Origin of the sequence: Nonomuraea sp. H19, assembly GCF_052068215.1 — a bacterium.
Taxonomy (GTDB): domain Bacteria; phylum Actinomycetota; class Actinomycetes; order Streptosporangiales; family Streptosporangiaceae; genus Nonomuraea.
The window spans coordinates 1-55813 of the sequence record NZ_JBQHCV010000032.1 but is presented as its reverse complement, the minus strand read 5'-3'; the positions used below and the strand labels follow the sequence as shown (position 1 = coordinate 55813).

At 69.0% G+C, this 55813-nt stretch carries 61 protein-coding genes (1 of these 61 cut by a window edge); 24 read left to right on the top strand and 37 right to left on the bottom strand.

Translation table 11 applies throughout. The annotated features are described in order from the left end of the window. The 8 genes from ACTMTI_RS47025 to ACTMTI_RS46990 form a co-directional block, all read right to left on the bottom strand. Positions 1-240, bottom strand: the 5' portion of a protein-coding gene (locus ACTMTI_RS47025) for a glucose-1-phosphate thymidylyltransferase (RefSeq protein ID WP_441127371.1). It extends 828 nt beyond the left edge of the window; the window shows 240 of its 1068 coding nt (coding positions 1-240); the start codon lies at positions 238-240; its stop codon lies beyond the left edge, outside the window. 2 nt (positions 241-242) lie between these two features. Continuing rightward, complete coding sequence (locus ACTMTI_RS47020) at positions 243-1709, bottom strand: sugar transferase (protein ID WP_441127370.1); 1467 nt, start codon at positions 1707-1709, stop codon at positions 243-245. A gap of 271 nt (positions 1710-1980) precedes the next feature. Continuing rightward, complete coding sequence (locus tag ACTMTI_RS47015; protein ID WP_441127369.1) at positions 1981-2331, bottom strand: hypothetical protein; 351 nt, start codon at positions 2329-2331, stop codon at positions 1981-1983. Positions 2332-2378: 47 nt separating this feature from the next. Further along, positions 2379-3023 carry a GntR family transcriptional regulator gene (locus ACTMTI_RS47010; RefSeq protein WP_441127368.1) on the bottom strand — a complete coding sequence of 215 codons (645 nt, stop codon included), beginning with the start codon at positions 3021-3023 and terminating at the stop codon, positions 2379-2381. Beyond that, positions 3020-3916: a DMT family transporter gene (locus tag ACTMTI_RS47005; protein ID WP_441127367.1), complete on the bottom strand. Its 897-nt coding sequence runs from the start codon at positions 3914-3916 to the stop codon at positions 3020-3022. The genes ACTMTI_RS47010 and ACTMTI_RS47005 overlap by 4 nt, the downstream gene beginning before the upstream one ends. Before the next feature lie 179 nt (positions 3917-4095). After that, complete coding sequence (locus ACTMTI_RS47000) at positions 4096-4473, bottom strand: hypothetical protein (RefSeq protein WP_441127366.1); 378 nt, start codon at positions 4471-4473, stop codon at positions 4096-4098. A 104-nt stretch (positions 4474-4577) separates the two neighbouring features. Beyond that, positions 4578-5084, bottom strand: a complete 507-nt coding sequence (locus tag ACTMTI_RS46995) for a GNAT family N-acetyltransferase (protein ID WP_441127365.1) — start codon at positions 5082-5084, stop codon at positions 4578-4580. Between the two features lie 11 nt (positions 5085-5095). After that, the gene (locus ACTMTI_RS46990) at positions 5096-5437 is read right to left on the bottom strand and encodes an MmcQ/YjbR family DNA-binding protein (protein ID WP_441127422.1); all 342 of its coding nucleotides are present in this window, start codon (positions 5435-5437) and stop codon (positions 5096-5098) included. 130 nt (positions 5438-5567) lie between these two features. Here ACTMTI_RS46990 and ACTMTI_RS46985 point away from each other — a divergent pair, with 130 nt between their 5' ends. From ACTMTI_RS46985 to ACTMTI_RS46975, 3 genes are read left to right on the top strand one after another with little or no spacing between them, the layout of a single operon-like run. Continuing rightward, complete coding sequence (locus ACTMTI_RS46985) at positions 5568-6155, top strand: hypothetical protein (RefSeq protein WP_441127364.1); 588 nt, start codon at positions 5568-5570, stop codon at positions 6153-6155. 16 nt (positions 6156-6171) lie between these two features. Continuing rightward, positions 6172-6840, top strand: coding sequence for a DUF4166 domain-containing protein (locus ACTMTI_RS46980; RefSeq protein WP_441127363.1), 669 nt, complete (start codon positions 6172-6174; stop codon positions 6838-6840). A 16-nt stretch (positions 6841-6856) separates the two neighbouring features. Beyond that, the gene (locus ACTMTI_RS46975; RefSeq protein WP_441127362.1) at positions 6857-7486 is read left to right on the top strand and encodes a TetR/AcrR family transcriptional regulator; all 630 of its coding nucleotides are present in this window, start codon (positions 6857-6859) and stop codon (positions 7484-7486) included. On the opposite strand, the gene ACTMTI_RS46970 is transcribed toward ACTMTI_RS46975, so the two are convergent. Continuing rightward, a complete protein-coding gene (locus ACTMTI_RS46970) occupies positions 7477-7896 on the bottom strand; it encodes a VOC family protein (RefSeq protein WP_441127361.1) in 420 nt (139 codons plus the stop codon). The two genes, ACTMTI_RS46975 and ACTMTI_RS46970, sit on opposite strands and share 10 nt — an antisense overlap. Before the next feature lie 97 nt (positions 7897-7993). Next, positions 7994-8701: a DUF2306 domain-containing protein gene (locus tag ACTMTI_RS46965; protein ID WP_441127360.1), complete on the bottom strand. Its 708-nt coding sequence runs from the start codon at positions 8699-8701 to the stop codon at positions 7994-7996. Positions 8702-9019: 318 nt separating this feature from the next. On the opposite strand from ACTMTI_RS46965, the gene ACTMTI_RS46960 reads away from it, so the two are divergent. Beyond that, entirely contained in the window at positions 9020-9295 is a 276-nt protein-coding gene (locus ACTMTI_RS46960; RefSeq protein WP_441127359.1) for an isoamylase early set domain-containing protein, read from the top strand. Positions 9296-9535: 240 nt separating this feature from the next. Here the strand turns inward: ACTMTI_RS46960 and ACTMTI_RS46955 are convergent, their stop codons facing one another. Both ACTMTI_RS46955 and ACTMTI_RS46950 read right to left on the bottom strand, forming a co-directional pair. Further along, the gene (locus tag ACTMTI_RS46955; RefSeq protein ID WP_441127358.1) at positions 9536-10291 is read right to left on the bottom strand and encodes an RNA-guided endonuclease InsQ/TnpB family protein; all 756 of its coding nucleotides are present in this window, start codon (positions 10289-10291) and stop codon (positions 9536-9538) included. After that, positions 10197-10664: a hypothetical protein gene (locus ACTMTI_RS46950; protein ID WP_441127357.1), complete on the bottom strand. Its 468-nt coding sequence runs from the start codon at positions 10662-10664 to the stop codon at positions 10197-10199. The genes ACTMTI_RS46955 and ACTMTI_RS46950 overlap by 95 nt, the downstream gene beginning before the upstream one ends. Positions 10665-10718: 54 nt before the next feature. Here ACTMTI_RS46950 and ACTMTI_RS46945 point away from each other — a divergent pair, with 54 nt between their 5' ends. From ACTMTI_RS46945 to ACTMTI_RS46910, 8 genes are all read left to right on the top strand, one after another. Further along, on the top strand, positions 10719-10931 hold the full coding sequence (locus ACTMTI_RS46945) for a transposase (RefSeq protein ID WP_441127421.1): 213 nt from the start codon (positions 10719-10721) through the stop codon (positions 10929-10931). A 445-nt stretch (positions 10932-11376) separates the two neighbouring features. Beyond that, positions 11377-12969, top strand: a complete 1593-nt coding sequence (locus tag ACTMTI_RS46940) for a sensor histidine kinase (protein ID WP_441127356.1) — start codon at positions 11377-11379, stop codon at positions 12967-12969. Positions 12970-12993: 24 nt separating this feature from the next. After that, positions 12994-13422 (top strand): roadblock/LC7 domain-containing protein, encoded by a 429-nt coding sequence (locus ACTMTI_RS46935; protein ID WP_441127355.1) that lies wholly within the window; start codon positions 12994-12996, stop codon positions 13420-13422. Further along, positions 13419-13775, top strand: coding sequence for a DUF742 domain-containing protein (locus tag ACTMTI_RS46930; RefSeq protein WP_441127354.1), 357 nt, complete (start codon positions 13419-13421; stop codon positions 13773-13775). Before ACTMTI_RS46935 ends, ACTMTI_RS46930 begins: the two co-directional genes overlap by 4 nt. Further along, positions 13756-14358 carry a GTP-binding protein gene (locus tag ACTMTI_RS46925; protein ID WP_441127353.1) on the top strand — a complete coding sequence of 201 codons (603 nt, stop codon included), beginning with the start codon at positions 13756-13758 and terminating at the stop codon, positions 14356-14358. The genes ACTMTI_RS46930 and ACTMTI_RS46925 overlap by 20 nt, the downstream gene beginning before the upstream one ends. 5 nt (positions 14359-14363) lie before the next feature. Beyond that, positions 14364-15617, top strand: coding sequence for a cytochrome P450 (locus ACTMTI_RS46920; protein WP_441127420.1), 1254 nt, complete (start codon positions 14364-14366; stop codon positions 15615-15617). Positions 15618-15717: 100 nt separating this feature from the next. Beyond that, the gene (locus ACTMTI_RS46915) at positions 15718-16059 is read left to right on the top strand and encodes a hypothetical protein (protein WP_441127352.1); all 342 of its coding nucleotides are present in this window, start codon (positions 15718-15720) and stop codon (positions 16057-16059) included. Positions 16060-16147: 88 nt separating this feature from the next. Beyond that, entirely contained in the window at positions 16148-16693 is a 546-nt protein-coding gene (locus ACTMTI_RS46910; protein WP_441127351.1) for a hypothetical protein, read from the top strand. 19 nt (positions 16694-16712) lie between these two features. On the opposite strand, the gene ACTMTI_RS46905 is transcribed toward ACTMTI_RS46910, so the two are convergent. Together ACTMTI_RS46905 and ACTMTI_RS46900 are read right to left on the bottom strand one after the other, a co-directional pair. After that, the gene (locus tag ACTMTI_RS46905) at positions 16713-17117 is read right to left on the bottom strand and encodes a hypothetical protein (RefSeq protein WP_441127350.1); all 405 of its coding nucleotides are present in this window, start codon (positions 17115-17117) and stop codon (positions 16713-16715) included. A 199-nt stretch (positions 17118-17316) separates the two neighbouring features. Then, positions 17317-18705 (bottom strand): MFS transporter, encoded by a 1389-nt coding sequence (locus tag ACTMTI_RS46900; RefSeq protein WP_441127349.1) that lies wholly within the window; start codon positions 18703-18705, stop codon positions 17317-17319. Between the two features lie 80 nt (positions 18706-18785). Here ACTMTI_RS46900 and ACTMTI_RS46895 point away from each other — a divergent pair, with 80 nt between their 5' ends. Then, entirely contained in the window at positions 18786-19646 is an 861-nt protein-coding gene (locus tag ACTMTI_RS46895) for a helix-turn-helix domain-containing protein (RefSeq protein ID WP_441127348.1), read from the top strand. A gap of 114 nt (positions 19647-19760) precedes the next feature. On the opposite strand, the gene ACTMTI_RS46890 is transcribed toward ACTMTI_RS46895, so the two are convergent. After that, positions 19761-20768, bottom strand: coding sequence for an AraC family transcriptional regulator ligand-binding domain-containing protein (locus ACTMTI_RS46890; RefSeq protein ID WP_441127347.1), 1008 nt, complete (start codon positions 20766-20768; stop codon positions 19761-19763). Positions 20769-20783: 15 nt separating this feature from the next. Here ACTMTI_RS46890 and ACTMTI_RS46885 point away from each other — a divergent pair, with 15 nt between their 5' ends. Further along, positions 20784-21566, top strand: a complete 783-nt coding sequence (locus ACTMTI_RS46885; protein WP_441127346.1) for a polysaccharide deacetylase family protein — start codon at positions 20784-20786, stop codon at positions 21564-21566. 718 nt (positions 21567-22284) lie between these two features. On the opposite strand, the gene ACTMTI_RS46880 is transcribed toward ACTMTI_RS46885, so the two are convergent. After that, entirely contained in the window at positions 22285-22716 is a 432-nt protein-coding gene (locus tag ACTMTI_RS46880) for an urea carboxylase-associated family protein (protein WP_441127345.1), read from the bottom strand. 45 nt (positions 22717-22761) lie between these two features. On the opposite strand from ACTMTI_RS46880, the gene ACTMTI_RS46875 reads away from it, so the two are divergent. Then, positions 22762-23016 (top strand): hypothetical protein, encoded by a 255-nt coding sequence (locus ACTMTI_RS46875; protein ID WP_441127344.1) that lies wholly within the window; start codon positions 22762-22764, stop codon positions 23014-23016. A gap of 237 nt (positions 23017-23253) precedes the next feature. On the opposite strand, the gene ACTMTI_RS46870 is transcribed toward ACTMTI_RS46875, so the two are convergent. From ACTMTI_RS46870 to ACTMTI_RS46855, 4 genes are all read right to left on the bottom strand, one after another. Further along, a complete protein-coding gene (locus ACTMTI_RS46870; protein ID WP_441127343.1) occupies positions 23254-24417 on the bottom strand; it encodes an NAD(P)/FAD-dependent oxidoreductase in 1164 nt (387 codons plus the stop codon). After that, positions 24414-24614, bottom strand: coding sequence for a ferredoxin (locus tag ACTMTI_RS46865; protein WP_441127342.1), 201 nt, complete (start codon positions 24612-24614; stop codon positions 24414-24416). Before ACTMTI_RS46865 ends, ACTMTI_RS46870 begins: the two co-directional genes overlap by 4 nt. 64 nt (positions 24615-24678) lie before the next feature. Continuing rightward, positions 24679-24849 (bottom strand): hypothetical protein, encoded by a 171-nt coding sequence (locus ACTMTI_RS46860; protein WP_441127341.1) that lies wholly within the window; start codon positions 24847-24849, stop codon positions 24679-24681. A gap of 98 nt (positions 24850-24947) precedes the next feature. Continuing rightward, positions 24948-25604, bottom strand: a complete 657-nt coding sequence (locus ACTMTI_RS46855; RefSeq protein ID WP_441127340.1) for a DUF2306 domain-containing protein — start codon at positions 25602-25604, stop codon at positions 24948-24950. A 233-nt stretch (positions 25605-25837) separates the two neighbouring features. On the opposite strand from ACTMTI_RS46855, the gene ACTMTI_RS46850 reads away from it, so the two are divergent. Continuing rightward, a complete protein-coding gene (locus ACTMTI_RS46850) occupies positions 25838-28537 on the top strand; it encodes an AAA family ATPase (RefSeq protein WP_441127339.1) in 2700 nt (899 codons plus the stop codon). 566 nt (positions 28538-29103) lie between these two features. Here ACTMTI_RS46850 and ACTMTI_RS46845 read toward each other — a convergent pair. Next, positions 29104-29757, bottom strand: coding sequence for a hypothetical protein (locus tag ACTMTI_RS46845; RefSeq protein ID WP_441127338.1), 654 nt, complete (start codon positions 29755-29757; stop codon positions 29104-29106). A gap of 54 nt (positions 29758-29811) precedes the next feature. Here ACTMTI_RS46845 and ACTMTI_RS46840 point away from each other — a divergent pair, with 54 nt between their 5' ends. Then, positions 29812-30528 carry a MerR family transcriptional regulator gene (locus ACTMTI_RS46840; RefSeq protein ID WP_441127337.1) on the top strand — a complete coding sequence of 239 codons (717 nt, stop codon included), beginning with the start codon at positions 29812-29814 and terminating at the stop codon, positions 30526-30528. 223 nt (positions 30529-30751) lie between these two features. Here ACTMTI_RS46840 and ACTMTI_RS46835 read toward each other — a convergent pair whose 3' ends face one another. Further along, complete coding sequence (locus ACTMTI_RS46835; protein WP_441127336.1) at positions 30752-31300, bottom strand: GbsR/MarR family transcriptional regulator; 549 nt, start codon at positions 31298-31300, stop codon at positions 30752-30754. A gap of 89 nt (positions 31301-31389) precedes the next feature. Here ACTMTI_RS46835 and ACTMTI_RS46830 point away from each other — a divergent pair, with 89 nt between their 5' ends. Continuing rightward, positions 31390-32319, top strand: coding sequence for an ABC transporter ATP-binding protein (locus ACTMTI_RS46830; RefSeq protein ID WP_441127335.1), 930 nt, complete (start codon positions 31390-31392; stop codon positions 32317-32319). Next, the gene (locus ACTMTI_RS46825) at positions 32316-33908 is read left to right on the top strand and encodes an ABC transporter permease (protein WP_441127334.1); all 1593 of its coding nucleotides are present in this window, start codon (positions 32316-32318) and stop codon (positions 33906-33908) included. Before ACTMTI_RS46830 ends, ACTMTI_RS46825 begins: the two co-directional genes overlap by 4 nt. A gap of 161 nt (positions 33909-34069) precedes the next feature. Here the strand turns inward: ACTMTI_RS46825 and ACTMTI_RS46820 are convergent, their stop codons facing one another. From ACTMTI_RS46820 to ACTMTI_RS46805, 4 genes are all read right to left on the bottom strand, one after another. Continuing rightward, positions 34070-35002, bottom strand: a complete 933-nt coding sequence (locus ACTMTI_RS46820; RefSeq protein ID WP_441127333.1) for a GNAT family N-acetyltransferase — start codon at positions 35000-35002, stop codon at positions 34070-34072. Positions 35003-35574: 572 nt separating this feature from the next. Next, positions 35575-36885 (bottom strand): FAD-binding oxidoreductase, encoded by a 1311-nt coding sequence (locus ACTMTI_RS46815; RefSeq protein ID WP_441127332.1) that lies wholly within the window; start codon positions 36883-36885, stop codon positions 35575-35577. 77 nt (positions 36886-36962) lie between these two features. Next, the gene (locus ACTMTI_RS46810) at positions 36963-37400 is read right to left on the bottom strand and encodes a DUF4267 domain-containing protein (protein ID WP_441127331.1); all 438 of its coding nucleotides are present in this window, start codon (positions 37398-37400) and stop codon (positions 36963-36965) included. A gap of 36 nt (positions 37401-37436) precedes the next feature. Continuing rightward, on the bottom strand, positions 37437-38084 hold the full coding sequence (locus ACTMTI_RS46805; protein WP_441127330.1) for a hemerythrin domain-containing protein: 648 nt from the start codon (positions 38082-38084) through the stop codon (positions 37437-37439). Between the two features lie 103 nt (positions 38085-38187). Between ACTMTI_RS46805 and ACTMTI_RS46800 the strand changes: the two genes are divergently transcribed. Continuing rightward, a complete protein-coding gene (locus ACTMTI_RS46800; RefSeq protein WP_441127329.1) occupies positions 38188-41397 on the top strand; it encodes a BTAD domain-containing putative transcriptional regulator in 3210 nt (1069 codons plus the stop codon). A 39-nt stretch (positions 41398-41436) separates the two neighbouring features. Continuing rightward, complete coding sequence (locus ACTMTI_RS46795; RefSeq protein WP_441127328.1) at positions 41437-41799, top strand: hypothetical protein; 363 nt, start codon at positions 41437-41439, stop codon at positions 41797-41799. On the opposite strand, the gene ACTMTI_RS46790 is transcribed toward ACTMTI_RS46795, so the two are convergent. Continuing rightward, on the bottom strand, positions 41774-42325 hold the full coding sequence (locus tag ACTMTI_RS46790; RefSeq protein ID WP_441127327.1) for a carboxymuconolactone decarboxylase family protein: 552 nt from the start codon (positions 42323-42325) through the stop codon (positions 41774-41776). The genes ACTMTI_RS46795 and ACTMTI_RS46790 overlap by 26 nt on opposite strands. 121 nt (positions 42326-42446) lie before the next feature. Here ACTMTI_RS46790 and ACTMTI_RS46785 point away from each other — a divergent pair, with 121 nt between their 5' ends. Next, a complete protein-coding gene (locus ACTMTI_RS46785) occupies positions 42447-43040 on the top strand; it encodes a TetR/AcrR family transcriptional regulator (RefSeq protein ID WP_441127326.1) in 594 nt (197 codons plus the stop codon). A gap of 281 nt (positions 43041-43321) precedes the next feature. After that, on the top strand, positions 43322-43936 hold the full coding sequence (locus ACTMTI_RS46780; protein WP_441127325.1) for a hypothetical protein: 615 nt from the start codon (positions 43322-43324) through the stop codon (positions 43934-43936). Between the two features lie 280 nt (positions 43937-44216). Here the strand turns inward: ACTMTI_RS46780 and ACTMTI_RS46775 are convergent, their stop codons facing one another. Both ACTMTI_RS46775 and msrA read right to left on the bottom strand, forming a co-directional pair. After that, a complete protein-coding gene (locus ACTMTI_RS46775; RefSeq protein WP_441127324.1) occupies positions 44217-45836 on the bottom strand; it encodes a hypothetical protein in 1620 nt (539 codons plus the stop codon). A gap of 322 nt (positions 45837-46158) precedes the next feature. Further along, the gene (msrA, locus tag ACTMTI_RS46770; protein WP_441127323.1) at positions 46159-46821 is read right to left on the bottom strand and encodes a peptide-methionine (S)-S-oxide reductase MsrA; all 663 of its coding nucleotides are present in this window, start codon (positions 46819-46821) and stop codon (positions 46159-46161) included. Between the two features lie 122 nt (positions 46822-46943). Here msrA and rarD point away from each other — a divergent pair, with 122 nt between their 5' ends. Continuing rightward, entirely contained in the window at positions 46944-47867 is a 924-nt protein-coding gene (gene rarD / locus ACTMTI_RS46765; protein WP_441127322.1) for an EamA family transporter RarD, read from the top strand. Here the strand turns inward: rarD and ACTMTI_RS46760 are convergent. The 8 genes from ACTMTI_RS46760 to ACTMTI_RS46725 all read right to left on the bottom strand — a co-directional run. Then, positions 47835-48824, bottom strand: coding sequence for a polyprenyl synthetase family protein (locus ACTMTI_RS46760; RefSeq protein ID WP_441127321.1), 990 nt, complete (start codon positions 48822-48824; stop codon positions 47835-47837). The two genes, rarD and ACTMTI_RS46760, sit on opposite strands and share 33 nt — an antisense overlap. 11 nt (positions 48825-48835) lie before the next feature. Further along, entirely contained in the window at positions 48836-50428 is a 1593-nt protein-coding gene (gene nuoN / locus ACTMTI_RS46755; protein ID WP_441127320.1) for an NADH-quinone oxidoreductase subunit NuoN, read from the bottom strand. Next, a complete protein-coding gene (locus tag ACTMTI_RS46750; RefSeq protein ID WP_441127319.1) occupies positions 50425-51984 on the bottom strand; it encodes an NADH-quinone oxidoreductase subunit M in 1560 nt (519 codons plus the stop codon). The genes nuoN and ACTMTI_RS46750 overlap by 4 nt, the downstream gene beginning before the upstream one ends. Continuing rightward, the gene (gene nuoL / locus ACTMTI_RS46745) at positions 51984-53825 is read right to left on the bottom strand and encodes an NADH-quinone oxidoreductase subunit L (protein ID WP_441127419.1); all 1842 of its coding nucleotides are present in this window, start codon (positions 53823-53825) and stop codon (positions 51984-51986) included. The genes ACTMTI_RS46750 and nuoL overlap by 1 nt, the downstream gene beginning before the upstream one ends. A gap of 73 nt (positions 53826-53898) precedes the next feature. Beyond that, positions 53899-54195: an NADH-quinone oxidoreductase subunit NuoK gene (nuoK, locus tag ACTMTI_RS46740; RefSeq protein ID WP_441127318.1), complete on the bottom strand. Its 297-nt coding sequence runs from the start codon at positions 54193-54195 to the stop codon at positions 53899-53901. After that, entirely contained in the window at positions 54192-54971 is a 780-nt protein-coding gene (locus tag ACTMTI_RS46735) for an NADH-quinone oxidoreductase subunit J (RefSeq protein ID WP_441127317.1), read from the bottom strand. The genes nuoK and ACTMTI_RS46735 overlap by 4 nt, the downstream gene beginning before the upstream one ends. Beyond that, complete coding sequence (nuoI, locus tag ACTMTI_RS46730; RefSeq protein ID WP_441127316.1) at positions 54964-55479, bottom strand: NADH-quinone oxidoreductase subunit NuoI; 516 nt, start codon at positions 55477-55479, stop codon at positions 54964-54966. The genes ACTMTI_RS46735 and nuoI overlap by 8 nt, the downstream gene beginning before the upstream one ends. Beyond that, the coding region (locus ACTMTI_RS46725; protein WP_441127315.1) for an NADH-quinone oxidoreductase subunit H at positions 55466-55813 on the bottom strand (348 nt) is incomplete at its 5' end. The genes nuoI and ACTMTI_RS46725, both read right to left, overlap by 14 nt.

Genomic DNA, 55813 nt, shown 5'->3' with positions numbered 1-55813 from the left:
TTCCTGCCGCAGGTAGGTCACCTGCAGCCCGAACGCCGAGCCGTCGCCCACGGCCGCCTCGATCTCCGCTTGGGTGTCGCCGACCACCAGACCGAGCTCTCTGATCCCGGTGGCCGCGATCGCCTCCAAGCCGTAGAACAGCACCGGCTTGTTGGCCACCGGCACCAGTTGCTTGGCCGAGGTGTGCGTGATCGGCCGAAGCCGTGTGCCCGATCCCCCTGCGAGCACGAGTGCTTTCACCGCTAGTAAGCCCCTTCTCCACGGGTGACGACGGACCAGGTCTTCCAGAGAATCTGCAGGTCGAGGATGAGCGACCAGTTCTCGACGTAACGCAGGTCGAGCCGTACGGACTCCTCCCACGTCAGGTCCGAGCGGCCGCTGACCTGCCAGAGCCCGGTCATCCCCGGCTTGACCACCAGGCGGCGGCGGACGTCGATGCCGTACGCGGCGACCTCCTCCGGCAGCGGCGGGCGCGGGCCGACGAGGGACATCTCGCCACGCAGGACATTCAGCAACTGAGGCAGCTCGTCGAGAGAATATTTGCGCAGAAAGGCGCCTACTCTGGTGATCCTTGGATCGTTCCTAATCTTGAAGAGCACCCCGTCCAACTCGTTCGCGCCAAGAAGGGTGTCCTTGAGCCGCTCCGCATCGACCACCATCGTACGAAATTTCACGACACGGAAATCTTTGCCGCCTTTGCCGACTCTGGTCTGGTAGAAGAGGGCGGGTCCCTGACTGGTGAGGCGGATCACCAGGGCGATGGCCAGCAGCGGCAGCGCCAGGAGCAGCAGCGCGGCCCCCGCGACCAGCCGGTCGAAGACCGTCTTCACGAGCTGCTTGGTGCCGTCGAATTCAGGATGCTCCACGTGGAGGAGCGGCATCCCCGCGACCGGCCTGATGCTGATGCGCGGCCCGGACACGTCCAGCAGCGCCGGTGCCACGAAGAGATCGGTACGGGAGGTCTCCAGGCTCCAGGCCAGCCGGCGCAGCGCGGCGCCGTCCAGTTCCGGGCAGGCCAGCACGGCCACGGCGTCGGCCTGCTCCCGCTCGACGACGCTCGCCACGTCGCCGAAGGAGCCCAGCACCGGGATGCCGTCCAGGTCCGGGTCCGGGTCCAGGTCCATCGCGTGCTCAGGAAGGCAGGCTCCCACCACCCGCATTCCGTGATACGGCTGGCGCCTGAACTGCACCACCAGATCCAGAACCGACTCCCGGTGCCCGACCGCGATCACCTGGCGCATGTACTCGCCCACCGCTCTCCTCCGGTGGAGCCGCTTGCGCATCTTGTAGCGGTAATAAAGCGTGGCCAGCAATGCCAGCGGCAGCATCGCCATCACGAAACTGCGCGCGATCGCGGTTTGCGTGGCGTAGGCCATGATGGCGACGGCGGCCATCAGGCCCACGCCGCCGTTGAACACCGCCTTGAACTCCTCCGTCCCCTCGCCGTTGGCGCGCTGGCGGTACGCGCCGCCCATCATGAGCGTGATGGGCCAGGCGATGACCAGGCCGAATCCGAGCAGGAACTCGGCCCATGGAATGAACACCCCGGCGAGCAGCCGGACGCCCAGCACGCAGACACAGGCGAGCAGCGCGCACACCGTATCCCCGTATAACAGGAGCCGTAAGTACGCCCGCGTCCAGATACTGGACGAACGGCGCGGCACGGCCCCGAGGAGCACGACAGCGGACTCCCCAGTCCCCACCCTCATAGCACCACCCTGTGATAACTACATGCACCGCGATAACTTGACGTTCCTTGCACCACATGGGTTGACAAGTCCCACGCGTTACTAAGGGCGGCGGCCCCCACTAAAGAGTAAAGATCGATTCCAGTGTGGGGAATAACGTCAAATGTCCACAATCGGACGAATGTCGAGGGGTCCCGGGGCTTGACGGAACGGTCCACAAGTGGCAGCGCCCGGTGAGGGGAAATGTGACGTTTACGGCAACATTTCAGCAGGTGGCCGCTAGGTAAACCGGCTAGTCATATTCCAGATCCGGCAATGCGGACGGCGGATCCGGGCTGCGCCAGACGACCACAACCCCGTCGTGGGCCGACTCCGAGGCCAGAGTCAGCCGGTCGAGGTCGAAATCCGGGAGGTAGCGGAGCCGGGTCAGGAAGGCCGAGTCCGTGGCCGAGCGCGGCACGACGCAGCCCTCGCCGTCACGATCGAGCAGGATGTAGAGGACGTCTTCCCCGGATTCGGTGACGACACGGACCTCCACCACGTCCTCCCACGCAAGGGCCTCGACGCTACCGTCCGCGTAGTGACGGGTGACGCCTTCTTCCGTGACATACACGTAGGAGTCCGGCATCGGGTTGCCGTGCATGGCCGCGATTCTTGCGAGTTACCGGCCAGTCCCGCAAGGGTTCGCGCTCAATGGTACGGATGACCTGTGTGCTGATCGCCCCAGGAGTGGCTGAGGTGCGCCGCCACCGCCGCCCGCGCCGCGTCCTGCGGCCCGTCCGCGATCGCATCGAGCAGCTCGCGATGCTCGCGCACCAGCAGGTCCCTGTTCTTGTAAACCTCCCGCAGCCGCACCAGCCCGAGCCTGGTCTCGGCCGCCAGCACGCCGTAGAGCCGTTCGAGCCGCGGACTGCCGACGGCCTCGATCAACGCCTGGTGCAGGGCCATGTGCTCGGCCACGGTCGCCGACCACGGCGCGCCCGCGGGCGAGGCGGCCAGCCGGTGCAGCGCGGCCTCCGCCGCCGGAACCCGCCGCCCCGCCACGGCCTGCGCCATGAGGTCTTCGAGCGGGCGGCGGACGTACATGAGATCCTCGAGGTCCGCGATCGTCACCTCGGGAACATAAGCGCTGCGGTTGCGCTCGCGTCTGAGCAGCCCTTCGTGGACCAGGCTCGCCAGCGCCTCCCGCACGGTCGGCCTGGCCACGCCGTACGCCGCGGCGATCTCCTGCTCGGGCAGCGGGGTGCCGGGCGCGATCTCGCCGGAGAGCACCCTGCTGCGCAGCGCGTCGGCGAGCGCCCCGACGGTGGAGACGGGTCTGAGCGGCAACGTCACGCCTGCGACTCTAACGCCCTTTCCGGTACGGCCGCCTTTCCTGCTGCCGCCGCCTTTTCCGGTATGGCCACAGCGACCAGGCTCAACGCGAGCAGCGCGAGCCCGGCGAGCGAGACGGGGGCCAGCCGCTCGCCGAGCACCACCAGGCCGAGCAACGCGGCGACGGCCGGCTCGGCCAGGGTCAGCGTGGCGGCCGTGGCCACGGGAGTGGTCCGCAGCCCTCGGCCGTACAGGAAATAGGAGAGAGCCGTGGTGCCGAGCCCCAGGTAGAGGACGGCGACCATGCCGCGTGGCTCGCCCAGCCACGCGACGCCGTTCATCAGCAGCACCGGCAGCATGATCGCCGCCGCCCCGCCGAACAGGACACCCATCACCGCGTCGGACTGCGCCCCCTCCCCGATCGCGCGCGCCGCCATGACCGCGTAGAAGGCGTAGAGCAACCCACCGAGCAGCGCGAACAGCATGCCGGACACGACCTGCCCGCCCGCCTGCGCACCTCCGCCCACGATGAGCGCCGCACAACCGCAGATCGCGGCCGCTGTCGCCACGGTCCACCGCCCGCTCGGCCGGCGCCCGTGCAGCGCCCAGGAGAGCACTCCCGTGAAGACCGGCCCGCTGCCGATGGCGACCACGGTGCCGATCGCCACGCCGGTACGGCCGACGGCGGCGAAGTAGCACAGCTGGTAGGCGGCCACCGCGACGGCGGCCAGCAGCAGGCCCGGCTTGATCGCCCGCCTGATGCCCGCTCCGGCGACCAGCGCGAGCGCCGCGCCCCCGATGACCAGCCGCGCGGCGGCCAGCGCCACGGAGTCGGCGGAGACGAGCAGCCCAGCCGTGCCGGCCGTGCCCCAGAGCACGGACGCGGCGACGACGGCGAGAGGTCCGTTCTTCACCCCAGCATTGTCTGACAACTAGACAGTATTGTCCAATGGCATTCTCGAACTTATCTCCCGGAGGAGTGCCGAGACACCCGGACCGCGAGCTCGGGTCCGGTCGCGAAGACCGAGGTTGCGCAGGCAGCCGCTCATGGCCGTGCCCACCAGGATCCGCTGACGTGCCGCGAGGCGGACAGTCAGACGAGGTCCTCCAGCAGCTGATCGATGGTGCGATCGGCGGATGCGGCCACGTCGCCGGCGTAGTCGTCCAGCACGGCGAGCGCGTCGTGGATGCCCAGGACGCTCTTGCGAGGCAGCGCGAGAATCGTCTCGACTTCGGCGGTGATCGAGCCCTCCACGTGGAAGGCGTCGCCGGAGGTGGAGATGCAGACCTCGAAGCGCACCTCGCGGCCGTCGGGCAGCGTGAAGACGGCACCGGTGCGGGCACCGGCCGGCGGGATGAAATAGGAGAAGTGCCGGCTTCTGACGAAGGGGTGATGCAACTCCGCCAGGATCTCCGATGCCCGGCTCAGAGCCGCCAGCAGTCTGGCCGCGGCCAGACTCTCGCTATTCACCCAAGAAAGGGTAGATCAGCGGGTCACCCGCTGGCCAGGCGCTGGGGACTTCGGCCGGCGCCAGGGGGCAGCCGGGGTCCGATCCATGGCGGCAGGCCGGCGACTCAGTCGGTGGCCAGGCGGGCGTGCCGCTCCACGTCGTAACGGACACCGTCGTAGCGCAGCTTGCCCCGTTCGATGCCCTCGGGCCGGAACCCGGCCTTGGCGGCGACCCGGCACGAGGCCGGATTGTTCGTGCGGTGCCCCAGCTCCAGCCGGAAGAGCCCGCGCTCGTCGAACGCCCACCGCGCCAGCTTCTCGGTGGCCGCCACGGCGATCCCCCGCCCCCTCGCCTCGGGCACCACCCAATAGGACACCCAGCCGTTGTCGTGCCCGTCGATCCGCGCCACCGCGACGTTCCCAACCACCCGCTCACCGCCGGCGGGATCGTCGATCGTCACCGCGAAGGCATGGCCGACCCCGCGCCAGGACGCGATCCATCCGATGGCGTCCTGGAGCGTGACAACGGGAAAGGCCGCCTGCTGTCGCAGATCAGTGGCCTGGAATGCGTTGAGTACGACCGGCGCGTCTTCCTCGCGCCATTCACGCAGCCGGATGTTCAGGTTGATCACGCCGCCTGAGATTACCCGGGACGCACCTGCTGCCCGATTTGGTGGGTGGCCTCGAAGTCGGCCACCAGTTGCTTGGGCGCGGTCAGGCACCACGCCTCGGCGGTCAGCTCGAACAGCTCATCAGCGTCGATCTTGTCGAGATGCACCACAACCCATCCGAACCGCCCGGCCGTGAACTGCTCCTCGAACACCTCGGGCCGCTCGTTCACCAGAGCGATCTGCTCCTCGATCGTGGCCTTGAGCCCGACGGTCTCGGTGGCCTCCCAGAGGTAGCCGAACCCCTTGTCGCGCACTTTCAGGCCGATCCACTCGCCCGCGTGCCGCAGCTTGACCTCGGGCAACTCGTCCAGCATGTCGAGGAACTCATCGACGCTCACACCCATGCGGCCTGTCTACCAGACCCGGCCGACACTTCAGCGGTTGAGCGATCGCTCAACAGCGTCTATCGTCTAATTGAGCGACTGCTTAAGAATGGAATCGATCATGCGGCTCTACGTTGAGACCCGGATCAGGGCGAACCTCGAGGACGTATGGCGGGCCACCCAGGACCCCGCCCGGCACCAGCGCTGGGACTTGCGTTTCGGCCGCATCGACCACCTCCGGCGCGGCCGGTTCCGCTACTCCACGCTCGGCATCAGCGGCGTAGGGGTGAGCACGGGAGATCGGCACGGGCTCGACGGCGGCCGCACGTCCGCGCTCCGCTTCGGCTCCAGCCACCCGCTCTCACCCATTCGCTCGGGCTCCGGCTACTGGCGCTACATCCCGGCGGCCGGTGGAGTCCGATTCCTCACCTCGTACGGCTACCGCCCGCGCGTCCTCCCCCGCCGGCTGATGTGGTGGGCCACCGCCTGGTCGTTCGACCGGTTGCGGCTGTGGCTGGAGACCGGCAGAACGCCCGAGCGGTCGCTGCGCCAGGCCCTCGCCGAAACGGCCGCCAGAGGCGCCGCGGCCGGGCTCGCGGTCTGGACCCTGCCGCCCGTCGCCGCCGTCGCCGTGTTCGCGGCCGTACTGGCCGTCCCGCCCTTGCCCGGCACGCCGGCAGCCCGCCGCTGCCTGCGCCGTCCACCCTGACCGGATTGGAGCGACCATGCCCTCGATCTTCCAGCGCGCGCTCGGCAGCGAGTTCGCCCGCCTCCACCCCCGACTCCAGCGCCGCTTCGGAGTCGGCCTCGAAAGCGGCGAAGCGTGCGTGGGCACAGGCGTCATGAACCGCATCTGGAACGCCGGCCCCCTGGTCCGCCCGTTCCTGGCGCTCGGCAGCCGGAGAAACGTCCTCGTCACGGACGCCGGCCGGAACATCCCTTTCCAGATCCAGAACTATCCGTACGCCGACTCCTACGGCCGCGAGACCGTCACCTTCGTCCGCACCTTCCCCGGCAGCCGCTTCGACGCGACCATGGTCTACAACGACGTCCGCGCCCAGGTCGTCGACTATCTGGGCAGCCACCAGCACATAGCCACCCCGCTCGACCTCTCCGTGGACGACCGGGGCGGGCTGATCATCCGTTCGGGCCGCCAGCGGTTCCTGGAGGGCCCGCTCGCCGTCCCCATCCCCCCGGCCGTCACGGGCACGGCGGTGGTGAGCGAGCACTTCGACGACCGGGCGGAGCGCTTCCGGATCGCGGTGACGGTGTCCAACCCCTGGCTGGGCCGGATCTTCGGCTATTGGGGCAGCTTCACGGTGCAGTACGTGGACCTCGCGTCGCACGGCATTCCCGCTAACGTGAAACCCAGGCGAGAGGACGCCCGCTGCTGACACATAAGGAAACTTGGTGGCCGACACCCGTACCAAGCTGCTCGACGCCGCGCTCGAAACGCTCAAGAAGCAGGGCATCGCGGGAGTCTCCGCCCGGACGATCGCCGCCGCGGCGGGCGTCAACCAGGCCCTGGTCTTCTACCACTTCGGCAGCGTCGACCAGCTCCTCGCCGCCGCCTGCGAACACGGCTCGCAGCAGCGCGTCGCCCTCTACCGCGACCGCTTCGCCGCCGTGACCTCCCTGCGCGAGCTGCTCGATCTGGGCCGCTCACTGCACGCGGAAGAACGCGCGGAAGGCAACGTGGCGGCGCTGGCCCAGCTCCTCGCGGGCGGCCAGACCGACGCCAAGCTGGCCCCGGCCACCGCCGGCGGCCTCAACCGGTGGATCGCCGAGGTCGAGCAGGCGCTCGGGCGGGTGCTCGCGGGATCGCCACTGGCCGAGTTCGTGGACGTGGCGGGGCTGGCCAAGGCGGTGGCGGCGGCGTTCGTGGGCCTGGAGCTGTACGAAGGCGTGGACGCCGACGGGGCCGCCCAAGCCATGGACGCGCTGGAGGAACTGGCCGTGCTGGTGACGGCCCTGGAGGACATGGGCCCATTGGTGCGCCGCGCCGTGCGGGCAAAACTGCGCCGGGCCGGTCAGTCGTAATAGCGGACTTCCAGGACGTTGCCATCCGGGTCGGGGAAATAAATGGTCTCCGGAGCGATGCCCTGGGCGCCGAAAGAGCTGGTCCCGGTTCCGGTGATCGCCACGCCGTGCTGCTTCAGCCGTACCTGCAGGGCGTCGAAATCCTCCCTGCTGACGGCCAGGCAGAAATGGTTGATCGGATGTCCGGCGCTGCCCTTCACACCGGTGCCCTCGTCCACGCCCCTGATGGCCTCGTACGCCATCAGGTCGATGATGCTCTCGGCCGAGATCCGCACGCTGGGGAAAGCCGCTTTCCCCTCGCGAAACTCCTCGGCCCGCACCGCGGGCAGGCCGATCACCTCCGTGTAGAAGTCCAGCGATCTGAGCTGGTCGGCGACCCAGCAGACGAGATGGTCCAAGCGTACGTTCATAGCAACCTCCACTCCCGTCCAATATCTGTCTCCCTAATCCCCCTGTCCACCTGTCCCTCCAGCCGCCCGCCGATCGCCGTCTGCGGGAAAGGGCGGGTTAACGTGAAGTTCGTGGTGCTGATGTGCGCCGCGGAAGCGTCTGACCGTCATCATCACGCTGCTCCTGCCCGCGTCCGGAGGCCGGTTCGCCATGCCTCCTGCGAGCGCGGGCCGGGTACCGCCTGCGGATGATCCATTCGGCCACGGCGAGGTTGATCGCCCAAGCGGCGCCCATGAGCAGCGCTCTGGGGAATTCGCCAGGCATGCCGTGGGCCACGGACCAGAGCGTCAGGACCACCGCCTGCGTGCCCGCGCCGAGGCCGACCGCATAGCCGCGGATCATCCAGGCGCGGTGCCGGGCGATGTCCCGGCGCCGGATCGCGGCGAAGCCGAGGACGATGGACAGGAGCATGGCGAGGCCGAACACGAGCCGGAAGCCGGCGAGGAGATCGCCATCACCCTCAGGGCGTGGATAGAAGAAAGTCATCCACAGACCTGAAAGCGCGGCAACGAGCCCGAACGGGACGAGAAGCCGCCCGGCGGCGCGGTGCCAGCCGGGCCTTCGGCCGCGGAAGCCGGGCGCGAACTGGAAGGCCCCCAGAATGCAGTAAAGACCGACGCTGATGATGTGCGACACCACGGGCAGGGGCGCCGCGAAGAACCGCGCGTTGTCTGGGGTGATCGCCGCGCCGCCGGTCAGCTCGGTCAGCCGGACGGCACCGGCGATCATGGGAACGGCGCTGAGCGCGATCAGCGCTGCGGGCACGCTCCACCCGGCCCTCGCCCTGGCGGTGAAGGGACCCGTCGTGGTCTTGTCGGTCATGACCCCGATCGTGACGCCCGAGGCGATGGCGGCTCATCGATAGAACGGCTCGACTTGAGCCGGCCGATCGGCGCGAATCAGGCGTACTTTCGACCGAGGAGCCGATGACCACTGATCATCGGCATCGACGTGGTGTGACCTGTGCCGACGTAACGTCGAAAAACGCCGTGAACGTCACGTTACGTCCCGCGTGTCGTGCTGCGCTGTGACCCGGCGCGCGGAAGGCTGAGGCTTGCTCGACCGAGAGAGGAGCACCCCCCGATGCTCAAGCGCGCACGGCTGTTCGGCAACAAGACCCGGGTCACCTTCAGCATGCCTGTCCAGCAACCGCTGGGCGTGGTCAGCGTTGTCGGCGACTTCAACGGATGGGAGCCCGGCAAGCACGAGCTGGTGCCCCGCCGCAACGGCACCCGCACCATCTCCGTGATCCTGCCCACGGGCGTTCACAGGTTCCGCTACCTGGCGACGGGCGGCCTATGGCTGGACGACGAGACGGCGGACTTCGTCGACGACCAGGGAAGCCAGATCCATCTCTGACCAGGGCAGTCTCACGCCCTCTTCGCGGGATCCCATCTTGAGCCCCTGGGGCGTCCGGCAGGTGGGTGAGGACGGTCTCGACCCGGAGGCCGCCCTCCGCAAGCACGGTCATCGCGGACGCCGACGATCATCGGATCGTCAAGGAGCGGTGATCAAGTCTCGACTATCGTCAGCTTCTCGGCCGTAAGCGACCGAGCTTGCAGCTCCTCGCCGTCGATGGCGTCGACGGTCCGGTCCGCGTCAGGCAGCGTGACTCACTGCCCAGCCCGCCGCACCGCGTGAGGCGATGTTGCGGGCTGCGTTGACGTCGGCGTGCTCAGCGAAGCCGCACGACGTGCAGGAGAAGGTTTCCTGGTCGGGCCGGTTTTTCTTGTCCACGTGCCCGCAGTGCGAGCATTGCTGGGAGGTGTAGGACGCATCCACATGGATCACGGCGACCCCGGCCCGGGCCGCCTTGTAGCCGATGAAGGCTCCCAGCTGGTGGAAGCTCCACGAATGCAGCGTGACCCGCTGGGGCTTGCGAAGCCGTACCCGGTCGCGGATGCCCTGGAGATCTTCCAGGGCGATGCCACGACCGGTGCGTTCTGCCTCGGTCACGACCTGCTTGGCGATGCGGTGGTTGACGTCCGCGGCGAAGCGGGCCTCCTTGCGACGGCGCCGTTTCAGCAGCCGCTTGGCCGACTTGGTGGCCCTGGCCTGCAGCCGGCGGCGCAGCTCACGGTGCCGGTGCCGGACCGCGTTCAGGGCCTTGCCGCTGTGCCGGATCCCGTCGGAGAGGGTGGCGATGTTGGCGATGCCCAGATCCACCCCGAGGAACCCCTCCGGCGCGGTGATCGGGACATCCGCTACCTCGACGGTGGCGTGCAGGAACCACATGCCCTCCCGCCGCACCAGGTCAGACTCACCCTTGCGGTGCCTGGCCAGCAGCGCCAGCTGCTGGGCCGAGCCGGTGAAGGCGATGCCGCGCAGCCGCCCGGCGGTCGTCCAGATCGACACCGTCCGATCGGCGTGCTGCCAGGACAGGCACCGGTCGTCGTACGGCTGAGCCGCCAGGGAGCGGAAGGAGATCGGTTTGCTCTCGGCTTTGACTCGCCGCGCCGATCCTTCCGGCGGCCAGGTTGGCATGCAGGGCGCGGTAGGCGTCGCAGACCTTCTTGATCACGTGCTGGGCGGCCTGCGCGGCCAGCCCGCAGTCGGCCTTGACCTGCTCGTAGGCGTGCTTACGCAGGTCGAAGTTACGGAAACACCGCTGCTGGAAGGCGATGCGCGAAACAAGGTCGGCGGCCTTGTTGGCGGCGCGCAGCGTGGCCTGCAGGGCCGCCGCCTGCTCAGGCGTCGGCAGAAGCCTCACCTGCACCACCAGTTTCACATCGAACATACTATCGTGTGACGCAGGTCACCGCGAGGGGAACCGGACCCCGATATCCGGCGAGGCCGCCGTGTGGCCTACAACCTGCACGCACCTTTGGTGTTCACACCCAAATACCGGCGGAAGATGTTCTCCGACGAGATCCTGCGCCGCTGTTATCTGTGGGGCGGTCATTTCTGGTCGCCGTCCTACCTTGCCGCATCCTGCGGGGGAGCGCCCCTGTCGATCATCAAGGAGTACATCGAGTACCAGAAGCGTCCGGAGTGACCTCCGGACACGAGCTCAGGTTAGGGAAGCGATTCCTCCCGGGCGTAACCGCCCCGGGTTCCTGGTCGGAAATAACGCCCAGGACGCGGACGGCTGCGTGTCGGATGTGCTTCATGCGTAACCTCCGTAGCGCGACTGACGTCATTGACCACGATCGATCACCGGCCGCATGATCTCCGCATGAAAACCGCATGCCCGGCCACCTGAGTCCGAGGCGCCGCGAAGGCATGGGGGCACCCGTCAGCCCCGCCCGATGTCGTTCTGTTACTCCTGAAACCGGTGGTTCTGCGATTGTTGTCTGTTCTTGTAGGGAGACGTGGTGCTACGGTGATTTTCCCGTCGCGCTCCGTCGCGAAGCGACAGCGGACAGCCGCATGCCGCCCGGGGAAGCAGCTAGTTTCGACGCGGCCACCACGCTTCGCCGCCACCGTCCCGAGGACCGCAGATGTCAGCAGAAGCACCGCAACGCAGGCTCTCACCCAAGGAACTGGCGGTTCTGGCCTTCCTCGGCACGACGATCGTCATGGTTTGCGTGTGGCTGTGGGCGGTGTGGGCCTCCCCGGCCGGGACCAGAGGGCCGATGGCGCTGGCCGGCGGCGGCTCGGCCCTCCTGCTGGCCTGCGCCGCCGCCGCGATCGTCCACCTCGTGGCCGCCGGCCGCGTGCTGCGCGAGCGGGCCGCGCGGTCCGACGGCGCGCTGGCCCGCCTGGAGCGGGAGGTGCTGCGGGCGGCCGAGGAATCGCTGCCCGCGCTGGCCCGCCGGTTCCGCGCGGGCGTCCCGGCGGCGAACGCGCTGGCCGGCCTGCCGCAGCCCGTGGACGCCCCGCTGCGGCGCCTGCTCGCGACGGCCGCACATGAGTTCGGCGCGCTCGAACGCGACCGCGCCGCGGCCCAGGCGGCCCACGCCGCAGCCGAGGCCGCTCACGCGGCGGCCATGGACCAGATCTCCCGCCTGACCGCCGAGACCCTGCCCGAGCTGGTCAAACGCATCCAGAACGACCGGATGCCCGCCGAGGCCGCGCTGGACGGAATGCGCGTACCCGAGCCCGGCCCGCTCCATGATCTGCTGACCGAGGCGGCCCGCCACCTCGGCGACAGCGAACGCAAGGCGGCCGCGGTCGTGGCTGCCTGCGCCGGCGCCGCGGCCCGCGTACAGGCTCAGGCCACCAGCCTGCTCGCCCGCCTGCGCGAGCTGGAGGAGCAGTACGGAGACCAGGAGGAGATCTTCGCCGACCTGCTCGACCTCGACCACAGCGTGTCCCAGATGGGCCGCCTGGCCGACAACGTCGCCCTGCTGAGCGGCGGCCGTTCGGGACGGCGGTGGACCCGTCCGATCGTGATGGAGAGCATCCTGCGTGGCGCGATGGGCCGCATCGGCGCCTATCGCCGCATCCGCCCGCACTCCTCCAGCACCTCCGCCGTGGTCGGGTACGCGGCCGAGGGCGTGATGCACGCGCTGGCCGAGCTGATGGACAACGCCGCCACGTTCTCGGCGCAGGGCACGGAGGTCCACGTGTACGTGGACGAGGAGGACGCCGGCATCGTGATCACCATCGAGGACAGCGGCCTGGGCATGCGACCGCGCGAACGCCGCCACGCCGCCAGGCTCGTGACCGAGCCCCTCGACCTGCGTACTCTGTCCGGCACCCGGCTGGGCCTGGCGGTGGTGGGCCGCCTGGTCGACAAGTACGGCTTCACCGTCAGCTTCCGGCCGTCCGCCCGCGGCGGCACCGGCGTCGTGGTGCTGATCCCGCGCCAACTGATCACCCAGCCCAGGGCCGCCGCCGAGCCGCCCGCCGAGCCGCCCGCCGAGCCGCCCGCCGTGCCCGCGCCGGCCACGCCCGCTCCGGAGGAGGAGAGCGGGGACCTGCTGCCCAGGCGGCGACGCGGGCAGACGCTGGCGGAGTCGATGACCGCGCAGCGCGCGCCGGCGCCCAGGCCGGCGCGGAGCGGGCAGGACGCGGCCGCCAGGCTCGCCGCCTTCCGCCAGGCCGGCGGCCGCGGGCGCACTTCCGCCCCGGCACCGGGCGACTCGTGACCACGTAGAGAGATTGGCGTTTCGATGAGCACGACCGACACCACGCAGACCCTTGACTGGCTCCTGGAGAACCTCAGGGAGAAGACCCCGGGAATCCGGCATGTACTGGTGCTGACCAGGGACGGCTTGAAGATGTGCTTCACCGGCGGGCTGGAGCGCGACGCAGCCGACCAGCTCGCGGCGCTCTCTGCCGGGATCCAGAGCCTGTCGCTGAGCGCCTCCGCCGAGTTCGGCGACGGCGCGGTGGCGGGGGCGGGACAGGCGATGGTGGAGTTCGCCGGCGGGATGCTGCTCATCATCCCCGCCGGGGCCGGCGCCCACCTGGCCGTCCTCGCCGACGAGGACGGCGACGTGGGGCTGATCGGGCACAACATGAACGAGTTGGTCGAGCAGATCGGGACGTACCTCACCGCGGCGCCGCGACAGGCGGCGGGAAGCGGCGATCGTCCATGACACGACGATCCGTCGACCGCGAGGATCCCGACCGGCTCTACACGGTCACCGGGGGCCGCACTCGCGCCGATGAGACCGCCTTCGACCCGGTCTCCCTCATCGTCAGCGAATGCGACCCCACGCCCGGCATGCAGTCCGAGCACGTCAAGATTCTGCAGCTGACCCGGCAGCCGATGGCGGTGGTCGAGATCTCCGCGGAGCTGCGGTTGCCGGTCAGCGTGGTGAAGATCCTGCTGCGCGACCTGCTGGACACCAACCGCATCACCGTACGCCATCCGTCGGCCATCTCCCGTGCCGGCCGTCCCGACGCCGAGACCCTTAAGCAGGTGCTCCTTGCACTCCACGAGCTCTGACCGGCTCGCGACCCGGACTCCGCTCCGCGAGACGATCACAGACGCCCTGAAGATCGTGATCGTCGGCGGGTTCGGCGTGGGCAAGACGACCATGGTGGGCTCGGTGAGCGAGATCCGCCCGCTGAGCACCGAGGAGGTCATGACCCAGGCCGGCGTGGGCATCGACGACGCCAGCCGGGTACGCACCAAGCGCACCACCACCGTGGCCTTCGATTTCGGCCGCATCACGCTGGACGCCAGCCGGGTGCTGTACCTGTTCGGGGCTCCCGGCCAGCAGCGGTTCTGGTTCGTCTGGGACCAGTTGTTCGCCGGCAGCCTCGGCGCGGTCGTGCTCGTGGACACCCGCCGCATGGAGGACTCCTGGTACTCCATCGACCGGCTGGAACACCACCGGATGCCGTTCGTCGTCGCGGTCAACCGCTTCTCCGGCGGGCCTTCGCTGGAGGCCGTACGCGACGCGCTGGCGCTGTCGCCCGAGGTCCCGCTGGTCGACTGCGACGCGCGGGAGCGCAGCTCGGGCAAGCAGGTGCTGATCACGCTCGTGGAACATCTCGCCCACCTGTACGAGGAGAGCACGCCGTGACGCCGATGGAGGAGCTGTTGGAGGGTTACCCGGAGCACGCCGACGCCGTGCTCCTGCCCGAGGCCCCCATCCACGACGACCCCGCCGCGTTCCACAACGAGCTGCGCCGCAAGTACGGGCCCGTCATCCCGATCCTGCTCGAAGCCGGCATCCCCGCCTGGCTCGTGGCCGGCTATCGCGAACTGCGTTACGTCACCAGCCAGCCGCAGCTGTTCGGCCGCGACCCCAGGCGCTGGAACATGCTCGACCGGCTCCCCGCCGACTGGCCGGCCAGGCTGTACGTCACCTGGCAGCCGAACCTGATGTACTCGGAGGGTGAGGAGCGCCAGCGCCGCGGCGGCGCCGTCAGCGACGCCCTCGACTCCGTCGACCGCACGGAGCTGACCCGGATCTGCGAACACGTCGCCGACCTGGTGATCGACCGGTTCTCCGGCGAAGGCGAAGCCGACCTCGTCTCCCAGTACGCCCAGCGCATCCCGGCCGAGGTCGTCACCCGCCTGTTCGGCATGCCGGAGGTGGACCTGCCGGACCTCATCAAGGGCATTCACGACCTCCTGGACGGCGGCAAGGAGGCGGCCCCCGCGTTCCCCCGGGTATACGCCCACATGGAACGTCTCGTGGCCGTCAAGCGCGCCCGTCCCGGCCACGACATCACCTCGCGCCTGCTGGCGCACGCCGCCCGGCTCACCGACGAGGAGACCGTCTACGACCTGATCGTGATGGTGGGCGCCTCCCACGCGGCCAGCGCCAACTGGATCGGCAACACGTTGCGGCTGATGCTGGTGGACGACCACTTCTCGATGACCCTGCAGGGCGGCCGCAGCAGCGTCGGGGAAGCGCTCAACGAGGTGCTGTGGAAGGACACGCCCACCATGAGCATGCCCTCGCGCTTCGCCGTACGCGACTGCGAACTGGCCGGCCGCCGCATCCGCCGCGGCGACCTCGTCGTGCTCGGCTTCGCCGCCGCCAACACCGACCCTCAGGTCCAGCCCGCCGCGCATCCGGGGGGATCGGGCGCCAACCGTGCGCACATGTCCTTCAGCCACGGCGAGTACGGCTGCCCCTTCCCCGCCCCCGAACTAGGGGAGATCATCTCCAAGACAGCCGTCGAGGTGCTCCTCGACCGGCTGCCGGATGTTCATCTGGCGGTGTCGCCGGAGTCGCTCCGCTGGCGCCCTTCGCTGTGGGCTCGCAGCTTGGAGTCCCTCCCGGTCCTCTTCAGCCCCACCGCCCCGATGGGGAATATGGGCTGGTCCTGAGCGCCACCGCCGCGGATCGCGGTGATCAGAAGGAGCAGAACCCGTGCCATCCGATCTTCCTGGCCCTAAACTCGTGTCCCAGCTTTCGAGTGGAGCTCTTGTGAACGAACCGAGCACCGACCCGCGGGACACGCGGATCTATGACAGGCCGGCGATCAGGAACTTGGGCGATGCGATCGTCCACGACCGCGACGCGGCGTCTCCGGTGTCACACCTGGAAGAAGCCGGCGCCTTTCCCCCGAATATGCGGATCGGCTGGGCGGCGCTCGGGGTGGCGGGATTTCAGCTGGCCATGAAGCACGACGAGATAGTCGGCGACGCCGAGGCGACGCTGACGGGGACGATCGAGTCGCTCCACGGCTACCGTGAAAAGCTGCACGCCGTGTCCGCGAACGTGGACGGCGTGGAAAAGGAGAGCGTAGAGCATGTCAGACGGATTTAGGATTCCCACTCCGGCCGACGCTCTCGATCCGTACGAGCCCGGCGGCGGCGGCGACCTCAGGTGGATGCAGTGGGCGACACTCGGCGAGTTGGCGTTCACCGCGACTCTGCTGCCTTCGACCTGGGGGACGGTCCTCAAATACGCGCTGTGGGTTCCCGCGGATCCGCTTCTGCTTCACAGGGCCGCTGACGGCTGGAGCGCGGTCGCCGGCAACGTCCAGGCCTCCGGCCAGGTCCTGGGCGAGCAGCACAACAGCATGTCACCCGCCTCATGGCAGGCGCCGGTCCGGCAGGCCTACGGCGAGAAGGTGGCCGCCTTCGGAACGGGCTCGCAGGAAGCCGCCGATTCGGCCGGCACCCTCTCCTGGCTTCTGCGAGTGATCGCCAATCTCATGACCGCGAGCCTGTATCTCAGTTTCACCATCGCGACATGGCTGGCGTCGATGGCGCTCACGGCGACCCTGGGTGGACCGTCCAGACTCTTCGCCGAATTGCAGGCGCGTTCGGTGGCCGCCTGGCTCGATCGGCGACTCCTCATGCTGCGGAAGCTCGTCGTCGACCAGGCACTGCAGCTGCTCCTCAGCGCCGGGATAGCCTGGGTGGCCGGCAAGACGCTGACCGACGGCTTGAAGTGACGGCCGCCTCCCGCGGGGGTCAGTAACCGAGCTTCCTGCGCAGGCGGTCCATCTCGCCCATCGCGTCCTCCATCATCCGGTCGTAGGCCTGCTGGGCCTCTTCGATCCGCGCCGTCGCGGCTTGCGGCTCCCGGCTCGGCGCGACCTCGCCGAACGCGTCCGTCATGACGACCTCAAGCTGGCGCTTGAGGTCCGCGTCCGCCGCGTGAATGGCTTGGAGGATCGCTGCGGACATCTCCTCGACGCTCATGCGCTTCGCCCGGGGGTCGATGACGAGCCGCCTGATGCCGGCCATGGTGCACTCGACGACGATCTGCTCGCCGGCCGTCGCGGCGCGGCCGACCAGTTCCCCGGCTCGCTGCTGCGCCCCCTCGAAACGGGCCGCCCGCTGCTGAGCATCCCGCAGGAACGCTTCGAGATCCATGTTCGCGAAATCACCGAAGCCGTGAACCACTGGTCTTCCTCAGCTTCCTGTCGTCCTGCAGGGATGTCGCGCTTTTCCTAGATCGTCATAGGCTAACGGCTGGACGCTCCCAACAGGGCCGATCCGGAGGAGTTAGCGGCCGCTGCGCGCGACGATGCCGGAGCACTCGAGACTTACGAGATTGTGCGGATGAGGCGTTTCATTGTGAAACCCGCATCCGGGCTTCGCGGGGAAGCGTTAGTGCGGCCAGCACCCCGACCATGGCGATCGCGGCGGCGGCGAAGACCGCGGATCTCAGCCCGTCGGCGGTGACGATGCGCAGTGCCTCCCCGGTCAGTCCGTTGGTGTCGCGGCCGGCCACCCCCACCAGGATGGCCAGACCCGCACTGCTCCCCGCCTGCAGGACGGTGGAGGAAAGTCCGGAGACCGCGCCCTGCTCGTGCGGGACCACGCCGGTCGAGGCGAGGATGAACATCGTGTTGAACGCCAGGCCCGCGCCCAGCCCGAAGCCGACGACTCCGGCGAGCAGCCCGAAATAGGATTCGTCGGCGGAAAGACTGAACGCCAGCACCGCCGTGCCCACGGCACCCACGAGCACGCTGAGGGACAGCGTGCCGCGCAGCCCGAGGCGTGGGATCAGCCGCTCGCTGGCCAGGTTGCCCACCGTGATCGCCAGGGTGGGCCCAAGGAAGGCCAGGCCCGACTGCATGGCGTCGTAGCCGAGCACGTCCTGGAAGTGGATCGTGAGGAAGTACGGCACACACTGCAAGGTCAGGCCGTAGACGAGGATGGCCCCGGCCGCGGCGCTCGTGTGCCGGTTGGCCAGCAGGCGCAGCGGCATCAGGGGGTTGCGGCTGCGCGCCTCGATCGCGACGAACCCGACGAGCAGCGCCGACGCGGCGGCAAGGGACGCGAGGACGCCAGGAGAGGTCCACCCCCACTCGGCGCCATGCGCGATGGCGAACACGAGACCCGTGACGCCCGCGGTGCCGATGAGCGCGCCAGGCACGTCGAACCCGCCTGCCCGCCGGGCGCCGTCCGGGGTCAGTACGGCGAACGCCGCGGCGGCGCCGGCCACGGCCAGCGGCACGTTCACGAAGAAGACCGCCTCCCAGCCGAACCCGCCGGTCAACACGCCGCCGAGCAGCGCGCCGAGGCTGAGCCCGCTGGCGCCGCACACCGCCCACACGGTCATCGCCCGGTTGCGCGCCGCACCCTCCTCGAACATGGTGACCACCAGCGACAAGGTCGCCGGCATCAGCACCGCGCCGCCGAGCCCTTGCAGCGCCCGCGCGCAGATCAAGAGTCCTGGATCGGTGGCCAGCCCGCCGAGCAGCGAGGCGACGCCGTACAGCAGCATGCCGAGAACGAACATCCGCCGTCTTCCGATCAGGTCGCACAGCCGGCCGCCGAGCAGCAGGAAGCCGCCGAAAGGCACTGAATAGGCGCTGACCACCCACTGCAGCGTGAGGGGGGAGAATCCCACGTCACGCGCGATCTGCGGCAGCGCGACGTACACAATGGTGAAGTCCAGGGCCGTGATCATGCTGCCCATGCCCAGGAGGGCGAGAGGGATCAGGAGTCGCATGACGGACAGCCTGGCCGCGGCCCCGTACGCCAGCCAGCCCCGCGTTCTGACTACTCAAACTTTGCCTAGGGTGGGTGGATGTGGATCGAGACGTTGAGCTGAGCGACTTCCTCAAGTCCCGCAGGGCGCGGCTGCGGCCGGAGGATGTCGGCGTGCCGTACAAGAGCAGCGGAACGCGGCGGGTGCGCGGGCTGCGCCGCGAGGAGCTGGCGCTGCTCGCCGGGGTGAGCGTCACCCACTACACCAGGCTGGAGCAGGGTCGCAGCCAGAACGTCTCGGCGGAGGTGCTGGACGCCATAGCCGACGTGCTGCGACTCACCGGGGACGAGCGGGCCTACCTGCACGCGCTGGCCCACCCGGCGCACCGATGCCAGGACTGCCCGGAAACCGCGGTGCGGCCGGGGCTGCAGCGGCTGCTGGACTCCCTGGTTCTCACCCCGGCCTTCGTCCTCGGGCGGCACGCCAACGTGGTCGCCTGGAACAGGCTGGCCGCCGCGGTCTTCGCCGACTTCGCCGCGCTCCCCGAAGAACGCAGGACCATCGCCCATCTGGTCTTCCTGGACGAGGAGATCAAACGCATGCACGGCGAGGGCTGGCCGCGACTCGCCCAGGAGCACGTGGCCCAGCTCCGAGTCCTGGCCGCGCGCTACCCCAAGAACCCACGGATCATGGAGCACGTCGACACGATCTGCAAGGGAAGCCCCGAGTTCCGCAGCCTGTGGAACGAGCACCACGTGGCCGTCGCGACGTACCGCGACTACGTCCTCGACCACCCGGTCGTGGGCGAGTTGCGGCTGTCCGCCGAGCTCGTCAGCCTGCCGGGCGACCCCGAGCTGCAGGGGATGGACCTGTTCGCCGCCGAGCCCGGTTCGGAGTCGGAGGACAAGCTGCGGCACCTGGCCGCCACCACCACGCGCGCACCCTCGGCACACCGAAGCTGAACGACCCGCCGGCGGCGGTACCGTAACCCGATCTTCGCGCTTCGGGGCTCATACCGAAACCTCTACCCCAGCCGGCGTCCAGTGCCTGTTCCAGTTCCCCGGCGAGCTGGTGGGCTAGGTTGGGCCGCTCGCGCGGATGACGGCCGGGCCGTGGCCGTACCAGCGGTGGATGGCGCGCCGCAGGGCCCGGGAGTCGGTGAAGCCGACCCGCGCCGCGATGGACTCCACGCTGAGTGAGGTTTCGCGCAGCAGGCGGTCCACCCGGCGCTGCCGAAGCTTCTCCAGCTCTTCCCGCCAACTAGTGCCTTCATCGCGCAAGCGTCGCTGGAGGGTGCGGGGGCTCATGGCTAACCGGCGAGCTACTTGGTCAAGGCCCGGTGGGCCATCGGCGACCGCGGACTCGAGGATGGCGTGGAACCGGTCGAGCCAGCCCAGCACCGGCCGGGAGGCCGCCGTGGACAGTCGCGCGTGGTCGTCCAGAATCGCGGCGAGCGCGGGGTCGGCGAGCGGCAGGGGAACGTCCGCGTCCGCCTCGGCGAACGTAATCGACGGATGGTCGGCCTCGAACTCGACGCTTCTGGTGTCGTACAACTCCACAAGGCGCTGGGATGAGGTAGGTGGGCGGTGCGGCAGCCGTACGCGCACCGGCGCCAGCCGCCGCCCGGCTCCCGAGCTCGCCACCTGGAGCAGCATGTGCGGCACCAGTTCCCCGATCCTCGGGTATTCCGGATGGTCTCGGTAGGGGCCCTGATAGGTGACCGTCACCCCGTCGTCGTCGCGCATGACGAGGAGCCGGTCTGCGGGGTCGGCGATGGCCGTGAAGTGGCGGCTGGAGACATCCAGCGCGTCGCCGAGGGTGCCGGAGACGGAAAACAGGTAGTCCCACACGCCCAGCGCACCCGGCCGCCACAGCTCCATGACCCGCTTGCTGCCGCCCGCCTGCCACGCCGGACCGGAGACCAGTTCCCAGACCCGCAGGCAGGTTGCGGTGGGGATGCGGATCCCGTCTTCATCCAGCACGGCGAGGCCGGGAACACCGACCAGGCGCGACCGATCCAGGCCCGCGTGAACCAGCAGGCGGGTCAGATGGGGCGAGACGGTGCCTTTCACCGTGTCTGCCACCGCGCCGTCTTCTACGTGGGCCTGAACGTTGAGCACTTCACGATCGACCGCCCCTCCACCAGCATCAACGAGGCGACCACCACGCTGGTGCCGGATCCGCTGAACTACGGCTGGCGCGACTACGGGCCGCGGGTGGCGATCTGGCGCGTGATGGAGATCCTCGACCGGTACGGGCTGCGGGCGAGCGTGTTGCTCAACGCCGACGTGTGCGAGCAGTACCCCCAGATCATCGAGGCGGGCAACGCCCGCGGCTGGGCGTGGCTCGCCCACGGCAAGAACAACTCCACGCTCCAGGCCGACGTCGGCGACGAGCGCGCCTACCTGACCGAGGTGGTCGAGACCATCCAGAAGGCCACCGGGCAGCGGCCGCGCGGCTGGCTGGGGCCGGCGCTCACCGAGACGTTCCAGACGCCGTCCCTGCTCGCCGAGCTCGGCCTGAGCTACGTGCTGGACTGGACCAACGACGACCAGCCGTACCGGCTGAACGTCCCGGGGATGCTGAGCGTGCCGTACTCGCTCGAACTCAACGATCTGGGCATCTTCACGATGCACGGCATGAGCGGCGGCGACTTCGTGCAGTTGGTCAAGGACCAGCTCGACCAGCTCTATGCCGAGTCCGCCGACAGCGGGCGCGTCATGGCGTTGGCGCTGCACCCGTTCGTCATCGGCCAGGCGTTCCGGGCGAAGTACCTCGGCCAGGCGCTCGAGTACATCGCCAACCACTCCGGCGTGTGGCTGACGACGAGCGACGAAATCGCCGAGCACTACGCGAGCACGGACACGAGCACAGACGCCTGACAACGCCTGGATGGGGCCCGGGAAGCGCGCAAGCCCACCGCCGTGCCCCGTCCGGGTATCCCCACCGCGGGCGGGCCCGACGTGTCCCCTACGCCGTTCCCGCCACCCACCGGGGCTGCCTCCGGCGTTCACCGACGTCGGCTCGGCCGAGGGCCTGCCCGTCGTCGCCGGTCAAGCCGAGGACGATCGACTGGCGCAGACGCCTCATCGGCTGATGTCAGCCCGACAGGGCAGCCGACTGCCATGAAGAATTCCAGGTAAGCGACCGGCTGATCGTAGATGTCCACGCCGTGCAGGTCATCGGGACAAGCAGGCCCAAGCGGATGTTGCCGCTCATGCCAGGCGCGTGAACGGGGGATCAGCACGCACCGGCGAGACGTTCTCGAAATTCGATCGGCTGCTGCTCGACCGGAGGGTCGAAACTCATCACACTCGGGGAGCGCACCCTAACGCAGAACACGGCCACGACGCCGCTGCCGCGTGGTGGCGGGCTGACGAGGAGGAGAAACATGCCAAGCCGCCACATCCATCTCGTCGGAAGCTACCCAGCAGCCGACACGCGTCAGGCCATGACGATCGCGGCAGGCGTGGCGGGCCCGTACCTAAAGGCACTGGCGGACGGGGAGGTCGGCGCCCGCCGCAACTGGATCACGCACATCGTCGACGGCCTCCGCGAGCATCCGGACGTCGAACTGCGGACGGGCGGAAACTGGTCCAGCTACGACGACCGCCCCGTCTTCATGGTGAAGCGCGGACACCGGCTCACCTCCGGCTTGTCCGCGCACGAGGCGTGGACGCCCTCCACTCCCAACGCGGCGTAACGGGCCGGGTCGCAGGCCGGGATCAGCATGTCGTGCCAGCCCGGAGACGTGTCGGAGACCAGGGTGAGGAGAGGACGGCGGCGGTCGGTGACGAACTGCTGCCCCACCGCGGGAAAGAGCCGGTTCGTGGAGCCGCGGGTGTGGGCGGCGCTCAGGTGCTCGGTCAGGGCTTCAGCGGAACCGCCGGACCCGGCGGATGCGGGGACGAAGGCGAAGACATCACCGACCTGGCCGCCCTCCAGATCGACGACGCTCACGCGCTGCCCGGCGGTCACCCGCACGGCACGGCCTTCGCGGGCGGGTACGACCGTGCGTCTTTCGGCGGTCATAGATCTCATGGCACCCAGGAAACCATCGCGGGCCCCACTCGGCCTATGGATGATAACCCAGCGAACAGCGCATCTACTGAACCTATCTCCAATAGTCCAGCCGCCTACGAGAGCGTCAGCGGCCCGGCCACCGCCACCGTCCGCCTGCTGAGCCTGGACCCCTTCGACGCCACCGCCATCCTGGCCCACCTCGCCGACATCGACCGGGCGCGGTGGTCAGGAGGCGAACAGGCGCGTCGGGCGGGCGGTGTGCTGTCCGGCGGTGATGTCGAGCCGATCGGCCGCCATGGGTGGAACTGATGGCACGACGCCGACGCAAACCCTGGTGGTCTGCTCAACGTGCCATCACGACATCCACAACGGACGCGGCACAGCCATCCCCGGAAGTGATCACTGGAGAGCCGCGTGCGGTTAACGCCGCCCGCACGGTTCGGGAGGGGGCCGGCGGAAAAGGACCCGAGCCACGTGCACCTCGCCGGCGGCCTACCTCACTCTCAACATCCACCTGGCCGGTCATGACTTTCCGCCTAGGACTACCTAAGCCCTGAGCAGTTCCTGCCGATGCAGGCGGGCTTGCTTGGGCATGTTCCAGCCGAGTACGCCGGTGACCTTGCCGTCGCGGCGGTAGGCGGCGACGAAGCGGCGGTCGGCCACCTGGCCGTCCACGATGGACACCTCGGCGTCCGGGGACAGCACCCCGTGTCCCTGGATCTTGGCGTCGAACTGGTCAGTCCAGAAGTACGGCACCGGGGTGTAGGGATGATCGTCGCCGAGGATGTTGCCAGCGACGGCGATCGCCTGTTCGGTGGCGTTGGTGCGGTTTTCCAGCCGTAGCGACGCGCCGAGCGTCTCATGGTGCCAGCGGGCCACGTCACCGGCCCCGTAGATGCCCTCCGCCGCGCGGCAGCGGGAGTCGCACACCAGCCCGTCGTCCACCTTCAGTCCGCTGTTCTCCAGCCACTCCGTCGCCGGTGCGGCACCGAACGCCACCACGACTACGTCGGCGGGCAGCACCGCGCCGGTCTCCAGGCACACCCCGGTCACCCGCCCGTGCCGCTCGACCAACCCCGTGACCGCGGCCCCGAGCCGCAGGTCGACCCCGCGCTCGGCATGCAGATCGGCGAGCAGCCCTGCGGCCAGCGGACCGAACTGATAGGCCAGCGGCGCCGGCTGCGGGCCGGCCATCGTGACCGGCACCCCCATGCCGCACACGGTGGCGGCGATCTCCGCGCCGAGCACGCCGTCCCCCACGACCACCGCCCGCGAGCTGGACAGCAGGTCCGACCGCAGCGCCAGCGCGTCGTCGAGCGTGCGCAACACGTGGACACCGGCCAGACCGGCCTGCCCGGGAAACGTGCGGGGCCGCAGCCCAGTGGCCACGACGACGGCGTCCGCGACCAGGACGCGCCCGGACACCGTGTGGACAGCGCGTGCCGAGACGTCCAGACCGCCCGCCGGATCACTGAGAACGAACTGCGCATCCAACGCCGACAGCACGGCTGCGGACCGCAGCCGGGCCCGCTCGGGCTCCCAGATGCCAGAAAGGACCTGCTTCGACAACGGCGGCCGATCGTAGGGCAGGTGGGGCTCGGCGCTCAGCACGGTCACGCGACCCAGGTAACCCTTGCGGCGCAAGGCCTCCACCGTGGCCAGACCGGCGGCGGAGGCGCCGACCACCAGCACGTGGTCCGGCGCAATCACGTATCCTCGCTGGTCGAGATCGCCGCGCCCGGACACACGCTGACCGCCTCGTGGACGATCGGGTGGAGTTCCTCGGGTGGTCGCTCATCCAGCAGGATCACGATCCCGTCGTCGTCGCGCTGATCGAACACCTCCGGCGCTATGAGCACGCACGTGCCGGCGCTGCAGCACTTGCCCTGCTCCACAATGACTTTCATGAGGTTTCCCTTCTGTTCGGGTGGGCCATGACGGGCGCCGACCACAGCCCGATGAGCGCGTCGATCACAGCTGCTCCGGCCTCACGCCTGTTGGACCGGACAGTGGCGGTGCCCCTCCGCGAGGGGCGCGTTCGCGCTCGGCCACCATTCGCACCAGCGGTTGGCGGGCCATGTCGGTGTGTTCGGTACGCACCTCGTCCGGCAGGTCGGGAAGGCAGCGATACAGCTCGTCCACGACCCGTACCATCGACGGTGACCACAACAACGTTGAACCGACCAGGAGCAGCCTGACCAATGCGGCAACCATAAGGCGGCCGGGCCAGGTTCCTATACCTAGGCGGGTGGCGGTAGGATCCGTGCGCGCCGCTTGGCCGCACCACGTCGTTGCAGCCACCATTCCGCGATGATCAGGTTGACCACGATACTCAGCCAGATGCTCGGACCGGCCGCAGCCTGGATCATCGCTTGCTGGTCGCCGCCAAAGGTGGTGTCCAGCTGCGGTATGAGCGGAAGGACGCACAATACCGCCCACAGCCGGTTCAGCACGATCGCCCAGATCAGAGCGAAGCTGCGGATCATCCACGCCTGGTGGTCGGCGAACCGGCGCTGCCGCGCCATCCGGTATCCGGCAATGGTGCTGAACAGCCACAAAAACGCCCAGAAGGTGTTGCCCACTTGGGCGCCGAAGCCGTTGTGGCTCAGCGGCGCGATGATCAGGGCAGGCACGCCCACTAGTGGGACCCCACCCAGGACGTACGCCCGCCCACTCCACCGGTGTACGGCGGGATAACGCTGGCGCATCCAGGTCGACACTTGTACGCATGAGGCCAGCAGCGCCACTGTACCGAAGAAGATGTGGGTCACCATCAGCGGATAATGCGGCGCGAAGTCGTCCCGGATCGGGAACCTGGACTGGCTCGGGTCGAGCGTCAGGTACGGCGGCAGCGAGAAGGCGAGAAAGGCGAAGCTGACCAGCGCCAGCGCCCCCAATGAGAACAGCTGCCTCCGGCTTCTGGACCTGCTTTCCGGGCGCTGACGTGTTCCGCGGGATCGGCCGGGTATGGGCCCCGGCTCCTGGGTCGTCATGGACACGGTGACTTCCTTCGTCCCCTCGTCGGTGGGTATCGATCAAGTTCGGCCGTGCCAGCATCAGGCATGTCGCAGCGGGTGCGCTTGAGTCAAACCGACTGCAATCGTGATGTCTGATCCGTAATGTCATCGCCGTGTACGGACGCCGAGCGGAACAGTGCGCCATCGCCGGCCTTCTCGCGGAAGCGCACGCCGGTAACGGCGGGGCACTGGTATTACGTGGCGAGGCGGGCATCGGCAAGAGCACCTTGCTGCGCCACGCGGCCGATCTTGCCGCTCACCCCCGGGGCATGCGGGTGTTGCGCTGCGCAGGTGTGGAATCCGAGATCGAGCAGGCATTCAGCGGGCTGCACCAACTGTTGCGGCCGTTGCTCGACCGCCTGGACGCGTTACCGGCAGCTCAGGCAGAGGCCCTGCGTGGAGCGCTGGGCATCACCGATTCCTCGGCCTCCGATTTCGTGGTTTCCGCAGCGGTGATCGCACTGCTGGCCGAGGCGGCCACGCGGCAACCCGTGCTGGTCGTGGTCGACGACCTGCAGTGGCTGGACCGGGCCTCGGCGTCAGCCCTGTTGTTCGCCGCGCGACGGCTGGGCACCGAGCCGATCGCGACGCTGTTCGCGGTCAGGAACCCTGAACCGACCGCGGTGGACACCACCGACCTTCCTGAACTCCAGCTGGGAGGGCTTCCCACGCAGGACGCGGCGCGGCTGTTGGCCGAGCGTGGCTGGGTGTTGCCCAGTCACCTGCTCGAGTCGGTCCTCAGGGCCACCGGCGGAAACCCCCTGGCCCTGGCCGAACTCGCCGACCTAGCCGAGCGGGACCATCTCATCGAGGATCTCGCGATGTCCGGGACCGTGCCGGTCAGCGCCCGTGTGCGCAGGGCATTCCTCCGCCAGGTGCACGCCCTCCCCACCGACTGCCGTGATCTGCTTCTGGTCGCGGCAGCCGAGGAGATCGGGCACGCCGACACGGTGCTGGGTGCCGCGGCCAGGCTGGATCTGCGCGCGGACGGCCTCGAGGCCGCGAATCGGTCAGGGCTGATCGAACTCGCCGACGGCGGGCTCCGATTCCGGCACCCATTGATCCGCTCCGCCGTCTACGCCGACGCCTCATTCGAATCACGCAGTGCCGCACACCGGGCCATCGCCGCGCAGTTGGACGCCGATGGCGAAACCGACCGCGCCACCTGGCATCGCGCGGTGGTCGCGACAGTGCCCGACGAAGAACTGGCCAGTGCGCTGGAACGCAGTGCCGACGCGGTTCGACGCCGCGGTGGCGAAGCGGCCACGGCCTCGGTGCTGCAGCGGGCCGCACGGCTGAGCACCACGTCCGACGGCCGACGTCGTCGCATCGTCACCGCGGCCTTCGCCGCCCTGGACTCCGGCCAGCTCGGCCTGGCGCGGACCTTGGTCGAGGAGGTCATGGCCGAATCTGTTCCTGCGGTGACCTTGGCACAGATGAACGGGACCATCGAGCTGTACGACGGCGACCCGGCCGTGGCCTACTTCTATCTCATGCGTTGCGCGGAGCTGATGGCGCTGACTGACCCGGAGGAAGCCGCCTGGACTCTCACGCTGGCCTCGAACGCGGCCTTTCATGCCGGTGACCTCGACGCGTCGGCGCTGGCCACCACGCGTATCGCCGAGCTGGATTGCGACCAGATGACGCATCGGGCCGCAAGAGGGCTAGCGGAAGGCACACTCACCGGGTCGGCTTTGTGGGAGCTGCCCAGTGCGCTAGAGCGGAGCCAACCAGGGGGAGGCGGGCGCCCGTGGATGTGGGCGGCGGCGATCGGTTGGCTTGGGCCGGACCCGCACGAGGCTTGCCGGCTCGCCGAAGTAGCCGGGCAGCGGCTGCGCGCCCTGGGGTCATCGGCTTCACTGACCGAGTTGCTGTTCTACCAAGCCGACCTTGAGTTTCGGCTGGGCCGCTGGTCTGAGGGGATCGCACATGCCGAGGAGGGCCTGCGGTTCACCCACGAAACGGGGCAGCGCGGGTTGCGGGCCAACCTCCTCGCGATCCTCGCCCGATTCGCCGCCGTACGCGGCGATGGCGCGGAGTGCCGCAAGTATGCGGAACGGGCACTGGCCATCGCGGTTCCGCTGCGGCAGCGTGTCGCGTCCGCGATGGCGACCGCGGCGCTGGGGTTGCTGGCCATGGCCGAGGGCAATCCGCAGGAGGCTTGCGCGAGGCTGGCCGAGGTGGACACCCCCGGCTCCCGGTACGGGCATCAATACATCGCCTTGAGTACAGTCGCGGACCTGGTCGAGGCCGCGGTGCGCAGCGACCAGCCGCATCTGGCCACCGCGGCAGTCGAGCGTTTTGTTGCATTGGCCGAGCAACGCACGGCGTGGGTGCGCGCGCGCCTGCATCTCTGCCGTGCGCTGTTGGCAGAGGACGAAGCGGCCGAACATCACTACCGGCTCGCGCTGGTTCCCGACGACGTCGCGGACCGGCCGTTCAACCAGGCGAGAGCGGCGTTGCTCTACGGTCAATGGCTGCGCCGTAACCGTCGCAGAGCCGATGCCCGCACCCAACTGCGGATCGCCGTCGCGCTGTTCGACAGTCTCGGTGCTGTGCCATGGGCACAGCGTGCTCGGACGGAACTGCGGGCAACGGGCGGCGCGGCACACGAAGAAGGTTCCGATGCCGCGGCGCTGCTCACCCCACAGAAGCTGGAAGTGGCCCAACTCGCGGCCAATGGGCTAAGCAACCGCGAGATCGGGGAACGGCTGTCGCTCAGCCCGAGAACGGTCGGTTCCCACCTGTACCGATTGTTTCCCAAGCTCGGAATTTCGGCGCGATCCCAATTGCGTGACGTCGATCTCGGTTGACATCTCGCGGTTCGCGTCTCGGACCACGCGCGAGCCCGGCCACTCCAACTCCGCGGCGTCGGAGAGCGCCTCGACCAGCTCTAGAGTGAAGGCACGCAGTTCGGCCGGGGAAAGGTGGCGTACCCAGGGGAAGACCTCCGGCATGGCTATGACCAACGCACCCGCGGTGGGATCGTGCTTGATCAAGGCGAGGAACAGCCGGGACGCCGTGGCCAACGTTCGTTCGCGATCTTCTGCACGATCCGCCGCGGTCAGATAGAAATCCGGGGCATCGCGATGAGTGACGCGCACTCGCCCTGGGCGCGCCGCGCGTTCGGCGACGGCTCGAGGGTTTCTTGACAAGTCGGAGAAGGTGACGGCGTCGGCATGGCTCGCGCACACATCCCGAGCGTAAGTCAGAACACGTTCTGAGATACGTGGTTGGACGGATCGATGTTGACCGGCAGCAGGCCTTTCTCCGCACTGTAGATCAACCTGTCCGCCTGCCAAATGGGAAATCGGCCATGCGGATGTGATCGGTCAGCATGCCAAGACGCTCGATCACCTGGCCCAGCCGTACCACCTGGTCACCTACCGCGTAGATATCGCCAGCCCAATACGCCGTACCACAAGATGATCGGCAAGTGGAGGGCGTACCCGAGCTGCTCCATCACCGCCGACGGCCCCTTGACGCCGGTCGTCCACGGAAGCGCGACCGCGACCAGACCGAGGAGCGCGACGATCGCACCGGTACGGCGAAGCCCCGCGGGCATCGGGACACCGGCCGCAGCGGCGGCGGTGGCCGCGACCCACAGCAGCCCCGCCAGGTTCACCATCCACTTGGCAGTGAGGAGTACCGCCCCGGCCACGGTGGCGGCCGCAGGGACGGCGGTCAGCTGGGTCAGCGCCAGGTTGCCGGCGTCATGGAGCATGCCTGCCAGCCCGGCGGCCGCCAGCAACCCGCCGGCGAGCACCACCAGATACGGCTTGGGCGCCTCGGCCGAGCCACCGGCCACGAGCAGCCCTGCAGCGGTCAGCGCCAGCCAGCCCAGCACGTCGAGGGCCAGCTCGGCCAGGTGCAGCCCGACGTGCTCGCCCACCGCGGCCAGTGCGGCGTCGGGATCGGACGGATTCAGGGTAAGCCCCGATGGCACCACGATGGCCGCACCGGCGATCATGGCAACCAGCGAGCTCAGCAGCAGTACACCGGCAAGCCGGGTCCGAGGGTTCGAGTCGGTCATGAACGGTGACGGTAGGACTCTGACGCAGGGACAAGGTCAACACGAGGGGTCGAGATGTGGCGGATCGGACAACTGGCGCGCATGGCCGGCGTCTCGGAACGCACACTGCGCCACTACGACAAAATCGGACTGCTGTTCCCCGCCGCGGTAGACCGTGCCACCGGCTATCGCTGGTACGGCGTGGCCGAGTTGTCCCGGCTCGAACGCATCCGTGCATTGCAGCGCCTCGGCCTGCCGCTACGTCAGATCGCGGACCTGCTGGACGCGCCCGAGGCGCAGCTGCGGCAGGCCGTGGCCGAGACCCTGACGAGCATCCGGCGTGACATCACCGCCCTGGCCGCGACTGCGGCTCACGCGGAGGACCACCTCGCGACGCCGATGTCGATTCTGCCGCAGCAGACCACGGTGGGTCCGCGCCGCCTGCGCGTACGCCATCTACGTCTCGATCATCCGGCCAATCTGGCCACCGTCTGCCCGGCACCGCCCGCGACCCTGCTGACCTGGCTGCGCGGGCATCCGACGGGTGGGTTCGCCGCGGCGGTGACCACGGAGCGCGGCGGCAAGCAGCTCATCCTGCCCGCCCGCGCCGTCGTACGTGCCGTCGTCCCGGCCGCCGGCGTGATTCAGGCCGGGCAGGACCTGTTCGGCTGGCTGGACCGCCACCACATGGACGTCGCCGGTCCCACCGTGGAAGAGCACCTCCTAGACGCCGACGGCGCACAGGCCACCGTCCTGGAAATCTCCGTACGTCCACACCCGCACAAGACCTAGGCGGCGCAAACCATCAGCCGCCGGACGCCGGCTTCAGACTTCGACCACCGCGTCGATGGCGTACTTGTGACCATGCAGGCGGGGTACTGCTGGTGGCAGCAATTCACGTCAAGCAATACGTCAGGCGAGCGTCTGTTCGGCTCCTCGCTGACAGCCATCACGTCAGGTGCTGCATCCGTCGGCGGACACGTTGGATGCGCGCTGCGGTGGCCGCCAGGCGCCATCACAGGGCCCCTCGATCCGGGCCGGCCGGCTGCTCTGCGGGCTGAGCGTTCAACTCGTTCCACTTGTGCAGAAGCAGGGGGACCTCGCTGCGGAGGAACGCGAAGAAGCGCCGGGTCTCGTCCATCCGGGCCCCCGCGGGCGTGTCCGTGCCCAATACGTCGGCCCCGTCGCGTGCGCCCTCCTCGAAGCGACGGAACACCTCGTCACTCGATGCTGCCGCTTTGTACCACGCCGTCTGGTCGACGCGGTAATGATCACGACGCTCTCCGGGGTCCCGCTCACGGGTCACCATCCCGACCCGCATCAGATACTTCACCGCACCCGAGACGGCCGACGGGCCGACCTGCAGCAGGTCGGCGAGTTCGGCGGCGGTACGCCGGCCGTCGTCGGCGATGAGGAGCGCCGAGAGCACGCGCGCGGCCATGCGCGGATAGCCCGAGTCGGACATGACCACGGCGAAGCGTTCGAGGAACCGCAGCGCATCGGCCGTGGGCACGTTGTCGATTCTCTCGATCATGCCGCTCTCGCTGTCGATTCTCTCGGTCATGCACACCTCTGCGCGTCGTCTCTGCAGGCCCCAGATTACAGACTATCGATACTTCACGAATTTCGTGAAGTTCATGTAGTGTGCGAAACATGTCAACCATGATCTCCGTGTCCGAGCTGGTCAAGACCTTCGGCCGGACACGGGCACTCGACGGTCTGGACCTCACGGTCCGGGCCGGTGAGGTGCACGGATTCCTCGGTCCGAACGGGGCCGGCAAGTCCACTGCCATCCGGGTCCTGCTCGGCCTGCTACGTCAGGACTCCGGCACGGCTCGGCTGCTGGGCGGCGATCCGTGGCGAGACGCGACCACACTGCATCGCCGACTGGCGTACGTGCCCGGCGACGTGACACTGTGGCCGACGCTGTCCGGTGGCGAGGCGATCGACCTGCTCGGCCGGATGCGCGGCGGGCTCGACCCCCATCGCCGAGCCGAACTGCTGGAGCGCTTCGAGCTGGATCCACGCAAGAAGGGGCGGGCCTACTCCAAGGGCAACCGGCAGAAAGTGGCCCTGGTCGCGGCGCTGTCCTCGAATGCCGACCTGCTCATCCTGGACGAGCCCACCTCCGGGCTCGACCCGCTGATGGAGGTGGTCTTCCAGGAGAGCATCCAGGAAGAACGGCGCAAGGGACGCACAGTGCTGCTGTCCAGCCACATCCTCGCCGAGGTCGAGGCCCTGTGCGACCGGGTGAGCATCATCCGGCACGGCCGCACGGTGGAGACGGGCACACTCACCGAACTGCGTCACCTCACCCGCACCTCGATCACGGCCGAGCTCGCGGGCCCCGTCCCCCAGCTCGCCGGATCAGCCGGCGTGCACGACTTGTGGACGCAGGGCAATCGGCTGCGCTGCCAGGTCGATGGCAATGCGCTGGACGCGTTGTTGGGCGAGCTCGTGAAAGTCGGCGTGCGGAGCCTGGTCAGCCAGCCACCGACGCTGGAGGAGATGTTCCTGCGCCACTACGAAGACGACCTGTCCGGCGCGGGTGCGACCGGAAAGCACGCGGTGGCACAGCGATGAGCACTCTCACCGGCACCGGCGGACTGATCCGGCTCATCCTGCGACGCGACCGGGTGAGGTTACCGGTCTGGTTCGGGCTCGTGGCGATGCTCGTGATCGGCATCGCGAGCTCGGTGGCCAGCGCCTATCCCACTGAAGAGGCGCGGCAGGCGTTCCTCCACACGACCAACGGCGACCCGACACAGCTCATGATGATCGGCCCGATCTATGACTCGTCCGCCGGAGGGCTCGCCGCTTGGCGAGTACGCGGGCAGGCCGCCCTGCTGATCGCGCTGGCGAGCATGTTCCTGGTGATCCGCAGCACGCGTGGGGAGGAGGAAGCGGGCCGTAGCGAACTGCTGGGCTCGACCGTAGTCGGCAGGCACGCGGCACTGACGGCCGCGCTGATCGTGGCGTTCGCGGCCAACCTGGTCACCGCCCTTGTCGTGGCACTGGGGCTCATGGGCCAAGGGCTGCCTCCACGGGGTTCCCTGGTGATGGGGCTGTCCGTCGCCGCCGCCGGTTGGATCTTCGCCGCGCTCGCGGGCCTGGCTGCCCAGCTGACCGAAAGCTCGCGTACCGCCGGCGGCATCGCCGCCACGGCGATGGGCGTCCTGTACGCGGTGCGCGCGATCGCGGACGTCGAGAAGAGTTCCTGGGTGTCCTGGCTGTCGCCGTTCGGCTGGACCCAGCACATGCGCCCCTTCGCCGGTGACCACTACTGGCCGCTGCTGCCCGTCACCGGCCTGATCCTGCTGCTGGTGGCTGGCGCCTACCGGATATCCGCACGCCGGGACCTGGGGGCCGGAATCCTCCCGCCCCGGCTCGGTCCCGCCGACGCGGCGCCGGGCTTGCGCACTTCGCTTTCCCTGGCGTGGCGGCTGCAGAGGGGCACGCTGCTCGCCTGGGCCGTCGCGTTCACCGCGTTCGGCGCCGGCCTGGGAGGCGTGGCGCGGAGCGTCACCGAACAACTGAACGCGAGCGAGGCCCTCAGAGGCCTGATGGAGCGGATGGGTGGCGGTGGCCGTCCCGTCGACGGCTTCTTCGCCTTCGTCATCTACCTGATGAGCCAGGTCATCACGGTCTACGCGATTCAGGCGACCCTGCGGTTGCGGGCGGAAGAGACCTCCGGCCGTGCCGAGACCATCCTGGCCGGCCCGGTCGGCAGGCTGCGCTGGGCAGGCGGTCACCTGGCCATCGTCGTGGCGGGGCCGGGGATCGTGCTCGCTGGGCTTGGTCTCGGGATGGGTCTGGTCTACGGGCTGTCCACGGGAGATCCGGGCGGCGAGATTCCACGGCTGTTGGGTGCGAGCCTGACGCGGCTGCCTTCGGTCCTGGTGCTGGCCGCCATCTCGGCGCTGGTGTACGGCCTGATGCCACGGCTCGCCGCGATCGTCCCCTATACCGCGCTCGGCCTGTGCCTCGTGCTCGAGTTCGCGGTGGAACTACTGGGCGCCGACCCGTCAATCTTGAAGGCGTCGCCGTTCGCGCAGACCCCTGGGCTTCCGGTCGCCGAATTCACCATGACGCCGCTGGTCCTGCTGGCCGTCCTCGCCGCCGGGCTCACCGCTGCCGGTCTGGCCGGGCTCCACCGTCGTGACCTCGGATGACCCCCCGACGGCCGCGAGGGGCGGCTGGTCCCAGGCCCGGCCGCCGCATGTGCGGTGCTGGCGTGCCGAACCAGTCGGTGCCCCGCCCGCCGCCGCAGTATCCGTTCGGAACTTCAAACAAATACTGCTGGTGGCAGCGCTCCGCCCACGGCAACAGGTCCTTAGGTTTGGAGCTCGTTGGAGAGGTTGATCCGGATCTCCGTGTTGCGGTATCCGGCGCGCAGGAATGCAGCCGCCATCGGCGCGTTGCCCACGTCGGTGGTGGCGGTGACGCGCGACTCTCCGTTGGCCGCGTGCATGCGGGTTATCTCGGCGAGTACCTCGTCCACGTATCCACGCCCCCGAAACTCCGGGACCACCCCGAGATACCCCACGTTCACGCTGTACGGCGTCGCTGAGGGGATCGCCATACCTGCCACCTCCCCCTCGTGCGTATAGGCGATCCGCCACCACTCCCGCTTGCCCGGCGCTCCGAGATAGAAGTCCATCTCTTCGCGCGCGGTCGCGTCCACGCCCTTGGCCACCACGCTCGTTCGGGTCTGGAAGTCCAGGCTGCCCTCGGCGATTCTCGTGAACACCGCCAGGAACTTCTCATCGGACGCCTCGGCGAACCGCAGCGCCCCGGCCGCCGGGGGCACCCCGTCGGCCGGCGCCCACTCGAACTGCAGCCGCTCCACCTCCCGGGTGAGGCCAGCCGCGTGTGCTGCCGCTCGCCGCCATTCCACGGCCGCCAAGGTGGTCGGATCGTCACGCCAGCCGCCGGCCGCCTTGATCGCGTACTGCACCGGCCGCGGGAACACTGCCAGCGCGGCCCTGATCAGTTCGGCGGCGACGGCGGTGCGCTCACCCACTGCGGGATCCACGTCGAGGCAGTCGAGCGCGACCGGGTACGCGCTGTCCCTCGGCCCCCACCACACCGCCCGTCCCACGACCCGGTCGCCGAGCTCGGCGATCCACGTCCACTCCGGCCGGTACATGTTCTCGGCCAGTTCTGTGAGGTAACGGTCGGCGGCGATCCAGCCGACGGGCTCGGTCACGACCCACGCGGTCACACGGTCGAGCTCCGCAGGGACGATCGCACGGTAGGAAATCACCTGAAGAGGTTAGCGAAGCTTTCGTCCCATCCCGTGCGCTGAATGTCCGATACCAGTGGTAGCACTTCACCCCAGGCCGCTATTCAAAGCGTTTCCGGTAGGAGGAGCAGCGCGCTGGTGTGGCCAGGGCGGACCACCGTGAAGTGACGGCGATCGAGCGTGGCCACCTCTGAAACGTTGAGCCGTTCCGCATCCCGCCACGTGCTTGCATGCAAGACACGCCGACGATCCAGAAAGTTACAGACCGTCTGGAGCTTCCAGTGTCAATAAGCGTTACCGCTGGTGGAACGCGGTCCGACGACGGAACTCCGGGGCGCCGGCGAGGCCTCCGCGGCCGCCGTGGTGTATGGCCTTTCCACTGGTCGAGCACGGGTGCCTGTCGCGGAGTCGAGGCTGAAACGCTATTGACACTGTTCTCGCGCGAAAGAGCGCCCCGCGTCCGAGGGCGGGGGCGCTCCTTTCTGCTCTTGAAACGCGGCCTTCACACAGCTCGCGGCGACATCTGTCACGCGGGTTCGGTGCGGCCCCGCCGCCCCGGTGGGCGGAGGGGCCGTGACCTGCTGGGAACCGATCTATCCGAGCACCGGGTAGTTCGCGCGGAACACGTTGTGCGGGTCACGGGCCCGCTTGATCTCCCGCAGCCGCGCGAGCGCGCTGCCGGAGAAGGACTTCGCCGCCGTGTCACCGGGGGACAGCAGGGTGTACGGCTTGCGGCCGCTGATGTAGTCCTCCAGGTCGGCCACGACCTCGGCCTGCTTGGCGCGCGTCGCATCGGCCGCGTGCGGCAGGCCGAGACCCAGCAGGCCGAGCAGGTACGGCTCAGCCACCGCACCGCTCGCACCGGCCCCGCCGCCCGGCTCGGCGAGCGCCCCTCCCAGGTGCCTGATCTGCACGTTGATGAGCGGTTCGACCGGCTTGGCCAGCAGGAGCTCCACCGCGTCCGCGTCCAGGCCGGTGAGCAGCTCCGCACGAGCGATGGAGGGGGCCGGAGCGGTGGGCTCGGCGCTGATGTCACCCAGGTCGGCAACCGGGACGACGCCGCGGCTGTCGGAGATCGCGCCCTCGATCTTGTCGATGCGCGCCAGCAGGTCCTCTCCCTGAGCCGCCTCACCCAGGTAGGCCAGATCCAGCGTCACCATCGGCGGCGCGCCGGGTGGCTGGAGCCGGTTGATCCAGACACTGAGTTCACGTGGCGCCTCGGCGGTGATCTCCAGGAACGCGTCGTACACCTCCCTGGTCCGGTGCTCCGGCCAGATCACGCGCCCGCCGTACAGGACTGGCGCGGGATACAGTTCGAGTTCGAGGGCGGTCACCACCGCGAAGTCCCCGCCACCGCCGCGCAGCGCCCAGAACAGCTCGGGATCGGACTCGGCGGTCACCCGGCCCGGCCGGCCATCGGCGTCCACGATGTCGATAGCCCGCACGCTGTCGGAGGCGAAGCCGTATTTGCGGCTGAACCAGCCGACCCCACCGCCCAGGGTGTAGCCGGTCACGCTGACCCCCGGCGCGCTGCCGGACAGGCCGGTCAGGCCCAGCGGACCGGCCGCCGCCAGCAGCTGCCCCCACTTGGCGCCCGCGCCCACCCGGGCCATGCGCTCCTCCGCGCGTACCTCCACCTCGTTCAGCAGGCCGGTACGCAGCAGGATCAGGCCTTCCACATCACCCGAGGCGCCATGCCCGCTCGGCTGCGCGGTCACCGTCATACCCGCCCGCCGCGCGTATCGCACGAGCGCCGCCACGTCATCGGCATCCGCGGCCTCCGCCACGGCCGCCACCGGCTGCCTGACGGTCAGGTTCCACGCGGTGGCCGCCTGTTCAAAGCCGTCGTCATCGGGCAGGAGCACGCGCCCCTTGAGGACACCGCGCAGATCGTTGATCGTCATCGTCGTCTCCTTTTCGAGTTCTCAGAAAATGCGAAGGAATACATGTTCTCGGGCCACCCCTTCGGGGCGCGCAGACGTCAGGCGGGCTGCGCGGCGGGCGCTGGGGCGGCGGCCTCCTGGGTCTTGCGGGCCTTGCTGGTCTCGCGGAGGATCAGCAGGCCCGTGACCGCGATCAGTGCCGCGGTCAGGCCGTGGATGCCGAACGCGGCGGCCACGGAGCCGTGGTGGGCCAGGACGATGACCATGTCGCCGAACGGGGCGACGGCCACCATCAGCAGGACCCAGCCCAGGGCGCGGCGGTGGCCCGTTACCAGCAGGATGCCCATGGCCAGGCCCATCGCGATTTCGCGGCTGCCCTTCACGTTGAGGAAGCCGCCGCCGTCGCCAGAGGGCCAGGTCGGCAGGCCGAAGCCCGGCGCCTGCGTCTCGGGAATCAGGATGAAGGACACCCCGAGGTAGAGGGTGAACAGGACCACGGCGGTGGCCAGGACGGTGTTGACGTTCTTCAGCGACATGGTTCTTCTCCTTGTGACGTTCAGACTGGGCAGGGTTCAGCCGCGGACACGGCGGACACGGCGGACGTGGCGGGCGTAGCGGGGGCGGCCGATGACGTGCCAGATGACGCGGACCGGGGCGGGCAGGCCGCCGAGGACGATGGCGCGCTCGGCCGGGTTCGCGTCTTCCAGGACGGCGCCGAAGAGCGTGAGCAGGGTGAGCTTGGGAGTGTTGTTCACCAGGTGGTCACCCAGGGAGGCCCACTCCTGTTCGGTGATGTGCTTGGCCGCGAGCGGGAGGAGGGTGGCCTCCTCGTCGTCGAGGTGTTCCAGCAGGACCGCGCGGTGCTCGGTGAGGGCGGCCACCAGGGTGTCGCGTTCGTCGGCGCCCGCGGTGGCCTCCCAGGCGGGGACCGCGGCGTCCAGCCTGCTCAGGGTGGCCGCGACGCGTTCGTGCTGGGCCTCCATGCGCAGGACGATGTCGGCCTCCAGGTCCACCCGGGACAGCAGCGGCGGCCACAGCAGCTCGTCCTCGCCTTCGTGGTGGTTGTGCAGGCCCAGCCGGTAGACGCGGAAGTGGTCGGCGATCACCTTGGCGCGAGCGGTGTCACCCGGGGCGACGGCCGCGACGAGTTCCACCAGCAGCCGTGACTCACGGCGGAGCACGCGGTGGACGATCTCCATCTCCTGGGTGTTGACGCTCATCTGTTCCTGCCCTTCATCGGTTGCGACGTGTTCAGACTGCTCCCGGGTATTTGGAGGGGACTTGGAGCGCGACTTGGAACCGTCCGCGTACGATGTGCGGATCATGGTTTTCATCCGGGTGCTGGGCGCGTTCACGGCCGAGGTGAACGGTGAGTCCGTTCACCTCGGCGGGCCGCGGCAGCGGGGCGTGCTGGCGTTGCTGGTGGCGGCGCGTGGGCAGGTCGTGCCGGTCGACCGGATGATCGAGGATCTGTGGCGCGGGGAACCGCCCGCGCGGGCGCTGATGTCCTTGCAGGCGTATGTGTCCAACCTGCGCCGGCTGCTGGAGCCCGGACGCCCGCCGCGCACGCCGGCCCGGCTGCTGGTGAGCGCGTCGCCCGGCTATGCGCTGCGGCTGCCGCCGGAGTCGGTGGACGCGTGGCGGTTCGAGGACCTGCTCGACCAGGCCCGTACGGACACCGATCCGCGCGCCGCCCAGGCTCGGCTCGCCGAGGCGCTGGGACTGTGGCAGGGACCGGCGTTCGCCGAGGTCGCCGACGAGCCGTGGGCCGCCGCCGAGACCGCCCGGCTGAACGAGCTGCGCCTGGTCGCCACCGAACTGCACGTCGCGGCGGGTCTGCGAAACGGCGACCCCGCCGCGGTCGTTCCCGAGGCCGAGCGGCTCACCCGCGAGGAGCCCCTCCGCGAGGAGGGCTGGCGGCTGCACGCCCTGGCACTGTGGAGCAGCGGCCGCCAAGCCGACGCGCTGGCGACGCTCCGCCGCGCCCGCGGCATCCTCGCCGAAGAGCTCGGGCTCGACCCCGGCCCGGACCTGACGGCGTTGGAGGAGGCGATCCTCACCCAGCGCACGGACGTCATGCGCGCGACCGTACCCCCGCCACCGCCGGCCGCACCGCGGCCGCGGCCGGCTCCGATCATCGAGGCGCCGTTCGTCGGACGCGAGGCACAGCTGTCGGCACTGGTCACGGCCGCCGCCGAGGCCGCCACCGACGGCGCCCGCATCGCCCTTGTCACCGGCGAGGCCGGGCTCGGCAAGTCGACGCTGCTGGAACACCTCGGCAGGCGGCTCGAACGTGACGGGTGGCTGGTCGCCGTCGGCCGCTGCCCCGAGGTCGACAGCGCGCCGCCCGCGTGGGCCTGGACCGAGGCGCTGAGAGCCGTCGCCGCGACCACGTCCCCGGGCGAGTTCGCGGACGACCTCGCGCCGCTGCTCACCGACACCGGGCCGGTGAACGCCGACGCCACCGCGGGACGGTTCCGGCTGCGTCAAGCCGTGTGGAAGTGGCTCGCGGCGGTCGCCACGGAACGCCCGGTCGCCGTCGTGCTGGACGACCTGCACTGGGCGGACGCCGCCACGCTGGAACTGCTCGGCGGCGGACTCGGCATGCGGGCCCCGATCCTGGTCGTCGCCGCGTACCGCGCGGACGAGAGCGGGCACCTCACCGAAACGCTGGCCTCCCTCGCGCGCGCCACGCCCCTCCGCCTAGCGCTGCCGGGGCTGAACGACGAGGCCGTCGCGGAGCTCGTACGGACCGAATGCGAGGCCGACGAGGAGACCATCGCAGGGATCGCCGAGCGCACCGGCGGCAACCCGTTCTACGTGCGCGAAAGCGCCCGGCTGCTGAACGGCGAAGGCGCGCTGGTCGCCCTCTCCGAGGTCCCCGAAGGCGTACGGGACGTGCTGCGGCGCCGCCTCGCACGGCTGCCTGAGGGAGGCGTAGCCGTGCTGCGGCTGGCCGCGGTCGCCGGCCGGGAGAGCTCGGTGGACGTGCTGGTGAACGCCGCCGACGCCGACGAGGACGGCGTGATGGACGCGCTGGACGCGGGCGTCATCGCCGGGCTGCTGAACGAGCCCGCCCCCGGACGCGTCCGCTTCGTCCACGCCCTCGTCAGGGACACGCTCGTCGCCGACCTCAGCCGCCTCCGCGCAGCCCGCATGCACGCCCGGATCGCCGCCGCTCTTGAAGGCACCGACGACATCGCGGCGCTGGCCCACCACTACGCGCGCGCCGGCTCGCCAAAGGCCGTCGGCTACTGCGTCCGGGCCGCCGAGCTTGCCGAGGCCCGCTACGCCCACGACGTGGCGGCCGACCTCCTCACCGACGCCGTCACCAACTCGACCGGACCGGACGAACGCGTCGAACTGCTCGGCAGGCTGCTGCGCGCGCAGATCCGGGCGGGGGCCGTCGCAGCCGCCCGCGAGACGCGCCGTGAAGCCGTGGAGTACGCAGAGTCTCTGGGCCGCGACGACCTGATGATCGCCGCATTCACCGCGTGGACAGAGCCGACCGCCTGGCAGGCCCGTACGTACGGCACGGTGGACCGGCCCATCGTCGACCGCCTGAGCCGCCTGCTGAAGCGTGACCTGACCCCTTCGGTGCGGTCCCGGCTCCTGACGGCGTACGCGCACGAACTGGTCGGCGAGGACGACCCGACGGTTGTAGAGGCAGCGCAGGAGGCACTCGACCTCGCCACCGAACCCCGGTTGCGGGCCGCGGCACTCGAGATCCTGGCCGAAGTCCACGGCGACGCCGAGCTCTGCCGGGAGCTCGTGGAGATCGGCACCGAGCACGACCTGCCGGTCTACCGCGTCACTGGGCTGCTCAACCATGCCGGCGTCGCCGCCGCCGCCAACGACCCGGTGACCATGCACCAAGTGATCACCGAGGCCCTGGAACTCGCGCGTACCTACCGAATGCGCGAGGCGATCGCCGTCGCCGAGATCACGCTGGCGAGCCTGGCGCTCATCGAAGGCCGATTCGCCGACGCCGAGCGCCTCTACATCAAGGCCGACGAGGGCATGCGGCGCATCGGATCGGTGCACACGGGCTTTCTCCAACTTGCCCTGGCTACGATCTGGCTGAACGAGGGCACGCTCGGTGCGCACCTGGACGACGTTCGCGCCCTCCACGCCGTGCTTGGCCCCATGGTCTCCGACCTGCTCGCGCTCGCCCTCCACGCCAACGGCCTGGACGCCGAAGCTCGCGAGGTCCGCGCGTCACCCAGCCCGATCCGCCCCGACTTCTTCTTCACCTTCCTCACAACGTTGCGCGCGATGGCCATCGTCGCCTTGAACGACCGCGATGCCGCCGAGGAGATCTACGCGACGCTGCTTCCGCATCGCAACGGCCCCCCGGCGGGCGCCGCGAGCCTGTCGTTGGCGCTGCGCCCGGTCGCCCACACCCTCGGCGAGCTGGCCGTCCTCCTAGGCCGCACCGAGGCCGCCGCCCACTTCACCCAGGCCGCCACCATCGCCGACCAATGGAACGCACCCCACTGGGCCGCCGAGGCCCGGTCGCGAACGACCACCTAGCCTCTGCCCACGGCGCCGCACATCTGTGACACTGATCGTGTGGGTAACGCCCAAATCGGCTTCCGCCCCCAGGAGCGCGAACGCCAAGAAGCGACCTTCACCGACTACAAGACCGTGATCATTGAGGGCGCCGGCCTCTGCGTGGAGTCCGACGCGCCCGAGGAGTTCGTCGCCGCGATCCGCGGGCAGCGACGCAGTAAGGAGAGAGACGCGAGTCACCTCGCCATCACCGTCGAGACCCACCCCCACCGCAGCTCGGAAGAGCCGGAAATCCACAGCGGGAACGAGACGGCCGTGCTCTACGATGACACGCTGGTCGGCCTCGCCGTCGATCTGGTGCAGGACGCGCAGGCCCCGCGTGTAGCGGGCTCGCGGTTCACGCGGTGCGCTCGAACGGGGTGACCAGCGGCCATTCGACGTCGACTTCGAGTGCCTCGTTGACGTAGTTGGTGAAGATGTTGCGGGCGACGTTGGCGATCACTTCGACGATCTCCTCGTCGCTCAGCCCGGCCTGTCGGGCCGCGTCGAAGGTCTCCTTGCCGACCGGGCCGCGGTTGCGGGTGATGGTCAGCGCCAGGTGCAGGACGGCCTCGGCCTTGGCGTCGGAGCTGTGGCCGCGGCGGGCCGCGGTGATCTCTTCCTCCGACAGCTTGACCGCGTTGCGGGAGACCATGGTGTGCGCCGACAGGCAGTAGGCGCAGCCGTTGGCCTCGGCCACGGCCAGGGCGATGCGTTCCTGGGTCGCGGCCGGGAGCACGCCCTGCTTCAGCGCGCCGAACAGACCCAGGAAGCCCTGGAGCGCGGCGGGGCTGTTGGCCATCGCCTTGGCCATGTTGGGGATGACGCCCAGGGTCTGCCGGGTGGCAGCGAGTTGTTCGGCGGCGGCGCCGGTCGCGGTCGCGGGGTCGATGAGGGGCACACGGGACATGGGGCACACTCTCTTTCACTCGGATCGAACAGAACGATCGGTTCGATACGAGGAGTGACGCTAGAGATGCTGGGCCGCATTTGTCAAACAGAACGTTCAGTTCGATACTGGTGAAGTGACGATGACGCCCGAAACGAAGGCCTCTCCGGTGCGCGAGCGCCTGCTGACCACCGCGGACCTACTGTTCTACGCCGAAGGCATCAGGGCGGTCGGCATCGACCGGGTGATCAATGACGCCAATGTCTCCCGCTCCACCATGTATGTGCACTTCCGTACCAAGGAAGACCTGGTCGCCGCCTACCTGCGGCGCCGTACCGAGACCTGGCGCGCTCACGTCGAAGCCGAGGTGCACGCCCGGGCCGGCGACCCGGGTGGCCGAGTGCTGGCCCTGTTCGACGTCTTCCACGAGCAGTTGTCCAGCCCTGCCTATCGCGGCTGCCCGTTCGTCAACGCCGCCGCCGAATACCCGCACCACGACGGCATCCAGGCCGTCATCGCCCACCACCGGCAATGGCTGCCGGATCTGCTGCGGCGCCTGCTGCAGCAGCCGGCCGGCACCGACGCCCTGATCGCCGCGCTGGTCCAGCTCATCGACGGCGCGATCACCGCCGCCCACCTGGACCGCGACGTTCACGCCGCCGCGACCGCACGATCGACCGCAGCGCTGCTGCTCGATCCGCAACGCGAGCGGCCGCTCGCGTCGGACCGGCCGTAGCGGCGCGCCTGCGCCATGGCGGCGAAGCCTGTCGGCGGCACGTTCGGGCGGGCTGCTCGGCGTCTTTCACGCTCACCTGCTGACCGACGTCCTCCTCTTCGGCCGCGGCCAGGACCGCCTGCATCCCGGCGCGGCCGCTCCTCTGCGTACGGACCTCGCCTGACCTGGGGCTTTGGGGTGTCCCTCCTTTTCCCGCCCAGCGACGAAAGACGGACAGAGCCGCCAGCGAGGAGGCCGTCAGGCTTGCCCCTGTCACCAGGCGTCGGGCCGGCGCGGACACCGTGGCGGCGCTCAGCGCGCGCGTTCACGCGCTGCGGCCGGCGGACGACGTACTTGCCGGCGGCGACCTGATCGGCCCCGCCTTCCGCGAGCTGAACGCCGCGGTGCAGCTGTGCGAGGAAGGTCGCCACGCCGCTGACGTGGGACCCGCTCCGCTCTCGCTGGTCGGCGAGTTCGCCCAGATCACCGGCTGGATCGCCAGCGACTCCGGGGAGCACGAGTGCGCGAAGGAGACCTACGAACTCGGCCTCAGCGCGGCACGCGAGGCGGGCGATGCTCTGCTGGAGTCCAACCTGATCGGTTCGCTGGCCTACCGGATCAGCAATCTCGGCGATCCCGAGCGCGGTGTCGAGCTCACGAAAGCGGCCGTCGTCGCCGCGTCCCGGGTACCGTCGAGCCGTGCCGAAGCGCTGGCGTGGGATCGCCTGGCTTGGGCGCACACCCGACACCGGATGTACCGGCCGACCATGGGCCAGGATTTAGCTATCTCTGCAGGTCTACGCCTCACCGGACGTCAAACCGACCGGACAGGCCACGCCCGTTCCTCCGATCCCGCAGTAGCCGTTGATGTTGTGGTGAAGATACTGCTGGTGGTAGCGGTTCGCCTCCCGCAATAGTTCCGGAGACTCCCGCTCGACCCTCAAGGTGCGTGATCGCTTGCCCAGCTCAAGGCCGACATGGCCGTGACGATGGCCCAGACCACCAAGACCCACTACATCAACGGCTCTGTCCTCTCCTGCCACCGTTCGGAGTCTGCTGGCGCGCGGCCTCAGAGCATGCTGTGCGACGCATCCGCAGCGGGTTCGTGCGGCGGCCGAAGGCAGAGACAGACGGCCTGGACGAAGGCAGGCCGGAGCGCGTTGGCCAGCCCAGTGAGGCGCGGCCAACGCTCATCGCTTACGAGTCACGGAGCCGATCGGCGAGCTGGGCCAGGTAGAGGGAGCCAGGTGCAAGCCCCGAGCGGTTGGTCCCCTCCACGTAGCCGGTCTGGTGGTTGGTGTACCAGTTCTGCCCGGTGACGATGCCGGTAGTGCCGATGGCGAAGTTCTGGGCGGTGGGTGGGGTCTGCACGCACAACTTCTTGCCGTTGTCGACGGTGCAGTTCCACGCCACGCTGTTCACCGAGGACCAGCCATGCCCATTTCCCCTGTCTCCGCGATTGTGCAGGGCCAGGACCCAATCGTTCTCGCTCTGGTTGGACAGTTCCTGGATGTTGTCGTACAGGAGCCCCTGACTCCACCGGTGATGGCCGCCGGTCTCGTTGTAGCCAAACTTGCTGTACCCGTTCAGCCACACATTGCCAGAGCAGGTGCTCATCCCCGTGCCGATGAAGGCGTGCCGCGCATGGAACGCTATCAGGTCGTTGAAGAGGACCTGCTGGGCCATGCCACCGGCGCAGAAGCTGTACCGCCTCCCTCCGATGATCTCGGAACGAGGTTGGACGGCCCGAACCCGCTGCACGGTAACCCGCGTGCTGCGCTGCACCCAGACGCCGGAGACCGAGAAGTGCAGGAGCGCGGCGTTCATGACCCACGCGTCCTCGACCCTGCTGACGAAGATGCAGCTCTGCGGGTGGTCTTCGCTAGTGCTCGACGGATCGTCCATGTCGATGCGGAGATCCTCCACACCGACATTGCGGACGAGCCCAACCCGGTCCCAGACGTATACGTAGGACTGGGACAGGGACCGTCGCAGATCGTTGAAGACGGGGGCGCAGATGATGATGTCGTTGCCGACGATCTCCCGGATGTACCTGTTGTACATGATGGGCAGCTCCGGTGGTTTGCCGGGGGTCCAGGGAGCATCGTTCACCACCCCCCCGCCGTTGATCGCCTCGATCCACTCCTGGGTGTGCGGGTGGTAGATGATGATGTTGTCGCCGACCTTGAGGTTGGCCGTCGATGCCAGGGTGATCCGGCGCTGTCCGGTCGTGACCAGGCTGGAGGTGATGCCGGTCTTGGTGCCGGGCACCTGCGATTCCCAGCCGCCGGACGTACCACCGACGAAGAGAACCGCGCTCCTGCTTCCGTCGCCCTTACCGGTGATGACCGTGTTGACCGACGTGTCGGCTTCCTTGCCAACGCCGCGCAACACGACACCGTCGTGCTTCATCCGGAGCGTGCCGTCGACGATGTAGTGACCGGCCTTGAGGAGCAGCGCCCCTCTGAACCCGTTGGCGCCGAGCGGCATCCCGCCCACCTCGTCGAGCGCGGCCTGAATGTGCGCGGTGTTGTCACCCGCGACAGGGCCGATCTCCTTGACGACTGGGACGGACGGGATCGGCGTCTGGCCATTGCGGTACCCGGCCCAGCTGAAGTCCGGGATCACCTTCCCCCGTGAATCCGGCTTGTAGACCAGCCGGCCGTCGGCGCCCGGGTAGACGAGCTGGGAATGCCATGTAGCCGCCTGCGCCGCGTCGGGGGCAAGTACGTCATGGGTCAGGGACGCGGCCGCCCCCGCGACCATGGCCCCACCACCGATCCTGAGCAGGCTGCGGCGCGATAGAGATCCGGGCATCGTGTGTTTCTCCTCCGAAGGGGCCCCGGACCCAACTCTCCGACCACCAAGGCAGGGTCTGAGCTTGTCCGTTGAGCCAGGGAAAGACATACGGAGGGTAGAGGAGGCCGGTATGTTTCCCCTATATCGCCGGGGTCATCCCGAAGCTGTGCACCTCGCCGATCGCGAGCCTGGGTCCGGGCCCGGTCGATCACCAACATGATCGACGCCGTCGCAAACCTGCGCCAGCGCCCCTTTCTTGCTCGGTCTGCACGGCATCATTACGGCCTTCCTACGCAACGGCCGAGTCGCCCTGATCAAACTCTCTCTTATCTCCGCAGGTCTACGCCTCGCCGGAGGTCAGACCGACCGGGCAGGCGACCCCCGTCCCGCCGATGCCGCAGTAGCCGTTCGGCACTTTAAAAAGATATTGCTGGTGATAGTCCTCAGCGAAGTAGAACGGCCCCGCCTCGGCGACCTCCGTGGTGATCTCGCCGTACCCGGCGTCCTTCAGCACCCGCTGGTACGCCTCCCGCGACGCCTCCACCGCCTTCTGCTGCTCCGCCGAGTGGTAGTAGATCGCCGACCGGTATTGCGTCCCCACGTCGTTCCCCTGCCGCATCCCCTGCGTCGGGTCGTGGGCCTCCCAGAAGACCCGCAGCAGCTCCTCGTAAGACACCTTCGCCGGGTCGAACACCACCCGCACGGCCTCCGTGTGCCCGGTGAGGCCGCTACAGACCTCCTCGTACGTCGGATTCGGCGTGTAGCCGCCCTGGTATCCGACCGCCGTCGTGACGACCCCGGGGGTCTGCCAGAACTTGCGCTCGGCGCCCCAGAAGCAGCCCAGGCCGAAGTCCGCGATCTCCAGCCCCGGCGGGTACGGCGGGGCGAGGGGGGCGTCGAGGACGGCGTGCCGCGCCGGCACGGGCATGGTCTCCGCGCGGCCCGGGAGTGCGTCCTCGGGTCGGACCATCGATGTCTTGTTGCCGCCGAACAGCCAGCCCATAGCGCTACCTCCATAGGTCATCTCTCAGCCTACCCACCGAGCAACACTTAAGGAGGCCTACACATTTCCGTACAGAGGATGAGATTTGTGGTTAAAGGAGGTAATGAGCGAGGATGGGCTACATGCCTGACCTTCGGCGTGGTGTGTTGTTCGGAATCGCCGCTTACACGATGTGGGGACTGTTCCCCCTCTACTGGCCGCTGCTGAAGCCCTCAGGAGCCATCGAGATCCTGGCCCACCGGATGGTGTGGTCGCTGGTCGCCGTGGTCGCCGCGCTGGCCGTGCGCAGGCACTGGTCCTGGTTCCGGGAGTTGATCAGGCAGCCGCGGAAGATCGCGTTACTGACGCTCGCCGCCATCGTGGTCACCCTCAACTGGGGCACCTACATCTACGCGGTCAACACCGGGCACGTGGTGGAGAGCGCGCTGGGGTACTTCATCAATCCCCTGGTCAGCGTGCTGTTCGGGGTGGTGCTGCTGCGGGAGCGGCTGCGGCCGCTGCAGTGGGTGGCGGTCGGGTTCGGGGCGCTCGCGGTGCTCGTGCTGACGCTGGACTACGGACGGCTGCCGTGGATCGCGCTCGTGCTGGCGGTCAGCTTCGGGGTGTACGGGCTGGTCAAGAAGCGGGCCAATGTGGCGGCCACCGAGGGCCTCGCCGTGGAGACCCTGGTCCTGCTGCTTCCCGCGCTCGGATATCTCGTTTTCCTGCAGGCGAGCGGGGAGTCGACCTTCGGGGATCACGGAGCCTGGCATGCGGTGCTGCTCGTCGGGGCGGGGATCATCACCGCCGTTCCGCTGATCTGCTTCGGGGCCGCCGCCATCCGGGTGCCGCTCAGCACGATCGGGCTGCTGCAGTACATCGCGCCGGTCCTGCAGTTCGCGTGCGGCGTGCTGATCGCCAAGGAGACCATGCCGTCCAGCCGGTGGATCGGCTTCTCGATCGTGTGGCTGGCCTTGGCGATCTTCACGTACGACAGCTTCCGGACGGCCCGCGCGGCCGCCCGGGTCAGGAAATCAGCCGGAACGCTCGACCACGTAGTCACATAGCGCCAAAAATGCGGCCCTGGCGGGGATGTCCGGCAAGCCGGAGATGTCATCGCGGGCCCTGTCCACCCACGCCGCCAGCTCCGCCCGCGCCCGGTCCATCGCCGGGTGGGCGCGGAGCAGGGTCAACGCCTCGTCCACGTCCTCCTCGGCCACCGGACCCGACAGCAGAGCGGAGAGCCGGGGCAGGTCGCCGGCCGCCAGCGCGTACAGGACCGGGAGGGTCTTGACGCCCTCCCGCAGGTCCGTCCCCGGGGTCTTGCCCGACTGGGCGCCGGTGGAAGCCACGTCGAGCAGGTCGTCCCCGAGCTGCCAGGCCACCCCGATGGCCTCACACGCGCGGCTGAGGCGCTCCTCGACGTCCGCCGGGGCCCCGGACAGCAACGCGCCGAAGCGGCCCGAGGCGGCGATCAGGGAGCCGGTCTTGTCCGCCAGGACGCTCAGGTAGTGCGCGATCGGGTCCTCGCCGGCGCGCGGCCCCACCGTCTCGCGAATCTGGCCCTGGACCAGGCGGGAGAACGTCTGCGCCTGGATGCGGATCAGCTCGGGACCGAGGTCGGCCAGGATGTCGGAGGCCTGGGCGAACAGGTAGTCGCCGGTGAGGATGGCCACGGTGTTGTCCCACCGGGCGTTCGCGGACGGGGAACCCCGGCGTACCGGGGCCTCGTCCATGACGTCGTCGTGGTAGAGCGAGCCCAGGTGGGTCAGCTCGATGACCACCGCGCCGGGCACGACGCCCGGCGCGGACGGGTCGCCGAACTGGGCGGCCAGCAGCACCATCAGCGTGCGAAACCGCTTGCCACCGGCCTCGATGAGGTGCTTGGACGCCTCCGTGACGAAGGCGTCCTCGCTCTCCACCGACGAGCGCAGGAGTTTCTCGACCGCGGCCAGTCCGTTGGCCACGTCCTGCGCCAACCGCTCGTCCTCGATGGGAAGGTCAACCACGGGAGGCGCAGACATACGAGATCCCCTTATCTAATGAACAGGCTGCGAGCAGCGTCGTCAGCAACACCGAGCAGGGACTCCGGGTAGAGCCCCACCCCTACGGTAACCAGCAGCGAAACGGCGACGACGGCCACGGTGCCCATACTGGGCACCGCGATCGCCGGGCCGTCGGCCGCGGGCTCGCTGAAGAACATCAACACGATCACGCGTACGTAGAAGAACGCCGCGATCGCGGAGGCCACCACACCCACGACGACCAGGCCGGCCATCCAGCCGCCCATCGAGTCGCCGGGCTGCGTCCCGCTGTTCAGAGCGGCGGCGAAGACGGCGTACTTGCCGAAGAAGCCGCTCGTCAGCGGGATGCCCGCGAAGGCCAGCAGGAAGAAGGCGAACACCCCGGCCAGCACCGGCGCCCGCTTGCCGAGCCCGGCCCAGCGCGACAGGTGCCCCGCCTCGCCGCCCGGGTCGCGCACCAGCGTGACGATCGCGAACGCGCCGACCGTGGTGATGCCGTAGACCGCCAGGTAGAACAGGATCGCCTTCAGCGAAACCGCGTTCTGCGCTGCCGTGCCGAACGTGGCCATCACGCCGACCAGCAGGAAGCCCGCGTGCGCGATGGAGGAGTACGCGAGCATCCGCTTGATCTCGGTCTGCGTGATCGCCAGGATCGAGCCGACGATCATGGTGAGCGCGGCCACGCCCCAGATGATCGGCCGCCAGTTCCAGTCGAGGTTGCCCAGACCCACCCAGAACACCCGCAGCACGGCACCGACGGCCGCGACCAGCGTGCCCGAGGCCATCAAAGCGGTGATCGGGGTCGGAGCGCCCTGGTAGACGTCCGGCTTCCAGGCCTGGAACGGCGCCGCGCCGATCTTGAACAGCAGGCCCACGCCGAGCAGCGCGAAGCCGAGCATCAGCAGCGGGTCGAGCCCGCCGCCCGCGGACAGGGCCTGGTTGATCCCGGGGAGCGAGACGGTGCCCGCGTACCCGTAGACCATGGCGGTGCCGTACAGGAAGAACGCCGAGGAGAAGGCGCCCAGCAGGAAGTACTTCATCGACGCCTCCTGCGACAGCAGGCGGCGCCGGCGGGCCAGGCCGCACAGCAGGTAGAGCGGCAGCGACATGACCTCGAGGGCCACGAACATCATCAGCAGGTCGTGCGAGGCCGGGAACAGCAGCATGCCGCCGACCGCGAACAGCACCAGCGGGTACACCTCGGTGTGGCCGACACCGGCGCTCGCGGCCTCGGCCTCCTCCTCGTCGGCGCTGCCGGGCACGGCCGCGGCCGAGGCGACGAAGTGGCCCTCGTCGTTGATCAGCAGCACGCAGACGAACGACAGGACGAGGATGACGCCCCAGATGAACAGCGAGGGCCCGTCCACCGCGACCGCGCCCATGGCGGAGGCCTGGGTGGGCACCTGTCCGCGCAGCACCTGCACGAGGACCAGCGCGAACGCGCCGAAGAGGCTCAGCAGGGTGAGCGGTACGTGGATCGACTTGCGCAGGTAGCGTGGCGCGAACGCCTCGACGAGCACGCCGATGACGGCGGCGCCGAACACCACCAGCAGCGGCGCCAGCGTGCCGTACTCGATGGTCGGCGCTGTAATGGCGTCGTTCACTGACCTGTCCCCTTCTCAGCGATGGTGGAGGTGGGCACCTTCACGTTGGTCAGCGTTTGTTGCACGGACGGGTTGATCACGTCGAGCAGCGGCTTGGGGAAGAAGCCGAACCCGATGATCAGGGCGACCAGCGGAGCCAGCACCCAGATCTCGCGGGCGTTCAGGTCCTTGAACGCCTTGACCGGCTCGGCGGTCGGCCCGTTCATGGTCCGCTGCACCATCCACAGGATGTAGACGGCCGCGAGGATCACCGCCACCGCGGAGATGACCGCGGCCGCCGTCAGAGCCCCTGACCCGTGGGCCTCGCTGGAGTACGTCCCGATCATGACCATGAACTCGCTGACGAACGACGACAGCCCGGGCAGCGAGAGCCCCGCCAGACCGGCGACCAGGAAGAAGCCGGCCAGCACCGGCGCGACCTTCTGCACGCCTCCGTAGTCCCCGATGAACGGCGACCCGCGCCTGGCGATGAGGAAGCCCGCGGCCAGGAACAGCGCGCCGGTGGCGAAGCCGTGGTTGACCATGTAGAGGGCGGCGCCGGACTGGGCGACGTCCGACATCGCGAACACGCCGAGCACGATGAAGCCGAAGTGCGAGATCGAGGTGTACGCGATGAGGCGCTTCATGTCGGTCTGCCCGATGGCGACGATGGCGCCGTAGACGATGCTGATGATCGCCAGCACGACGATCGGCATCGTGAACGCCTTGGCCGCGTCCGGGAACAGCTCCAGGCAGAAGCGCAGCATGCCGAACGTGCCGACCTTGTCCAGCACACCCACCAGCAGCACGGCGGCCCCGGCCGGCGCCTGCGCGGCGGCGTCGGGCAGCCAGGTGTGCACCGGCCACAGCGGCGCCTTGATCGCGAAGGCGATGAAGAATCCGCCGAACAGCCACTTCTGCATGGTCGGGTCCTGGATGACCCCGACCAGTTCGGGGAACATGAACGTCTTGCTGCCCGCGACCACGTAGAGCCCGATGACCGCGACCAGCATGAGCAGGCCGCCGAACAGCGAGTACAGCAGGAACTTCACGGCCGCGTAGGACCGCTGGGCACCGCCGTACGAGCCGATCATGAAGTACATCGGGATCAGCATGGCTTCGAAGAAGACGTAGAAGAGGAAGATGTCGGTCGCCGCGAAGACGCCGATCATCATCGTCTCCAGCACCAGCAGCAGCGAGAAGTACGTCTTCACCGACCGCTTGGGCGTGATCAGCGTGCCGTCGGCCGACTTGACGCCGTCGGCGTCGTGCCAGGAGGCCAGCACCACGATCGGCACCAGCACCACCGACAACGCGATCAGCACGAGCGCCACGCCGTCGACGCCGACCCCGAACTTCACGCCGAAGCTCGGGATCCAGTTGTACTCGGCCACGAACTGGAAGCGGTCGCCGGTCGGCTTGAACCCGGCCGCCATGACGCCCGTGAGCACCAGCACCAGCAGCGAGACCAGCAGCGTGACCTGCTTGGCCAGCTTGTCACTGCCCTTGGGGAGCAGGGCCACCACGATGGCGCCCACCACGGGCACCGCCATGAGTATCGGAAGCCAGGGTGACATCAGATGGTCCCAACGAGGAGCAGGGCGCCGGTCAGCAGGGCGGCACCGATGAAGATGGACAGCGCGTACGTTCTGGCGAAGCCCGTCTGGAGCCGCCTGAGGCGCCCGGAGCTGCCGCCGATGCCCGCCGCCAGCCCGTTGACCAGGCCGTCGATGCCGCGGTTGTCGAAGAACACCGCGATGCGGGTCAGCCACTGGCCGGGGCGCATGAAGAGCGACTCGTTGAGCGCGTCACCGTAGAGGTCGCGGCGGGCGAACGTGGTGAGGAACGTCCCGCGCGGCTGCACGGCAGGCACCTCCACCCGGCCGTACCTCATCCAGGCGTAGGCCGCGCCCACCGCGACGAGCGCGAGCGTGGCGAGACCGGCGGTGCTGGTGAAGTGGAACTCCGGCAGTTCCGCCGGCAGCCCGACCGCCGGGCCGAGGAACTTCATGAGCGTGTTGCTCAGGACGAGGTAGCCGCCCAGGAAGAGCGCGCCGACCGACAGGACCATCAGCGGCACCGTCATGACGAGCGGGGATTCGTGCGGGTGCGCGTCTTCCGCCCAGCGCTTCTGGCCGAAGAAGGTCATGAAGACCATCCGCGACATGTAGAAGCCGGTGATGCCCGCGCCGAGCACGGCCAGCCAGCCCAGCAGGGGCTGGTGGTGCACCGCGGTCTCGATGATGCCGTCCTTGGTGAAGTAGCCGGACAGCAGCGGGAAACCGATGATCGCCAGGTAGCCGATGAAGAAGGTGGCGAAGGTGAGCGGCATGAACTTGCGCAGCCCGCCGTACTTCCGCATGTCGACTTCGTCGTTCATGCCGTGCATGACCGAACCGGCGCCGAGGAACAGGTCGGCCTTGAAGAAGCCGTGCGTGATCAGGTGACCGATCGCGAAGGCGTAGCCGGCCGGGCCGAGGCCCGCGCCCAGCATCATGTAGCCGATCTGCGACATCGTCGAACCGGCCAGGCCCTTCTTGATGTCGTCCTTCGCGCAACCGATGATGGCACCGGCCAGCAGCGTGGCCGCACCCACGATGGCCACGGCGAGCGCGGCCCCCGAGCCCTCGGGGAAGAAGAACGCCCCCGAGCGGACCACCAGATAGACACCGGCGGTGACCATGGTCGCGGCGTGGATCAGGGCCGACACGGGGGTCGGGCCCTCCATGGCGTCCAGGAGCCAGGACTGCAGCGGCAGCTGCGCCGACTTACCGCAGGCGCCGAGGAGCAGCAGCAGGCCGATGGCCAGCGTGGTGCCGTTTTCGGCGGCGATCGGCTGCAGGTCGGCGAAGGCGAGCGTCTTGTACGTGGTGAAGATGACGAACATGCCGACCAGCAGGCCGAGGTCGCCGACGCGGTTGACGACGAACGCCTTCTTGGCCGCGACCGCCGCCGACGGCTTGAACTGCCAGAACCCGATCAGCAGGTAAGAGGCCAGGCCCACGCCCTCCCAGCCGATGAACAGGCCCACGTAGTTGTCGGCCAGCACCAGCAGGAGCATCGCGGCCACGAACAGGTTGAGGTAGGCGAAGAACCTGCGCCGGTGCTCGTCGTGCGACATGTAGCCGATCGAGTAGATGTGGATCAGCGATCCGACACCGGTGATCAGCAGCGCGAAGCTGATCGACAGCGGGTCGATCAGCAGCCCCATCTTGATGTCCAAGTTGGGGATGAATTCGTACAGCTCCACGGCCCGGCGGCGCTCCGCCTCCCCGAACCCGAGGAGCTCGAAGAACGCCAGCACCGCCACGACGAACGAGGCGAGGGACATGGCCACGCCCAGCAGATGGCCCCAGCGGTTCGTGAACCGGTTGAACACCAGCAGAATGAACGCCCCCAGCAGAGGGAAGGCGATCATCAGCCAGGCGCTCCCGATCACGCCGCCGGTGTGCTGGGTGATCTCAGCGATATGAGATTCCACCAGTCACCTCTTAGTACTTCAGCAGGTTGGCGTCGTCTACCGACGCGGACCTGCGGGTTCGGAAGATCGTTACGATGATGGCCAGGCCGACCACGACCTCGGCCGCGGCCACCACCATCACGAAGAACGCGATGATCTGGCCTTCCAGGTTGCCGACCTGCCTGGAGAAGGTGACGAACGCGAGGTTGCAGGCGTTGAGCATGAGCTCCACGCACATGAACACCACGATCGCGTTGCGCCTGATCAGCACGCCGACCGCGCCGATGGCGAACAGCAGGCCGGACAGTACGAGGTAATGCGTCGTCACTTGGTCACCTCATCGCTCTGCTCGGCCTCGTCCTCGACCGTGTGCTTGATGGCCGCGGCAAGCTTGGGGTCCTCGGGCAGGTGGCCGTGCTCGACGTCGTAGCGGGCGATGTAGCGGTTGACCGAGGACTCCGCGGCCGTCCCGTCCGGCAGCAGCGCCGGCATGTCGATGGCGTTGTTCCTGGCGTACGTGCCGGGGCCCGGCAGCGGCGACGGGCGGTCGCCGAGGAACCTGGCGCGGGACAGGTCCTTCTGCGTGGGCTTGTCGGTGAGCCGCTCGCGGTGCGCCAGCACCATCGCGCCCAGCGCCGCGGTGATCAGCAGCGCCGAGGTGATCTCGAACGCGAACACGTACTTGGTGAACAGCAGCAGCGCGATCGAGCGGACGTAGCCGCCCGACGCCGTGGCCTGCGCCAGCCCGACCTCGGGAGCGAAGACCGCGTTGCCGATGGCCAGGATGATCAGGGCGGCGAAGCCGATGCCGGCGAGCGCCGCCCAGACGCGCTGGCCCCTCAGCGTCTCGACGAGGGAGTCGGAGGAGTCCACGCCCACCAGCATGAGCACGAACAGGAACAGCATCATGATGGCGCCGGTGTAGACGATGATCTGCACCGCGGCCAGGAAGGGCGCGTCCTGCACCGCGTACAGGACCGCGAGGCTGAGCATCACCGTGCCGAGCATCAGCGCGGAGTACACGGCCTTCCTGTTGAAGACCATGCCGAGCGCGGCGCCGACGGACACGACGGCGAGCACCCAGAAAGTGATGGTCTCACCCATTGGTCCGCCCCAGCCGGTAGTAGTCCTCTTCGGTCTCACCGAGCCGCATGGGGTGTGGCGGCTGCTCCATGCCCTGGGTCAGCGGCGCGAGGAGCATCTCCTTGGTGTAGATGAGGCCCTCGCGGCTGCTGTCGGCGAGCTCGTACTCGTTGGTCATGGTGAGCGCCCGGGTCGGGCAGGCCTCGATGCACAGGCCGCACAGGATGCACCGCAGATAGTTGATCTGGTACGTGCGCCCGTAGCGCTCGCCCGGCGAGAAGCGCTCCTCTTCGGTGTTGTCCGCGCCCTCGACGTAGATCGCGTCGGCCGGGCACGCCCAGGCGCACAGCTCGCACCCGACGCACTTCTCCAGCCCGTCAGGCCAGCGGTTGAGCTGGTGACGCCCGTGGAAGCGAGGCGCCGTCGGCCTCTTCTCCTCCGGGTAGTTGATCGTGACGGGCTTCTTGAACATCGTGTGGAAGGTGACCCCGAAGCCCTTGACGGGGTTCAGCCAATCAGTTAGTCCCACTGGGAATCTCCTTGTGCTGCACCCCGTGGTAGTGCGGCAGATCGAGCGGCGGCACCGGGAAGCCGCCGGCCGTCGGCTCCTTGGACAGTTCCTCGAACTCGGCCTCGACCTCGGCCTGCCTGGCCTCCTTGCGACGCTGGGCGACGGTGTCGAAGCGCATCCAGATGGCCAGCGCCCCGATGACGATGACCGCGCCGAGCGCGGCGCCGATCATCCTGTCCTCCTCGTTGATCACCACGTTGCGCACGGCGGCCACGAGCAGGATCCACGCCAGGTTGACCGGAATCAGCACCTTCCAGCCCAGAGACATGAGCTGGTCGTAGCGGACGCGGGG

Coding starts and splice junctions, on each gene's coding strand:
- ACTMTI_RS47020 (WP_441127370.1), bottom strand. CDS start 1,709: ATGAGGGTGGGGACTGGGGAGTCCGCTGTCGTGCTCCTCGGGGCCGTG.
- ACTMTI_RS47015 (WP_441127369.1), bottom strand. CDS start 2,331: ATGCACGGCAACCCGATGCCGGACTCCTACGTGTATGTCACGGAAGAA.
- ACTMTI_RS46990 (WP_441127422.1), bottom strand. CDS start 5,437: ATGCTGGACGAGTTGCCCGAGGTCAAGCTGCGGCACGCGGGCGAGTGG.
- ACTMTI_RS46985 (WP_441127364.1), top strand. CDS start 5,568: ATGCGGCTCTACGTTGAGACCCGGATCAGGGCGAACCTCGAGGACGTA.
- ACTMTI_RS46980 (WP_441127363.1), top strand. CDS start 6,172: ATGCCCTCGATCTTCCAGCGCGCGCTCGGCAGCGAGTTCGCCCGCCTC.
- ACTMTI_RS46970 (WP_441127361.1), bottom strand. CDS start 7,896: ATGAACGTACGCTTGGACCATCTCGTCTGCTGGGTCGCCGACCAGCTC.
- ACTMTI_RS46960 (WP_441127359.1), top strand. CDS start 9,020: ATGCTCAAGCGCGCACGGCTGTTCGGCAACAAGACCCGGGTCACCTTC.
- ACTMTI_RS46940 (WP_441127356.1), top strand. CDS start 11,377: ATGTCAGCAGAAGCACCGCAACGCAGGCTCTCACCCAAGGAACTGGCG.
- ACTMTI_RS46935 (WP_441127355.1), top strand. CDS start 12,994: ATGAGCACGACCGACACCACGCAGACCCTTGACTGGCTCCTGGAGAAC.
- ACTMTI_RS46930 (WP_441127354.1), top strand. CDS start 13,419: ATGACACGACGATCCGTCGACCGCGAGGATCCCGACCGGCTCTACACG.
- ACTMTI_RS46920 (WP_441127420.1), top strand. CDS start 14,364: ATGGAGGAGCTGTTGGAGGGTTACCCGGAGCACGCCGACGCCGTGCTC.
- ACTMTI_RS46905 (WP_441127350.1), bottom strand. CDS start 17,117: ATGGATCTCGAAGCGTTCCTGCGGGATGCTCAGCAGCGGGCGGCCCGT.
- ACTMTI_RS46900 (WP_441127349.1), bottom strand. CDS start 18,705: ATGCGACTCCTGATCCCTCTCGCCCTCCTGGGCATGGGCAGCATGATC.
- ACTMTI_RS46880 (WP_441127345.1), bottom strand. CDS start 22,716: ATGACCGCCGAAAGACGCACGGTCGTACCCGCCCGCGAAGGCCGTGCC.
- ACTMTI_RS46875 (WP_441127344.1), top strand. CDS start 22,762: ATGGATGATAACCCAGCGAACAGCGCATCTACTGAACCTATCTCCAAT.
- ACTMTI_RS46865 (WP_441127342.1), bottom strand. CDS start 24,614: ATGAAAGTCATTGTGGAGCAGGGCAAGTGCTGCAGCGCCGGCACGTGC.
- ACTMTI_RS46845 (WP_441127338.1), bottom strand. CDS start 29,757: ATGACCGACTCGAACCCTCGGACCCGGCTTGCCGGTGTACTGCTGCTG.
- ACTMTI_RS46840 (WP_441127337.1), top strand. CDS start 29,812: ATGTGGCGGATCGGACAACTGGCGCGCATGGCCGGCGTCTCGGAACGC.
- ACTMTI_RS46835 (WP_441127336.1), bottom strand. CDS start 31,300: ATGACCGAGAGAATCGACAGCGAGAGCGGCATGATCGAGAGAATCGAC.
- ACTMTI_RS46830 (WP_441127335.1), top strand. CDS start 31,390: ATGTCAACCATGATCTCCGTGTCCGAGCTGGTCAAGACCTTCGGCCGG.
- ACTMTI_RS46825 (WP_441127334.1), top strand. CDS start 32,316: ATGAGCACTCTCACCGGCACCGGCGGACTGATCCGGCTCATCCTGCGA.
- ACTMTI_RS46815 (WP_441127332.1), bottom strand. CDS start 36,885: ATGACGATCAACGATCTGCGCGGTGTCCTCAAGGGGCGCGTGCTCCTG.
- ACTMTI_RS46810 (WP_441127331.1), bottom strand. CDS start 37,400: ATGTCGCTGAAGAACGTCAACACCGTCCTGGCCACCGCCGTGGTCCTG.
- ACTMTI_RS46805 (WP_441127330.1), bottom strand. CDS start 38,084: ATGAGCGTCAACACCCAGGAGATGGAGATCGTCCACCGCGTGCTCCGC.
- ACTMTI_RS46800 (WP_441127329.1), top strand. CDS start 38,188: ATGGTTTTCATCCGGGTGCTGGGCGCGTTCACGGCCGAGGTGAACGGT.
- ACTMTI_RS46790 (WP_441127327.1), bottom strand. CDS start 42,325: ATGTCCCGTGTGCCCCTCATCGACCCCGCGACCGCGACCGGCGCCGCC.
- ACTMTI_RS46785 (WP_441127326.1), top strand. CDS start 42,447: ATGACGCCCGAAACGAAGGCCTCTCCGGTGCGCGAGCGCCTGCTGACC.
- ACTMTI_RS46775 (WP_441127324.1), bottom strand. CDS start 45,836: ATGCCCGGATCTCTATCGCGCCGCAGCCTGCTCAGGATCGGTGGTGGG.
- msrA (WP_441127323.1), bottom strand. CDS start 46,821: ATGGGCTGGCTGTTCGGCGGCAACAAGACATCGATGGTCCGACCCGAG.
- rarD (WP_441127322.1), top strand. CDS start 46,944: ATGCCTGACCTTCGGCGTGGTGTGTTGTTCGGAATCGCCGCTTACACG.
- ACTMTI_RS46760 (WP_441127321.1), bottom strand. CDS start 48,824: ATGTCTGCGCCTCCCGTGGTTGACCTTCCCATCGAGGACGAGCGGTTG.
- ACTMTI_RS46750 (WP_441127319.1), bottom strand. CDS start 51,984: ATGTCACCCTGGCTTCCGATACTCATGGCGGTGCCCGTGGTGGGCGCC.
- nuoL (WP_441127419.1), bottom strand. CDS start 53,825: ATGATCGCCTTCCCTCTGCTGGGGGCGTTCATTCTGCTGGTGTTCAAC.
- ACTMTI_RS46735 (WP_441127317.1), bottom strand. CDS start 54,971: ATGGGTGAGACCATCACTTTCTGGGTGCTCGCCGTCGTGTCCGTCGGC.